The following is a 55041-nucleotide window of genomic DNA, read 5'->3' as shown; positions in this document are numbered from 1 at the left end:
GCGACGGTGCCGCGCACCTCGATGGGGTGGTTGCACTCGACGAGGATGTTGTTGCGCTCGACCATCCGGCCCAGCGGGCCGCTGAACTCGACCCGGCCCGGGTTGTTCACGCTGTAGAAGTAGTTGCCCTCCACGAACAGGCCGGACTCGTTGGTCGACGCGATGCCGTAGCTGTTGTCGAAGTAGTAGTTGTTGTAGACGTGCACCAGCGGCGAGAACCGCACCCGCGGGTTGCGCTGGTCGGAGCGGTCGAAGAAGTTGTGGTGGTAGGTCACCCGCAGCCGCCCGGTGTCCTGCGCGCCGTTGGCGTCGTCGTGGCCGACCAGGGTCGTCTTGTCGTGGTCGTGGAACCTGTTCCACGACACCGTGATCAGGTCGGAGCCGCGCTTGATGTCGAGCGCGCCGTCGCCGCCGTCGGACAGGTCGTTGTGGTCGATCCAGATGTGGTGCGAGAACATCTGCACGTTGATCAGGTCGTCGCTCGCGCCGCTGATCGACAGGTTCCGGATGATGATGTTGTGTACGGCGTTCGCCGGCGGCGAGGTCACCGCGTCGCTGATCGGCAGGCCGATGTTCAGGCCCCCGCCGACCAGGCGTGCGGTGGCGCCCAGGCCCACGATCGTCTTGTCCGAGGCCACGTTGTGCATGCCGTCGGTGGTGCCGGTCGGCAGCGTGATCGTCCCCGACACCTGGATGACGTACGGCCCGGTGCGCGCGATGTAGTCGAGGAACTCCTCGGTGGTGTCCACGGTGACCGTCGGGCCGCCCGCGCCGCCCGTGGTGGTGGCCTGGCCGTATCCGGCGACCGTGGCGAACCCGTCCGGCTGCCCCGGCCCCGGCGGGTTCGGCGGCCCGCTCGGGCTGGTGCTCGGGCTCGGCGGGCTGCTCGGGCTCGGGCTGACACTGGGGCTCGGCCGCGGGCTGGCGCTGGGGCTGCTCGTCGCACTCGCGCTCGCGCTGGGCGACGGGCCCGCCGCGTCGACGACCAGCACGTCGTCGAAGTTCGCGGCCGCGTTGTACGTCGCCACGCCGACCTGCCCCGTGACGAACTGGCCGTCGGTCGCCGACACCGTCGCGCCGCCGTTCACGCTGCCCTGCAGGCTGCTCCCGCTCACCTTCAGGCTCAGCGTGTACCACGCTCCCGTGGTCACCGTGACCGCCGCGCTGGCCAGCGTCGTCGACGAGCCGCCGACCAGCTTCTTCAGCTCGACCGTGTGGTTGGTCCGCAGGGCCAGGTAGTAGTAGCTGGTGTTGGACTGCGCCCGGGCCAGCGCCGCGGCGAACCGGTTGGTCCCGTTGACCGCGGTCAGCTTCACGCGGGCGGTGACCGTGTAGTCCGTCCACGCCGTGGACCCGGCGCGGGCGCGCGCGTCCGAACTGGTGCCCGACTGCCGCAGCACGGGCGAGCCGTCCGCGGCCACCGCCCACGTCCCGCCGGACGTGGTCCAGCCCGTGGCGTCGCCGTCGTTGAAATCGTCGCTGAACATCGTCGCCGCGCTGGCCGTGCTCGCGTGGAGCACCACCGCCGCCGTCACTGCCGCCACCGCGGCGGTGGCGAGCCTGGTACGTACCTTCATGCGCCTTCCTCTCGCCGCGAGATCGAAACATCGATGTAACTCGACGTGTGTCCACGCAGCATAGGGAAAGCGCTTTCCCTCACACAAGCACTTCCATGTGCAGCTTTGTTGCAGCCCTCCCCGCTTTCCTGCGTTGATCATGAACTTGTGGACGTGTTCGACGGCGTTTCCCCACCCTGGCACCGTGATCACCGGGCCGGCGGGGCAGGCGGGGGCAGGGCGGGGCGGTCGGTTGACCTCAAGCGCGGTTGAGGTGGTGTGATCACGGCATGACTTTCGAGGGACTACGGGTGGCGATCACGGGAGCGGGACGCGACACGGGACGGCTGCTGGCCGTCGAGTTCGCCGCCCGGGGTGCCCATGTCCACCTGTCGGCGCGGGACATCGCGGCGGCGCGCGCGACCGCCGACCTGATCAAGCGGGACGGGCGTGGTGGCGCCGAGGCGTACGCCTGCGACCTCGCCGATCCCGACGCGGTACGCGGGTTCGCCGACGCCGTCGCCGGGCGCACCGGGGACCTGGACGTGCTGGTCAACAACGCGGCGGCGTACGCCAGCGGCCCGGACTTGGGCGACGTGTCCGACGAGACCGTCGCCGAGCTGATCGGCGGAGCGGCGACCGGGACCACGCTGCTGGTCAAGCACCTGCTGCCGCTGCTGCGCGCGTCGGCGCGGCCCGACATCGTCAACCTGATCTCCGGCTGCGGCGAGCCGGGCCACCACCGCTCGACCGCCCATCCCGCCTTCTACGCCGCCAAGCACGCGCAGGCCGGGCTCGCCGGGATCCTGTCGCACCGGCTGCGTCCCGAGGGGATCCGGGTGATCTCGCTGTTCCCGCCGGACTTCGTGCAGGACGGGCCGCGTACCGCCGATGCCATGCTCACGGCCCGCTCGGTCGCGGACTGCGTGCTGTTCGCGGTGGGCCAGCCCCGGGACTGCTTCATCCGCGAGTTCCGCTTCGAGCAGGAGCAGGCGAGCCTCGGCAGGCCCGCGGCCTGATGCCGGACCGCTGTCGATCAGGAGGTTGTGGCAAGGACACGCCGGTGAACCGTGACATATGTTCATGATCAAAGGGGGAGGTTCGGCGCGGGATGGGGGGTTTGCTGGTTGACTGGTGGCATGGATCTGCCGGTTAACCCCCCAGTGGAGCCGATGCTGGCCAAGCCGGTGTCGAAGCTGCCCACCGAGCCGGGTATGACGTACGAGCCCAAGTGGGACGGATATCGCTGCATCATCTTCCGCGACGGCGACGAGGTCGAGCTCGCCAGCCGCGGCGGCAAGACGCTGACCCGCTACTTCCCCGAGGTCGTGAACCTCGCCCTCAAGCAGCTGCCCGCCCGCTGCGTGATCGACTGCGAGCTGGTCATCATCCGGCGCGACGAGGGTGGCCTCCCCCGCCTCGACTTCGACCTGCTCAGCCAGCGCATCCACCCGGCCGCGTCACGGGTGAACAAGCTGTCCGTCGAGATCCCCGCCGACGTGATCGCGTTCGACCTGCTGGCGCTGGACGACCGCGCGCTGATGGACCAGCCCTACCCCCAGCGCCGGGCCCTGCTGGCGCAGGCGCTGGCGCACGTGGAGCCGCCGGTGCACCTGACGCCGATCACCACGGACCCGGCGACCGCGGGCGAGTGGTTCACCGCGTTCGAGGGCGCCGGGCTCGACGGCCTCATCGTCAAGCCCGCCGACCTGCCGTACTCCCCCGGCAAGCGGCTCATGTTCAAGGTCAAGCACAAGCGCACCGCGGACGCGGTGGTCGCCGGCTTCCGTTACCACACCTCCGGGCCCGTGGTGGGCTCGCTGCTGCTCGGCCTCTACGACGAGCAGGGCACGCTGCACCACGTCGGGGTCAGCGCGTCGTTCACCGCCGCGCGGCGGGCCGAGCTGCTCACCGAGCTGGAGCCGTACCGCAACCCGACCGACCACCCGTGGGGGTCGGCTTCGGACGGTCAGCGCGTGCCCGGCGCACCCAGCCGCTGGACGGGAGGTAAGGACCTTGCCTTCGAACCGCTACGGCCCGAACTCGTGGTCGAGGTCGCCTACGACGCCATGGAGGGCGACCGCTTCCGCCACACCGCCCAGTTCCAGCGCTGGCGCCCGGACCGCGACCCGCGATCCTGCACCTACGACCAGCTCGACCGTCCTATCAGCCTCAACGTCGACGAGGTACTGCGTACCCCGTAGGCTCGGGCGGATCTGTCTGCGGGGGGAGTGAACACGCTCGTGCGTCTCAGGTACAACAGGGTTGCCCGCGCCGTCGTCGCACTGGTGGCCGCGACCATGACCACCACCGGCTGCGTGCTGCCGCTGCCCGACTTCGGCGGCAGCCCGGGGCCCGCGGCGAGCCCGGAGCCGGGCTGGCGGCTGTGCCCGGAGGTGCCGGCCGCGCTGCTCGGCAAGGCGCCGTCGGACTTCACCTTCGAGTGCAAGACGGTCAAGGTCCCGCAGAACTGGAACAAGCCCGACGACGGCCAGACCATCGACATCGAGGTGATGCGCGCCCGCGCCACCGACCAGCGCGACCGCATCGGCGCGCTCATGGTCAACCCGGGCGGGCCGGGCGCCTCCGGCATCGACCTGGCGGCGTACCTCACCCGCGGCCTGCCGGTCGAGATCACCCGGCGGTTCGACATCGTCGGCTTCGATCCGCGCGGGGTGGGCCGGTCGACCCCGGTCGACTGCTACACCGACGCCGACCTCGACGCCACCTTCGCCTCCGACCCCGACCCGGTGACCTGGCCGGAGTTCCAGGAGGTCGAGACGCTGACCCGGAAGATGGCCGACGGCTGCAAGGCCAAGTACGGCGAGCGGCTCGGCCTGTTCGGCACCGAGCAGGCCGCCCGGGACATGGAGGCCATCCGCGTGTCGCTGGGCGAGGGCAAGATGAACTACCTCGGCTACTCGTACGGCACACTGCTCGGCGCGGTGTACGCGCAGCTGTTCCCGCAGAACATCCGGGCCATGGTGCTCGACGGCGCGGTCGACCCGACGCAGACCTCGGTCCAGTCGTCGGAGAGCCAGGCGATGGGCTTCGAGCGCGCGTTCGACAACTTCGCCGCCTGGTGCGTCAAGAACAGGAGCCAGTGCCCGATCGACGGCGACCCGCGCGCGGTGGTCGAGAAGCTGATGCAGGAGGCGGAGACCAACCCGGTCGGCAACGCCGACGGCCGCAAGGCCACCGCAGGCTGGATCTTCTGGGGCGTGGTGTCCTCGCTCTACACCCAGGCCCGCTGGCCCGACCTGGGCCAGGCCCTGGCCGACCTGCAGGACGGCAAGGCCGAGGCGATCTTCGCACTGGCCGACTCGTACGCCGACCGCGACGCCAACGGCGAGTACACCAACCTTTTCGACGCCAACGCCGCGGTGAACTGCGCCGACGAGGCCAAGCCGACCAGCGTCGCCGACATCCGCAGGCTGCAGGCCGAGTGGCGGCAGAAGTACCCGCTGTTCGGCGCGCCGCTGGCGGTGGGCATGCTCACCTGCTCGGTGTGGCCGACCGAGCGCGACCCCTACCCGACGGGCAAGGCCGAGGGCGCGCCGCCGATCCTGGTGGTGGGCACCAAGGGCGACCCCGCGACGCCCTACGAGCAGACGCAGAAGCTCGCCGACATGCTCGGCGTGGGCGTCGTGCTGACCTGGGACGGCGAGGGGCACACCGCCTACCCGGAGACGCGCTGCATCAACCGGTACGTCAACAACTTCCTGATCAACCTGGAGGTGCCGCCCGCCGGGACGGTCTGCCCGCCCCAGTAGGCGTCACTCGGCGTGGTCGGTGCGGGCGCGGCTGGGCTGCACCCGCATCGGCTCGCCGGGCATCTTCGGATAGTCCGGCGGGTACGGCATCTCGCCGAGCTTGCGGTCCCGCTCGTCGCGCTCCCACCACTCCATCAGCGTGCCGAGGTCGTGCGCGACGTCGTCCATGCCGGCGTAGAGGTCGCCGACCTCGGCCAGCCGCGGCGGCACGGTGCGCAGGTCGAAGTCGTCGGGCTCGATCTGCGTCAGCTCGTCCCAGGTGACCGGGGTGCTGACCGTGGCGCGCGGGTTGGCGCGCAGCGAGTACGGCGCGGCGATGGTGCGGTCGCGGGCCATCTGGTTGTAGTCGATGAACACCTGCTCGCCCCGCTCCTCCTTCCACCACGCCGTGGTGATCAGGACCGGGTCGCGGCGCTCCAGCTCGCGGGCGAACGCGATCGCCGCCCGGCGCGCCTCCACGAACGGCCACTCCGGCTTGATCCGGACATAGATGTGGATACCACGCCCGCCGGAGGTCTTCGGGTAGCCGGCCAGCCCGGCATCGGCGAGCACTTCGCGGGCCAGCCCGGCCACCTTCACCGCGTCGGCGAACCCGGTGCCCGGCTGCGGGTCGAGGTCGATGCGCAGCTCGTCGGGGTGCTCGGTGGCGGGGGCGCGCACCGGCCACGGGTGGAACACGACCGTGCTCATCTGCGCCGCCCAGAGCAGGGCCGCCGGTTCCTTCGGGCACAGCTCGTCGGCCTTGCGCCCGCTCGGGAACTTGATCTCCGCGGTGGTGATCCAGTCGGGGACGCCGCGCTGCGGCACCCGCTTCTGGAAGAACATCTCTCCGCCGATGCCGTCCGGGAAGCGCTGCAGCATCGTCGGCCGGTCGCGCATGTACCGCAGCATGGGCTCGGACACGGCCAGGTAGTACTCGAAGAGGTCCTGCTTGGTGAAGCCGCGCTCCGGGAAGAAGACCTTGTCCGGGCTGCTGAGTCTTACGGTGTGGTTACCGACCTCGTACTCGAGGGCCTGCGCCTTGGGCATGGCCCGACGCTACCGCGTACGGTCGAGGCATGGAGCAGAACGTCAGCCAGCTGAGCGAGCAGGAGTGGCGCGTGCGCCTCGACCCGGAGGAGTTCCGGGTGCTCCGCCAGGCGGGCACCGAGGCACCGTGGACCGGCAAGTACGTCAACACCAAGACCTCCGGCACGTACCGCTGCCGGGGCTGCGGCACGGCGCTGTTCGACAGCGCCACGAAGTTCGACAGCCACTGCGGCTGGCCGAGCTTCGACGAGGCGCTGCCGGGCACCATCAGGTACATCGAGGACAGGTCGCTGGGCATGGTGCGCGTGGAGGTGCGCTGCGCCCACTGCGACTCCCACCTCGGGCACCGCTTCGACGGCGAGGGGTTCACGCCGAAGGACGCGCGGTACTGCATCAACAGCGTCTGCCTCGACCTGGAGGAGAAGGCGCAGTAGCGATCCGGAGGGGCGCCCCACGGGCGCCTCTCCGGCTCAGCCGTCGAAGCCGAGCTCGCGGCGTGCGGCGGCGACCCGCTCCTCGAACTCGGCGGGCGTCATCCGGCCCGCCCGCACCAGGCGCGCCCAGTAGCGGACCCGCGGGGTGAGCGCAGGGGCCGGACCGTACCCGGCAATGCCGCTCGCGGCCAGGATCGCGTCGAACTCACGGCGCATCGTCGCATCGTCCATCATCGCGGCTCCGATTCGGACCCGACCGGGAAACCCAGCCGGCGGCGGCCCTCGGCCATCCGCTCGTCGAACTCGTCGCGGCTGATCTCCCCCGCCGCCAGCAGCCGTGACAGCTCGCCGAAGTGCGCGGCGAGCGCGCCCAGCGGGCTCGCCTGGAGCACCTCGTTGAACCTCGTCAGCTCGGTGAAGGTCCGGTCGACCGTGCGTGCGTCGTCCATATCCGGCGTCATGAATCCAAGCTAGACACCGGGTGTGACACTCCGTCCCCGTCGCGGCACCGTACGGCGTCACCGGAGCGTCGGGACCCCGACCGAACCAGGGCTGTCCGTCCGGGAAGGACCGTGCCACCATCATCGGGACTTCGGCGCCCGGGAGGGATCGGCATGGCGGAACAGACCGTGTGGTGGCAGCGGCTCACCTCGCCCGGCGGCTCCCCGCTGCCGCTCAGCGTGCAGGAGCGGCTCGGCTGGTACTCCCGGCAGGTGAACCGCCAGCGCATCGTGAACTACACGCTGGAGGGCACGACCGTCGTGGTCGCCGCGAGCATTCCCGCCGCCGCCGCGCTCGGCGCGGCCACCGCCGTCACCGCGGTGCTCGGTGCGCTGGTCGCGGTGCTGGCCGGGCTGCGGCAGCTGGTGCGGCCCGGCGAGAGCTGGATCCGGGCCAGCGCGACGCTGGTCGCGATGCAGCGCGAGGCCGTGGTGTGGAGCGCGGGCGCGGCACCCTACGACGCCGAGCGCGCCGACACCATCCTCGTCGAGAACGTGGAGAGCCTGGTCGCCGCCGAGACGTCGCAGTGGGCCGAGCAGCGCACGGTGCGCCGCTCCGAACCGGAGCAGCAGCCGGTCAGCTGACGTACCAGTCGAACAGCTCCCAGCCCGGCGGCGTGGCCATGACCAGGACCATCACGCCCGTGGCGATGCTGGTGGCGAGCAGCAGCGCGCGGACCCGCGGCGCGGACCGGACCTCGGGCGACCGCGAGGCCCACCAGGCCAGCACCAGGCAGATCACGCCGACGGGCAGGCCCAGGGCGGTGACCAGGACCGCCGGCCACGACCAGCCGGGCGGCGACTGCTCGGGGAAGTACAGCGCGTCCGTGGTGAGGTAGGCGACGGCGCCGTAGCCGTAGGCCAGCACCAGCAGGAGCTGCACCGAGCTCAGCACACCGGCGAAGGTCCGCCCCGCTGAGGACCGCTGTTCCGTGACGACGTCCGCGCTCATGCGGCACATCATGCCATCGATCATCGATCTCCGCGCGGTGCCGGGGATGGTCGTGGTGATGCCCTGGTCGCGTCCGATTCCCGCCGGTGGAGTGTCGGCGGGCCGTGATGGACTGTGCCCATGACGATCAACAAGTACGACGCGTTCCGGGCGCTGCACCGACCCGGCGATCCGCTGCGGCTGGCCAACGCGTGGGACGTGGCCGGGGCCCGGCTCGTCGAGCAGGCCGGCGGCGCGGCGGTCGCCACGACCAGCGCGGGCGTCGCGTGGAGCCTGGGCGCGAAGGACGGCAACGCGCTCGACCGTGACCGGGCCGTGGACCTGGTCGCCCGGATCGCCGCCGTCGTCGCGGTGCCGGTCACCGCCGACATCGAGGGCGGCTTCGCCGACGACGCGGCGGGGGTGGCCGAGACGGTGCGGCTGGTCGTGGCGGCGGGCGCGGCCGGGATCAACCTGGAGGACGCCGCTGCCGGCGGCCCGGAGCCGCTGCTGCCCGTCGCCGAGGCGGCGCGGCGTATCGCGGCGGCGCGTGCGGCCGCCGGTGCCGGGCTGTTCATCAACGCGCGGGTGGACACGTTCCTGCGCGGCGGCGACTCGGTGTCCGACGCGCTGGCGCGGGCGCGAGCGTACGTGGACGCGGGAGCGGACGGGGTGTTCGTGCCCGGCGTGGCCGACCGGACGATCATCGCCGAGCTGGTCGCGGGCGTCGGGGCACCGCTGAACATCCTGGTCGGGCCGGGATCACCAACCGTCGCCGAGCTGGCGGAGCTGGGGGTCGCGCGGGTCAGCCTCGGGTCGTCGGTCGCGTCGGCCGCGTACGCGGTGGTGCGCCGGGCGACCGAGGAGCTGCTCGCGAAGGGCACCTACGACACCGTCGCCGACGGACTCCCCTACGGCGAGCTCAACGCGCTCCTCTGACCCCGAGGCCGGCCGGGGTTGGCGGCCGAGCCGGGTTCGTGACCTGCGGCCGAGCGCGGGGTTCGCGGCGATGATCGCTGCTTTCGGTCGGAAGGCGCAGTCAGGCTGCTCTTTCTGACCGGAGACAGCGATCTTCCCCGCCCGGCTGGGTCCTAGTCGCGCTGGCCTTCGATTACCTGGGCGAGGGATTCGGGGGTGCGGGCGACGAGGGCGGTGCCGTCGTCGAGGAGGACGATGGGGCGCTGGATCAGCTGGGGGTGTGCGGCCATCGCGGCCACCCAGCGGTCGCGGGACGCCGCATCGCGCGGCCAGTCGGCCAGGCCCAGCTCGGCCGCGACGGGTTCGCCGAGGCGGCACACCTCCCAGGGCTGCGCGCCGAGCCGTGCCAGCACGTGCTCCAGCTCGGCGGCGTCCGGCGGCCGTGTCAGGTAGGGCCGCAACGTCACCGGGACCGCCGCCAGCTCGAACGCCTCCCGGGCGGCCGCGCACTTCGAGCACGAGGGGTTGTTCCACATCTCCACCCCGTTATCCTCACCCACCGGGAAAATCGCGGTGATCCGCGTTCAACCTGGGCCGTGGTCCAGCGGGTACTGCTGCTGAACCACGAGAGCGGGGAGGAACGGGGATGGCCGAGGCAGCGGCGTTCGACGAGTTCGTCATGGCACGATCGCGGCACCTGCTGCGCGTCGCGTTCCTGCTCACCGGCGATCACGCGCTGGCCGAGGATCTGCTGCAGACCGCCCTGGTGAAATGCTGGTCGGTCTGGCGCCGCATCGAGGGCGACCCGGAACCGTACGTCCGCCGGGTGCTGGCCAACACGTTCAACTCCTGGTGGCGGCGGCGCTGGACCGGTGAGCGGCCCACCGGGACGCTGCCCGAGCGGGCCGGGGCCGCCCCGCAAGCGGAGGTCGACGAGCGGGACCGCGTGTGGCGGGCGTTGTCGCGGCTGCCCCGGCAGCAGCGCCTGGTGCTCGTGCTGCGCTACTTCGAGGATCTCAGCGAGGCCGAGATCGCGCGGACGCTCGCCATCTCCGCCGGGTCGGTGAAGACCCACGCGTCCAAGGGGCTGGCGAAGCTGCGGCTGGACCCCAGCCTGCGGGCGCTGCCCCTGCCGGCCGGCGACGACGCGCCCGCGGGCAACGAGCGCCTGGTCGCGGTGCGCGGGCGTATCGCGCGGCGACGGCGGCTGCGGCGCACCGCAACTGCCGTCACGGCTGCCTGCCTGGCCGTGATCGCGCTGATCGCCGCGTACGCCCTGCTGCCGCAGCTGCGCGCGAAGACCATGCCGGAGCCCGCGTTCCCGATCCAGCTTCCGGCCTTCGCACAAAGCAGATCTATACCCGTGGATGCAGACTACTACCGGCTGGGGCCGTCGGCGCAGCACGACTACGCCGCGCGCCTGGACCGGGCACTGGTCTGGACGCCGAGCGAGAAGCAGGAGGCGCTGTTCGTGACCTGTCGCCAACCCGGCCCGGACAATGTCGTGGTGATGGTCCGGGTCAACGGCCGGGAGGCGAGAGCGGGCGCGTGCCTGGGCGAGCCATTCCTCACGGGGAGCTACTGGGGCGTGCTCGACCCGGTGCGGCTGGGACTCGTCGCGGGCGAGCCGGCCGTGGTGAGCCTGGAGCTGCAATCGGATCATTCGCTTCCGGAGGGCACGGTGGCGGTGGCGATCGGCGAGCTGATCACGTTCGAGGAGTTCCCGCTGGTCTTCCCGTCGACGCCGCCTGCGCCGCTGAACCGTGTGCTGCAGTCCGTCGATCCGGCGAAGATCACCTGGATCGACGCCGGCGGCGCGCACCATGCGCGCCTGATCTGGCGCGGGCCGCTGATGGTGCGGGCCCGGTCGCAGTCGCCCGGACGGCTGACGGTCTCCGTCGACGGCGTGCCGATGACCACGCTCGACTTCGGCACCCTGCCGTGGACCGTGGTGGAGGCGGACGGCACCGCAACACCCCCGTGGGAGGCCGCTCCCACCTTCACGTCCCTGCAATCCGGGCGGAACCGCCTCACCGGCGGCAGCTTCGATCCGGTGCCGGGGTCGCTGATCACCATCTCGGTGCAGGCCGAGCGGATGACCGGCGACTGGTTCGTGGCGCTCTACCCGGCGGGACAATGACATCCCGCCGAATACACCGCGACGGGCCACAACCGATGCTGTACCCCAGCGGGTAGCTGTTGCTGACGGCACCGATGGGGAGGCGCACGAGGCATGGCCGGCACGGCGGAGTTCGACGAGTTCGTCATGGCGCGGTCGCGGCACCTGCTGCGCATCGCGTACCTGCTCACCGGCGACCATGCCCTGGCCGAGGATCTGCTGCAGACCGCGCTGGTGAAGTCGTGGTCGGCGTGGCGGCGCATCCACGGCGACCCGGAGCCGTACGTGCGCCAGGTGCTGCTCAACACGTACCGGTCCTGGTGGCGGCGGCGCTGGAACGGCGAGCGCCCCACTGACGTGCTGCCGGAGCAGCCGATGGCGGCCCCGCAGGCCTCCGTCGACGAGCGGGACGAGGTGTGGCGGGCGCTCGGGCGGCTGTCCCGCCAGCAGCGGGTGGTGCTGGTGCTGCGCTACTTCGAGGACCTGACCGAGGCCGAGATCGCGCAGGCGCTGGGCATCTCGCCCGGTTCGGTGAAGAGCTACGCGGCCAAGGGCCTGGCCCGGCTGCGTGTCGATCCCGACCTGCAGGCGCTGCCGCTGCCCGGCGAGGACGTCCCGGCGGGCAACGAGCGCCTGGTCGCGGTGCGCGAGCGGGTCGCGCAGCGCCGCCGCAACCGGCTCGCGTCGGTCGCCGCGGCCTGCGCGGTGGTGCTGGCGGGCATCGCCGGGTACGCCGTGGCGCCCGGCCGGGGGCCCGACGAGTTCGCCGGGGTGCCGGACTTCCTGCAGGGCTACCGGATCGTGGAGCGCGAGTCGGCGCGGTTCGGCGACGAGCAGGGCCGCTTCGAGATGACCCCGTCCACGATGGACCTGGCGTTCTTCCCGGCCTGCACCCATTCGGGCTACGAGCTGCCGCTGGTGGTGACGGTCCGGGTCAACGGGGAGTCGATGGGCACGGCCGAGTGCGACACCCGCGGGCTGTCCTTCGACGCCCGCCTGCAACCGGCCCCGGACACGCTGCGCGACGCCGGGGTCGAGCTGGGCGAGCCGATGACGGTCAGCTTCTCGCTGGACGTCGGCTACGTCTATCCGGGCTCGCAGCCGGAGAACCCGGAGCCGTCGGGTCCGGCCCCGGCGGACGGTCTGATGGCGGTGCTGGTCGGCGAGGGGGTGCCGTTCGGCGAGGTGCCGCTGCCGGAGCGGCCGGACACGCTCGCGCCGCTGTCGCGGCCGGCCGCGGCGCTGACCGGCAGCGTGCTGCTCACCGCGGACGGTCCGCGCACGGCCGTCTACAGCTGGGAGCGTCGGGCGGTGCGGATCATGGCCGCCTCGCAGACGCCCGGCGAGCTGCGGGTGCTGCTCAACGGCGTGCCGGTGGAGGTCAAGACCTGGTGGGACTACGAGCAGCGGGTGTGGCAGTCGCGGTTCGACCCGGCCTCCGACGACGCGAAGCGACGCGGGCTGAGCGCGGCGTACCCGATGCAGCTGACCGTCACGGTCGAGGACGCGCACATGACCGGCGACTGGTGGCTGGCGGTGATGCCGTCCGAGTGACCGGGGTTTCCCGCCACCGTGTCAACCACCGCGCGCTCCCATGCGGTACCTGTTGCTGACGCAGGGCGACGGGGAGGCACACGGCACATGGCCGGCACGGCGGAGTTCGACGAGTACGTCATGGCGCGGTCGCGGCACCTGCTGCGCACCGCTTACCTGCTCACCGGCGACCACGCGCTCGCCGAGGACCTGTTGCAGACGGCGCTGGCCAAGTCGTGGTCGGCTTGGCGGCGGATCAGCGGAGACCCGGAGCCCTACGTGCGGAAGGTGCTACTGAACACGTACAACTCCTGGTGGCGACGCCGCTGGACGGGCGAGCGGCCCACCGACACGCTGCCCGAGCAGGCCGGGCCCGCGCCGCAGGCCGCCGTGGACGACCGCGACCAGGTGTGGCGCGCCCTGTCCCGGCTGCCCCGGCAGCAGCGGATGGTGCTGGTGCTGCGCTACTTCGAGGACCTCAGCGAGGCCGAGATCGCGCAGACGCTGGGCATCTCGGCCGGCTCGGTCAAGGCGCACGCCTCCCGCGCCCTGGCCAGCCTGCGCCTGGACCCGAGCCTGCGGCCGCTGGCGCTGCCCGACGGCGACGACGACGTGCCCGCGGGCAACGAGCGGCTGGCGGCGGTGCGCGGGCGCATCGCCCAGCGCCGCCGCAACCGGCTGGCCTCGCTCGCCGCGGCCTGCGCGGTGCTGCTGGCCGGGATCACCGGGTACGCCGTCGCGCCGTGGCCGCGGGCACCGCAGCCGCCGACGGGGCCGCCGGACCCGCTGGCCGCCATCGGCGAGTACCACGACGGATACCACGTCGTCGGCAGGGGCTCGGCGCCGATGGCGCAGCGGACGGTCCGGCTGGTGTGGACGCCGACGACGCTGGAGGCGGCGCTCTGGCTGGACTGCGGCCACCGCGCACCCGAGGTCGAGGTGGTCGTCGACGTCAGCGTCGACAGCCGCACCTGGTCGCAGCTGACCTGTGCCGGCGACGGTCTGCACGCCCTCGGTTGGCAGCGCTACTCCCCAGCCGACCTCGCCGCGCAGGGACTGTCGGTCGGGAAGCCCGCGACCGTGACCATGACCGTCATCGAGGTCCGGCCCCGGGCCGCCGACGGCGATCCGGAACCGGGCCCGTCCGGTTCCGGCGCGGCGGCCTCTAGCCCGTCGGGCTCCGGCGCGACCGGCGACGGCGCGGCAGGGGCCGGCGGGACGCCCCCGGACGGCTACCTGTCGCTGCTGGTCGGCGAGCGCGCCGCGTTCGACGAGTACCCGCTGCCTCCGCGCCCGGCGGTGCTGAGCCCGCTGAACTGGAGCAGCCCCGATCCGGCGACCGCGACGGCGGTGTGGCTCGGCCAGTCGGGGGCCAAGGAACTGGTCTGGGGCGGGGACACGCTGCGGTTCGTCGGCCGGTCGCAGACGCCCGGCCTGCTGCGGGTCAGCGTGAACGGCGTGCCGGTGGGGGTGCTCTACAGCTGGGACTACGAGCAGCGGCCGGCCGCCTTCGAGCTCGACCTGATGGAGCAGGCGTGGCGCAGCCGCGGCGTCACGCCCGGCTCGCTGGTCACGGTCACGGTGGAGCCGAAGCACGTCACCGGCGACTGGGTGCTGGAGGTGCGCCACCAGGGCGGCTGAGCGCCGCCGCACGGCCGCGCTAGGGTCGGGCCCGTGGATGAGCAGTCGGACTGGCGGGCGCGGCGTGACCATGCGGTGGCGCAGCACGCCGCGGCCGAGCGGCGGCAGCGGGCGGTGGAAACCGAGCGGGCGATGGAGCTGGTGCGCCGGTTCGCCGCCGAGGCGGGCGCGCGCGGCCTGCGCACCGTTGCGCTCACCGCGTTCGCCTACGACGGCGGCGGGCGCTACCGCACCGGCCTGCGCGGCTGGTACGTGCACCGCAACCGCACCCTGGCGGTCACCCCCGACGGCACGTACTACGTGCTGGGCGTGCCGTCGTCGCTGCGGGCGCGGCTACTCGGCGCGCAGGTGCCGCCGGCCGACCCGCCGCTGATCGTCGGCCGGGGCGCCCGCGACGGCGAGTCGATGCCGCTGGAGACGCTGCTGCGGCTGCGCCTGGACGCCGGCGACGACTGGCCCTGACCGTTTCCGGGGCGGCGCTCGGGTGGAGCACCGCGGCGGTTGGCACTACGCTCTCGCGAATGACTGACGCGCGCGCCCAGGGCCTGATGTTCGGTGAGATCGCCGAGGAGTTCGACCGCATCCGGCCCGGCTACCCGGAGGGGCTCGTCGACGACGTGCTTGCGTACACCGGGATCGGGGTGCAGGCGCTGGAGGTCGGCGCGGGCACGGGCAAGGCGACCACCGCCTTCGCCGCGCGCGGGCTGCAGATCACCGCGGTCGAGCCGGACCCGAAGATGGCGGCGCTGCTGACCGAGCGCCTGGCCGGGCAGTCCTCGGTGCGCGTGGTGGTGGCGCTGTGGGAGCAGTACACCCCCGACCTCGCGTTCGACCTGCTCTTCTGCGCGCAGGCGTGGCAGTGGACGGACGGCTCGCAGCGCTGGGCGCGGGCCGCCGCGGCGCTCGCCCCGGGCGGCACCATCGCGCTGTTCTGGAACTTCGACCGCATCGCCGACGACGCGCTGCGTGCGCTGGTCCGCGAGGTGCACGCCGGGTACGCGCCGCACGCCATGATCGACGAGGAGCCGGCCGACGGCACCGACCTGTCGCAGTACTGGCCCGGCCCGGACCTCGCGGCGCTGCCTGAGTTCGGCGAGCTGACCGAGCGCCTCTACACCTGGGAGCGCACGCTGTCGGCCGACGACTACGTCTCGTACCTGTCGACCCAGCCGACGTACCGGATCCTGCCGGAGGCGACCCGGGAGGCGCTGTTCACCGCGCTGCTGCAGCGGCTGCCGGAGAAGGTGACCCTGGCCGTGGAGACGCTGCTCTACCTGGGCCGGCGCACCGCCTGACGGCTCACTCCACCCGGCGCCGCATCGAGTAGGTGACGGCGTGCAGCCGGTACGGCTCGGTGTGCAGGAACACCGCGCCCCGGTCGTACGCCTGCCAGCCCGACTCGCCGGCCCGGTTGAGGTGGCGCAGGTCGTCGAAGCGCTCGTCGGTGCCCCAGCGCTCGGCGCCGTCGGGGCTGTGGAACACCGCGTCCCAGTCCATGAAGCGGTCGGCGCCGAGGGTGCCGGCCGATCGGTACTCGAGTCGTGCGTACTCCCAGCGCGTCATGCGGTCATTGTGCCGCAACGGCGAAGACGCTGTCCAAACGCGACCACGCGGTGTCGTCGATCCTGTGCACCGGGTGACGCGCCGCCGGCCGGAGACGGGTTCGCCCCCGGCCTGGTGTGGCCGGGGGCGAAAGATGGAACGGGTCAGCGCCTGCGCCGTCCCCGGCCGGAGCCCGAGCCCCGAGCCGCGCGCACCGGCTCGGCGCGCGCCGGGGCCGGGGCCGGCAGGGTGGCCGGGGTGCCGCTCGGCGTACGCGCGCCGGTGATCCGGGCCAGCTCGGCGTCCTCCGGACGCACGGTCGTCGACTGGGCGCGCACGCCCGCCGCCGCGACCAGCCGTGCGGTCTCCCGCCGCTCCTCGGCCAGGACCAGCGTCACCACCGTCCCGGCACGACCGGCCCGGGCGGTGCGGCCGCCGCGGTGCAGGTAGTCCTTGGCGTCGTTCGGCGGGTCCACGTTGACCACCAGGTCGAGGTCGTCGATGTGGATGCCGCGCGCGGCGACGTCGGTGGCGATCAGCGCGTTGACCGCGCCGGACTTGAACTGATCCAGGATCCGGGTGCGCTGCGGCTGCGACTTGCCGCCGTGCAGCGCGGCCGCGGTGACGCCCGCGGCCAGCAGCCGCCGGGCGACCCGGTCGGCCCGGTGCTTGGTCTTGACGAACATGATGACCCGGCCGTCCCGCGCGCCGATCCACGCGGTGGTGGCGTCCTTGTCACCCGACTCGACGTGCAGCAGGTGGTGCTCCATCGCGACGACCGAGCCCGCGGGCGGGTCGACCGAGTGCCGGACGGGGTTGCTCAGGAAGCGGCGGACCAGGCGGTCGACGTCGCCGTCGAGGGTCGCCGAGAACAGCATCCGCTGCCCGCTCGGGGCGGTGGCCTGCAGCAGCGAGCTGACCTGCGGCAGGAAGCCCATGTCGGCCATCTGGTCGGCCTCGTCGAGCACCGTGATGGTGACCTCGTCGAGCAGGCAGTCGCCACGCTCCACCAGGTCGTTGAGCCGACCGGGGGTGGCGATGACGATCTCGGCCCCGGACCGCAGGCGCTCGGCCTGCCGGCCCAGCGACATGCCACCGACGACGATGACGGTGCGCAGGTGCAGCGCGTTGGCGTACGGCGTGAGCGCGTCCGCGACCTGCGCGGCGAGCTCGCGGGTCGGCACCAGCACCATGCCCAGCGGGCGGCGCGGGCGGGCCCGCAGCCCGGCCAGGCGGGTCAGCAGCGGCAGCCCGAAGGCGAGCGTCTTGCCCGAGCCCGTGCGGGCGCGGCCCAGCACGTCGCGGCCGGAGATCGCGTCCGGGATGGTGGCCGCCTGGATCGGCGACGGCGTGGTCAGGCCCTGCCGGGCGAGGACGGCCCCGAGGGCCGGGTGCAGCGGCAGCTCGGCGAAGTCCGCCGCCGGAGCGGTCACGGGCGTCGCGGGAGCCGTGGCTGCCGGTGCGGAGATGGTCGCGGTGGCCGAGGCCTGGGCGACGGGGTGGGCGGGCGCCGAGCGGCGCCGCCGGCGTGAACGGCGGACCGGTTCACGGGTGGGGGTGGTCAATAGGAGCCTTCCGTTGTCGGCACGCCGCAAGCAAGGCTCCGAGCCCGGCGGACCGGACGGAGTTGACAGGAACGGACCGGATGGACGGGCCGGGTCCGGCGACCGCCGTGCGGCGGTGCGGACCCGGTCCGCTGAGGGTTCCCGCAGTGGCTGCGGGAGGTGGATCAGACGGGGCGGACGGCCTCGGCCTGGGGGCCCTTGGCGCCCTGCACGATGTCGAACTCGACCCGCTCGTTCTCGTGCAGCTCGCGGAAGCCGTTCACCTGGATGGCGGAGTGGTGCACGAAAACGTCGGCGCCGCCGCCGTCGACATTGATGAAACCGAAGCCCTTTTCGGCGTTGAACCATTTCACGGTACCGGTGGCCACGTGATGCTCCTTGATGAAAATGGGGGCCACGCCTGCTGCGAGGCCCACAGTGGGGCCGTCTCGAGCAGCGGTATACCTTCGGCGCTCCGAGCGGAGCCGGTACCGGCGTCAGGCCGGTGAGGAAAGAACAACCACAGACAAGAAACTGCTTCCCCCACCCTACACCGCCCCGGCCCGGCGTGGGTGCCCACCGCGCCCCCGGCAGTGTGTGCTGGCTAACCCAGCTCCATGCCGACCAGGAGGAATACGGACAAGCCGACGGCCAGGCCGATGCCCATGGCCAGCGGCAGCCCGGCCCCGAAGAACGTCGCGGTGAAGGCGGCCAGCCCGCCGGGGAGCGCGAAGAACGCCACCGCCTGCAGGGGCTTGCGGCGGGCGTAGGACAGCGCGGCCTTCGCGACGAACCGCAGCACGATGGCGGCGAAGGCCAGCAGGGCCGCGGCGGCCAGCCCGAGCACGACCCAGAGCACGACCTCACCGGACGACATGCAGCCGAAGGTAGCCGCGATCGGGCCGCCGGGCCAGCGGCGGCCGCGCCTATTTCAGGACACGGAACCGCATGTGCGTGACCTGGGCGGACTCCCGGACGTCGAGGCGCTCCAGTTCGATGTGGTCGGGCCCGAGGTGCTCGAACAGCCGCCGGCCCGCACCCAGCAGCACCGGTGCGATCTGGAGGTGGATCTCGTCGAGCAGGCCGGCGCGCAGCGCCTGCTGCACCACGTCGGCCCCCATCACCGTCACGGCCCGGTCCCCGGCCGCCGCGCGGGCCACGCGCACGGCATCGGACAGTCCGGTGTGCACGAAGGTGAAGGTCCCGCTCTTCTCCACCCGGTCCGGCGCGGGCCGGTGGGTGAGCACGAAGCAGGGCGCCGGGTACGGCGTGTCGCCCCACTGCCCGATGCCGACGTCGAAGGTGCGCCGGCCCAGCAGCACCGACCCGGTCAGCGCGAACTGCCGCCGCACCGCCGCGGCGTCCACATCGTCGGACTGGTCGAAGATCCACCTGTGCAGCCGCTCGCCGCCGGCGCCCATGGGCTGCTCGACGCCGATGTCCGGCCCGGCCATGAACCCGTCCAGCGACATCGTCACGTGCGCGAAGACCTGTGCCATCCGCTGCCCCCGGGGAGATCGACCGTCGCCTGCCGAACCCATACTCCCACGAACCGCCGACACAACCCCGGAGCCAAGATCGGGTCCGGGTCGGACGCCGGGCGGGGGCGCCGGGTCAGCGGCGGCAGATCGTGTGCGCGCTGCCCTCGACCGCGCGGGTGCGGCCGTCGGGCGACTGCACGTAGTACGTGCTGCCCTCGACCCAGTGCCGCTGGCCCGGGCGGACCATGACGGTCTCGGACAGCTCGATGGCGTAGTCCCCGACGGTGAGCATGCTGACCAGCATCAGCCGGTCCGCGATGACGGGCTCGGTGGTGGGCACGAAAGACTCCGGGGGGTGAGGGGACGCTCACGCTATCGCGACCCGTGCCCCCGGGGGAAGGGGTTCGATCGATACGTGGCAGACGCCATCGGGCCGGCACGGCGTGTCGATCCGGGCGGGGCCTGTTCGTATAGAGGGTGAGCAGCGGGCGCCGCCCGCCGCCGAGCCCGGAGGAGACCGGCATGAAGCAGTACCTGCTGAGCATCTACCAGCCCGACGGCGGCCCGCCGCCGCCGGAGGTCCTCGACCCCGTGCTGCGCGCGCTGGCCGAGCTGAACGCCGAGCTCGACGCGGCCGGCGCCCTGGTGCGCACCGACGCCCTGCTCCCGCCGGAGACCGCCACCGTGGTGCGGGTCCGCGACGGCGAGGTGCTGCTCACCGACGGCCCGTACGCGGAGGGCAAGGAGCACGTCGGCGGCTTCTGGATCATCAGGGCGCTGGACCTGGACGCGGCGCTGTTCTGGGCGGGCAAGGCGGCCCGGGCGACCACCCTGCCGATCGAGGTGCGCCCGCTGCACACCGGAGACGGCTGAGTGGAGCTCGAACGCGTCTACCGCGCGGAGTACGGCCGCGCGGTCGCGGTGCTGGTGCGCGCCTTCGGCGACATCGACCTGGCCGAGGAGGCGGTCCAGGACGCGTTCGCCGAGGCGGCCCGGCGCTGGCCGGGCGACGGCATGCCGCCGAGCCCGGCCGGCTGGATCATCACGACCGCCCGCAACCGGGCGGTGGACCGGCTGCGCCGCGAGGCGTCCCGCGACGACCGGCACGCCCAGGCCGCGCTGCTGCACGCCCCTGACGAGCCCGGCGAGGAGGGGCCCGTGCCCGACGACCGGCTGCGGCTGATCTTCACCTGCTGCCATCCGGCGCTGGCCCGCGGCGCGCAGGTCGCGCTGACCCTGCGGCTGCTCGGCGGGCTCGGCACCGCCGAGATCGCGCACGCGTTCCTGGTGCCGGAGGCCACCATGGCGCAGCGCCTGGTCCGCGCCAAGAACAAGATCCGGGGCGCGGGCATCCCGTACCGCGTGCCGCGCGACGCCGACCTGCCGGCGCGGCTGCGGCCGGTGCTGGCCGTGCTCTACCTGATCTTCAATGAGGGGTACGCCGCCAGCACCGGCCCCACGCTCGTCCGCGCCGACCTGTGCGCCGAGGCAGTGCGCCTGGGCCGGCTGCTCGTCGAGCTGATGCCGGCCGAGCCGGAGCCGCTCGGCCTGCTCGCGCTGATGCTGTTCGCGCGGGCCAGGCAGCCCGCGCGCAGCACCGCCGCCGGGGCGCTCGTGCCGCTGCCGGAGCAGGACCGCACCCGCTGGGACCGCGAGCTGATCCTCGACGGCCTGGCCCTGGTCCGCCAGGGGCTGCGCCGGGGCGGCGCCGGCCCGTACCTGCTCCAGGCCGCGATCGGCGCGCAGCACGCCGCCGCCCCTTCCGCGGCCGCCACGGACTGGCGGCGGATCCTCGCGCTCTACGACCGGCTGCTGGCGCTGGAGCCCAGCCCCGTCGTGGCGATGCACCGCGCCGTGGCGGTGGCCGAGGTGGACGGGCCGGAGCAGGCGCTCGCCCTGCTCGACATGCTCGGCCCGGCGCACGCCGCCCGACCCGGCGACGGACACTCGGCGTTCGTGCTGGACCGCCACCACATCTACCACGCGGTCCGCGCCGACCTGCTGCACCGGCTCGGCCGCGACGCCGAGGCCGCGCGGGCCTACGACGCCGCCATCGCCGCGACCGGCAACACCGCCGAACGCGACTTCCTGCTCGACCGCCGCCGCGCCCTCCCCCGCTGACCCGCCCTCACCCGGCGCGGACGCGCAGCGAGGCGTAGGTCGGCACCAGGACCCGGCGGGCCGGTCGCCGGGAGACGACCCGCCACGGGCGGCCGTCGGCGGTCAGCGTCTCCAGCAGGCGGGAGAGCTGGATCCGGGCGACCGCCGCGCCCAGGCACAGGTGGCGGCCCGCACCGAACCACAGCTGCCGGGTCTCCGGCACGTACGCGCGGGTCACGTCGAACGGGCCCGCCGCGTTGTCGGCGACGTAGGTCAGCATCATCACCCGGCCGTCGCGGCGCAGCAGCCGGCCGCCGACCTCCGCGTCGGCCGCGATGTGCCGCCCGATCACGGGGGCCGGAGTGGTCACCCGCAGGCCCTCGCGCACCGCACCCGGCATGAGCGACGGGTCGGCGAGCAGCAGGTGCTGCTGGCCGGTGTCGTGCAGCAGCGCCACGGTGCGGGTCAGCGACGACGCGCCGGTCTCGGTGCCCGCGATCGCCAGCAGCGTGGCCAGCCCGCCCGCCAGCTCCTCGCCGAGGCCGACGCCCCGGCAGCGGCCCAGGATGGTGTCCGGCCCGCCGGTGCGGTACGCCTGCGCCACCCCGCCGGTGATCTCGGTGACCAGCCCGCGCGCCCGCTCGATCACCTCGGGCGCGAGCGCCGTCGAGGTCTGCGTGCCCAGCGCCAGCGCCGCCAGCCGCTCGGCGGAGTCGAACAGCGCCCGGGCCGCGGCGTCGTCGGGCAGGTCGATGCCGAGCAGGTCGGCGACGGTGTACGCCGACGTGGTCCGGACCAGCTCGGCCAGGTCGACCGTCTCCCCCGCGGCCAGCCGCGCGCGCAGCCGGGCGTGGTGCGGGCCCTGCGCCCGGTCCACCAGCGCCCGCGCGCTGTCCTCGGTGAACAGGTCGCGGCCGAGCGTACGCAGCTCGGCGTGCCGGGAGCCGCCGAAGAACGCGGCCATCTCCGGCCCGAACAGCTGCCCCCACAGGTCACCGACGCCGCCCTCGCCGACCATGCTGAAGTGCCGCGAGTCGTTCAGGATGCGCCGCGACAGCACCGGGTCGGTCACCACCCAGCCGATCTTGGGTAGCCGCCGGATCGGGCCGACCACCCGCCCGATCGTGAGCAGCGCGAACAGGGCCGGGTTGCCCGCCCGCAGTAGCCTCGCCTCGTGCCTGCGTGCCGCGCGGAGACCTCGTGCCGGGCGGGGAGGCGCCGCCGGATTGCGAGCGGAATTCACCCCCGCACGGTAACGGGTGCGCGGTAGGGCATGCTGGGCGTCCACAGCCGGACGGGGTGAGCCGACCTGGGGGGACAACGATGAGAGCCCGTATCGCGGGGGCCGCCGCGTACCTGCCGCCCGACCGCGTCGGCAGCGCCGAGGTGCAGCGGCGGATCGCGGCGAGCAGTGACGGGTTCACGCCACTGCCGTCCATCGTGGAGCGGCTGACCGGCATCCGGCACCGGCACTACGCCGGCGACGACGTGCAGGCCTCCGACCTGGCGGTGGCGGCGGCGGAGAAGCTGCTGGCCGACCGCGGGCTGTCCGCCGCCGACGTGGACCTGATCGTGTTCGGGTCGGCCTCGCAGGACCTGATCGAGCCCGCGACGGCGCACATCGTGGCGGCCAAGCTGGGCGCGTCCTGCCCGGTGTTCGACGTGAAGAACGCCTGCAACAGCTTCCTCAACGGGATGCAGCTCGCCGAGGCGCTCATCGTGACCGGCCAGCACCGGCGGGTGCTGGTCTGCTCCGGCGAGGTGCCCTCCCGCGCGGTGCGCTGGTCGGTGCGCGACCGGGCCCAGTTCGTCGACGCGTTCGCCGGGTACACGCTGTCCGACGGCGGTGCGGCGATGCTGCTGGAGGCCGCCGAGACCGGCGGGATCTTCCACCGCCGCTTCGCCGCCGACTCCACCGCATGGGACCTGGGCACGCTGCCCGCGGGCGGGTCGATGCGCCCGCGCGACCCCGACGCGACGTACTTCAGCGGCGACGGCCGGCGGATGCGCGACGCGTTCCTGCGCGCCGGGCCGGGCATGTTCGTGGCGATGCTGAGCGACGCCGGACTGTCCTGGGAGGACTTCGCCGTGGTGTGCGTGCACCAGGTGACGCTGCCCTACCTGGAGACGCTGCGCGCGGGCCTGGGCATCCCCGCCGACCGGCTCGTGGTCACGCTCGCCGAGCACGGCAACCTGGCCAGCGTGACCCTGCCGCTGCAGCTGGCCACGGCGATGCAGGACGGGCGGTGCGGGCCGGGCGACCGGGTCGCGCTGATCGGCCTGGCCGGCGGCGTCAGCCTCGGCGTGATGTTCACGGAGCTGTGATGGGCCACCCGCTCTGGGTCGTGATCCCGGCGTACAACGAGCAGGCCTCGATCGGGGCGACGCTACGGCGGCTCGCCGAGCAGACCGATCGCGCGTTCACGCTGGTCGTGGTCGACAACGCGAGCACCGACCGCACCGCCGAGGTGGTCCGCGAGCACGCCGCCGGGCTGGACCTGCACCTGGTCGCCGAGCCGGAGAAGGGCACCGGCTGCGCCGCCGACACCGGCATGCGGTACGCCATCGCGCACGGGGCGACGCTGCTGGCCCGCACCGACGCCGACTGCCTGCCCGACCCCGGCTGGGTGGCTGCCGTGCGCCGCGGGTTCGGCGACGGGCTGCGCATGCTCAGCGGGCCGCTGCGCCCGCGCACCGACGAGTTCCCGCTGCGCTGGTGGGAGCGGCGGCTGCTGCCCGCCGTGGTGTCGATCGCGGCGACGTTCGGCCGGTTCCGGCCCGGCAACCGCGACGCGGCGTACGTCGGCCCGTACGTGATGATGCCCGGCTGCAACATGGCGATCACGGCGGAGCTGTACGAGGCGGCGGGCGGGTTCCCGCGCACCCGGATCGAGGACGTGCACGAGGACCGCGCCCTGGTCAACCGGGTCCGCCGGATCACCGCCGGGTACGGCCTGCGCAGGGACGTGCTGGTGCACGGCTCGGTGCGGCGGCTGCGCGCGTACGGGCTGGTCGGCACGCTCGGCTGGTACGCCGACCACCGCTACACCCCGGACCGGGTGGACATCCGTTGACGCCCGCCACCTGGGAACGGCGGCTCTACCGGCGCGCGCATCCGGTGGCGTACCCCCTGCTGAGAATGCTGGCCCGGCGCGGGCCGATCGTGCGGGTGCCCGGCCTGGGCGTCGTGGTCAACGACGCGGCGCTGGCCCGGCAGGTGCTGCTCGACGGGGAGACGTTCCGCAAGGACGGGCCGGGCGCGTCGGGTGACCTGTGGACCCCGATCCTCGGGCCGTCGGTGCTGCTCAACATGGAGGGCACGGCGCACCGGGCGCTGCGCGGGCGGCTGGCCGAGCTGTTCACCCCGGCGTACACCGACCGGTTGTGCGCGCGGGTGCTGGCCGGGCCGCTGGACGCGCTCGCCCGGCGGCTGGCCGCGGGCGAGCCGGTGGACCTGGTCGACACCATGCGGGTGCTGGCGGGCGCGGTGATCTGCGCCGTGATCGGGCTGGACGCCGCCGACGAGGCCGCCCACCGGCGCATGTTCCATCAGGGCGAGCAGATCGTGGCGATGGTGACGCTGCGCACCCGGACGCTCGCCCCGGCGCAGGTGCGGCGGGCGCGGGAGGTGCTCGACCCGATCGGCGACATCGCGGCGCGGGCGTACCGGTCCGGCGACGACGCCACCGTGATGGGGCGGATGCGCTCGCTCGGCCTGTCCGAGGCCGAGGCGCGCGGCGCGGCGGGCGCGTTCTTCCTCACCGGCACCGAGACCGTGGCCACGCTGGTGCCCCGGCTGATCGCGCTGCTGCACGACGCCGGGCAGCTCGACCGGGTCGCGGCCGAGCCGTCCCTGCTCGACCCGGCCATCGACGAGGCGATGCGGGTCAGCACGCCGACCCCGGTCATGCTGCGCAGCGTGCACGCCCCCGCGACCGTCGGCGGGCTGCGGGTGCGCCCCGGCGACCGGATCCTGCTCGCGACGCACAACTGCTGCCTGGCGTACGGGCCGTTCGACCTCGACCGGCCGCAGCCGCCCGAGCTGCGGCGGCTGTGGTTCGGCGCGGGCCCGCACTTCTGCATCGGGTATCCGCTGGCGATGGCCGAGATCCGCGCGGTGGCCCGGACCGTGCTCGCCGCCGCGCCGCTGCGCATCACCGACCGGGCGGCGGCGCGCGGCGTGCTGATCCCGACCTACCGGCGGCTGGTGGTGGCGCGATGAGCCTGGTCGAGCTGGTCCTGGCGCAGGCCGCGCGGACGCCGGACGCCACCGCGCTGATCGCGGGCGACGGCGCCCGGCTGAGCTACGGCGAGCTGCGCCGCCGGGTGCTGGCGGTACGCGGCGGGCTGCGCGCGGCCGGGCTGCGGCCCGGCGACGGGGTGCTCTTCTCGGTGCGGCCCTCGCTGGACTCGCTGGTGCTGGCCGTGGCCGTGGTGGCCGCGGGCGGGCACGTCATCTTCGCCGACCCCGGCGCGGGGCCGGAGATGTTCAGCGCCCGCATGCGCCTGGCCCGGCCCCGCTGGTCCGCCGCCGAGTCCCTGCTCTACGCGGCGAGCCGCCTCGGCCCGGTGCGCGCGTACGCCCGCCGCCGCGGCCTGCTGCTGCCGAACCTGTCCCGGCTGGACGTGCAACGCCACCTCCACACCGGGCGGTGGCTGCCCGGCGTGCCACGCGGCTCGCTGTCCTTGGACGCGCTGCTCCGCCAGGCGCCCGCCGAGGCGGACTCGCCGAGCGGACCGCCGGGCCACGCCGCCGCCGGGTCGGCCGCATCGCTCGGGCGGCTGCCACCGCACGCCGCCGCCCCCGGCCAGGCTGACGTGCCGGTCGATCCCCAGGCAGCGGCCGCGGTCATCTTCACCTCCGGCACGACCGCGCATCCCCGGGCGGTCGTGCACACGCAGGCGTCGCTGACCGCCGCGCTGGAGCTGCTGCGCGCCCGGGTGCCGCTCGGCCCCGGCGACGTCGTGCACACCGACCAGCTCATGCTCGGCCTGCCCACGCTGATCTCCGGCGCGTGCTGGTCCCTGCCGCCGCTGGGCGCCCCGCCCGCCGCCTTCCTCGCCCAGCTGCACGAACGCGGCGCGACCCACACGTACGCCGTGCCGGTGCAGCTGGCCGAGGTGCTCGACGCCGGCCCGCTGCCGGACAGCCTGCGGTTCGTGCTGCTCGGGTCCGCGCCCGCCCCGACGCCGCTGCTGCGCCGGGCCGTGGCGGCCGCGCCGGGCGCCGAGGTGCTGTCGATCTACGCGATGACCGAGATCCTGCCGGTCGCCATCGCCACCGCCGCCGAGAAGATCGCGCACACCGCCTCGGGCGCGTCCGGCGACCTGGTCGGCGCGCCGCTGCCCGGCGTGGCGGCCCGGCTCGCCGGTGACGGCGAGCTGCTGCTGGCCGGCCCGAACCGCTGCGCGGGCTACCTCGGCGACCCGCCGCCGGACTGGCTGCCCACCGGCGACCTGGCCCGCCTCGACGACCAGGGACGGATCGTGCTGGCCGGCCGCAAGAAGGACATGCTGATCCGCGGCTCGTTCAACCTGTACCCCGGCCTCTACGAGCCCGCCGTGTGCGCCCTGCCCGCCGTCGCCGAGGCGGCCTTCGTGGGCCTGCCCGACCCCGCGCACGGTGACGAGCGCGTGGTGCTCGCGGTCGTCGCGGACGCACCGGACGCCGCCGCGGCGCTGCCCGCCCGGCTGCGCCGGGAGCTGCCCGACGTGATCGACCACGCGGCCCTGCCCGACGAGATCGTGGTGCTGCCCGCACTTCCCCGCGCCGGCCGCGCCCGCAAACTCGACCGCCCCGCCCTCCGCCGACTGATCGAGCAGGCTCGGTGAGGCCGTGCGGATCGCGGTGACCGGGGCGTCCGGGTTCGTGGGCGGCGAGGTGTGCCGGGAGCTGCTCCGGGCGGGGCACGAGGTGGTCGGCTTCGGGCGCAGGCCCGCCCCGGCCGGGCTCGACGGCGTCGACTACCGGCGCTGGGATCTCGCCGCCGGGCCGCTGCCCGAGCCGCCCGAGGTCGCCGCCGTGGTGCACTGCGCCGGGACGGTGTCCGACTGGGGACCGGCGCGCGAGTTCACCGCCACCAATGTGGACGGCACGGCCCGCGCCCTGGCGACGTTCCCCGCGGCGCGGTTCGTGCACGTCAGCACCGCCAGCGTGTACGACCCCCGGCGGCCGACCGTCATGGCCGCCGAGGACGAGGCACCCGTGCGGCGCTACCTCAACGCGTACGGCAGCTCCAAGGCCCGGGCCGAGCGGCTGGTGCTCGCCGCCATGGCGGAGCGGGCCGCGATCGTCGTGCGGCCGCACGCGATCTACGGCCCCGGCGACCCGACGCTGCTGCCCCGGGTGCTGGCGGCGGTGCGCGGCCGGTGGCTGCCCGCGGTCGGCGACGGGCGGCAGCGGGTCAGCCTGACCTCGGTCGCCAACCTCGCCCGCGCCTGCCTGCTGGCCGCGACCGGGCCGGTCGGACGCGGCGTCTTCAACGTGACCGACGCGGAGCCGGTCGTGCTCGACGACGCGCTGCGGGCGGTGCTCGCCGCGCGCGGGATCGCCGCCCGGCCGGTGTACCTGCCGCTGCGCGCGGTGTGGCCGCTCGCCACGGCCGCCGAGCTGCTGTTCCGGCTGGCGGGCAGCCGGCGCCCGCCCCGGCTGACCCGGTACGCCGCGAGCCACCTCGCGGTGGAGCGCACGCTCGACATCACCGCGGCCCGGGAGCGGCTGGGCTACCGGCCCGCCCCGACCTCGTTCGCGGGCGCCGAGAGCTGGTGACCTGTGAGGGCGGCTCGACGTACCCCCGCAGCCGTCGGCCACCGCGTGCCTGGCGGCGGCGGTCGTTACCGGCCCCCTGGGCATGTTCTGCCGTGCGTGACAACTTCTGGGTTGTCGCGACAACCCAGAAGTTGTCACGCGGGCCGGAGTTCCCGCTGCCGCCGGTCGGCCCCTGCCTGATGGTGATGATCGCGGCGGTCCACTGTGCATGACGTCGGCGACCGCCTGATGGCGACCGCCGACTGCGGGTCAGCGGGTCACCAACCGCGAGCCCGCCACTCCGGCAGGGACGGGCGCTCGCGGCCCAGCGTGCTGTCCTTGCCGTGGCCCGGGTAGAACCAGGTGTCGTCGGGCAGCCGGTCGAAGATCTTCGTCTCGACGTCGTGCAGCAGCGAGCCGAACGCCGCGGGATCGCCCCAGGTGTTGCCCACGCCGCCGGGGAACAGCGAGTCGCCGGTGAACAGGTGCGGGTGCCCGTGCGGGTCGCGGTAGAGCAGCGCGATCGACCCCGGCGTGTGCCCGACGAGGTGGATGACCTCCAGCTCGACCTGCCCGACGCGGACGGTCTGTCCTTCCTCGACGGTCTCCGCCTTGACCGGCAGCTCGCCCGCGTCGGCGGGGTGGGCGACCGGCGTGGCGCCGGTGCTCGCCACCACCTCGGCCAGCGCCTGCCAGTGGTCGCCGTGCCGGTGCGTGGTCACCACGGTGGCCAGGCCCGCGTCGCCGGCCAGGGCCAGCAGCGTGCCCGCGTCGTTGGCGGCGTCGATCAGCAGCTGCTCGCCGGTGCGGTTGCAGCGCAGCAGGTAGGCGTTGTTGTCGTGCGGGCCGACCGAGGCCTTGCTGATGGTCAGCTCGTCCAGTTCGCGTACGTCGGCGGCCGCGCCGCGGCTCACGTCTCCGGTGTAGGACACGGCTGAAGCCTATCGCCGCGGACCCCTGCGGCGCTGCCACGTGCCCGGCTGGACGGCCGCCGGTCCGGCTCCGCGCGACGCCTGCCGCCGGACGTGGCCGATGGCCGCCCCGCCTGCGCCCGGCCCCACCGCCGCGGGGGCCGGGCGGGCGGCGGCCGGTCAGGCCGCGGTCTTCGCGCTCGCGTCCTTGTCGGCGTCGGTCTGCTCCGCGCTCACGTTCTTCTGGACCTCGGTCTGGAACAGGCGCTTGAGCCCGTCGAAGTCCTGGATCTCGGTGGCGCCCGAGGCGAGCAGCTGCTCGCAGATGCGCATCCAGGCGCGGCCGATGGCCTCGGTCAGCAGGGCCGCCGTGGCGCTGCTGATGACCGCACCGGCGACCGTGCCGGCACCGGGCACGAACTTCAGCAGGTTGCTCACGACGTACCGTCCGGCGCCCGCCGCGCCGCCGCTCATCACCAACGACGCGACCATGGTGCCCAGCTTCGCCGCCGGGATGCTGAGACCGTACTTGGCGGAGATCTGGGCGATCATCGTGACCTGGTTGGGGATGAGCAGCACCGCGTCGCTGAACGGGATCGGGCTGGCGCCGATCACGCCCGCGCCGAGCACCGCCGTGTTGACCGCGGCGCGGGCGGCCTTCCGCTTGCGTTCGAGGTCGATCTGCTGGGCCGCGGTCAGCGCGGCATGGACGGCCGCAGGTGCGACCTGAAAGGTGGCCTCCAGGAGCTCGTGCAGCCCGTGCACCGGATACCCGTCGAACGGATCGGACTTCGCGCTGGTGAAGTAGACCCGCGGCGGCGTGATCGGCAGCTGCAGCGACATGACGTGCTCGGCCAGGGCGACCGCGTCCGGGTGCAGCCGGCCGTCCTTCTTCGGCACCTGCGTCAGCACGAACACGACCGGCAGCCGCAGACCGATCAGGTGCTTGATGAGCTCGATCTGGCCTTCCTCGATGCGGCGGTCGGTCCAGCGGACCACGTACCAGACGACGTGGAGCTGCTCGGCCAGCGGCTTCTGGCGGCTGTCCCGGACGATGTCGGTGAGCTCCGCCATGAGGCTCTCCGCCGACTCGCCGGTCTCGAACCCGCGGGAGTCGTAGATCCCCAGCGCGCTCTCCGGCTTGCGGTAGTACGTCAGCGACTCGGTGACCGGGCTGCCCAGCCCGGCTGGGGCGACGTTCTCGCCGAACACCGCGTTGAGCAGCGTGCTCTTGCCCGCTCCCGTCTTGCCGAAGATGCCCAGGTTGAACCCGCCCAGATCCTTGAGCGCCTCGTCGTAGCGCTTGCGGACCAGATCGACGATCTCGTTGACGAGTTGCTCCTCGGAGCGGCGGCTGTACGGGATCGAGTCGGTCACGGATCTCCTCCAGGGCGCGGGGACCTCGGCTGCCCACGCGAGCAGCGCCGACCCCAAGCTACTGAGACGCCGAACCAATGTGGAGGCTCGAACGCGTCGAAGGCCCGGCCTGCCCGGCACCGCCGGACGACGAACGGCGAGCCGGGCCGGAGCACGGGTCGGGCAGACCTGGCGGATCGCGGGTTGACAGCTCGCCGTCCGGGCGGCCTCAGAACAGCCGGTGCAGGATCAGGTCCAGGGCGTCCTCGGCGTGGCGGCGGGAGAGGTCCGCGGCGCGGTCGGGGTCGCGTTCGCGCAGCGCCTCGACCAGGGACTCGTGCTCGGCCTGGGAGGCGGCGACCTCGGCGGGCAGGTAGTGCTCGGCCACCTGGTTGTTGAAGAAGTAGAGCTGGTTCTGCTCGATGACGCGGGCCAGGCGCGGGTTGTGGGCCGCTTCGACGATGAGGTGGTGGAAGCGGTCGTTGAAGGTGACGAACTCGTCGTTGCCGCCGGTGCCGGTCCAGCTGTCGCAGTGGGCGGCGATCGCGTCGAGCTCGGCGTCGGTGGCGCGCCGGCAGGCGAAGCGGGCCGCGAAGGACTCCAGCGCCATGCGTACCTCGTAGATGGCGATGATCTCGTCGCGGTCGTGCTGGCGGACGATCCAGCGGCGCCGGTGGGAGACGATGAGGCCGTCGGCGGCCAGCCGCTGCAGGCTCTCCCGGATGGGCGTGCGGCTGACCTGGAGCTTCTCCGCGATCATCGCTTCGACCAGCGGCTCGTTCGGGCCGATCTTGCCGAGCACGATCTGCTCGCGCAGCCAGCGGTAGACGTTGTCGGAGAGCGTGCGGGTGGCGTGCATCGGCTCGGCGGGCAGTTCCTGTGCTGTCGGCACCTGCCGCCTCCCTCGTCGCGCGACCCTGTCCGAGCCGTCCCGAGGGCCCACAGTATGCGGCCCGGCCCGCCCCTCGCCATGAGGCCGTCGCCACAGCCGCCGACATCTCGGCCTGTCTGTCCGGTTCCGGCATACGGGAAGTTGGATGGGCGGCGGCGCGATGGGGTAAGGTCGCTCTCGTGGTTCGCATGTATTGGCGCTTTACGCTGGCTCTGGGTGGAGCCGGCGGTTCTATGCGCTGACCGCGACACCACCCAGAGCCAGCAGGGCGAAGACGTCTCGTCTTCGCCCTTTGCCATGTCATGGACGGGCTGGCCTGGGCACTTCAGGTATGGGGCCCGTCCCCCCAGAACCGGGAGACGCTCCGATGACCCAGACCAACGACGTCCACGTGCTCTCGTTCGAGCCGCTGCGGCCGCCGCGTGAGCTGCTGGCCGAGCTGCCGCTCGGCGAGCACCGCGCCGCGCTGGTGGAACGATCGCGCCAGCAGGTCCGCGACGTGCTCACCGGCCGCGACGACCGCCTGCTCGTGGTGGTCGGCCCCTGCTCGGTGCACGACACCGAGGCGGCCATGGACTACGCGCGCCGGCTCGCCGAGGCGGCCCGCCGGCACGAGCGCGAGTTGTGCGTGGTGATGCGGGTGTACTTCGAGAAGCCGCGTACCACGATCGGCTGGAAGGGCCTCATCAACGACCCCGGGCTGGACGGCACGCACGACGTGCACCGCGGCCTGCGCACCGCGCGGGCGCTGCTGCTCGACATCCTCGACCTGGGCGTGCCGGTGGGCTGCGAGTTCCTCGACCCGACCAGCCCGCAGTACATCGCCGACGCGGTCACCTGGGGCGCGATCGGCGCCCGCACCATCGAGAGCCAGGTGCACCGGCAGCTCGCCTCCGGCCTGTCCATGCCGGTCGGTTTCAAGAACACCACCGACGGCGGTATCCAGGGCGCCATCGACGCCTGCGAGGTCGGCCGCAACAGCCACGTCTTCTTCGGCGTGGACACCGACGGCCGCGCCGCCGTGGTCACCACCACCGGCAACGAGGACTGCCACGTCATCCTGCGCGGCGGCCGCACCGGCCCCAACTACGGCCCGGAGTCGGTCGCGTCCACGCTGGCCATGACCCAGAAGGCCGGCCTGAAGCACCACCTGGTGATCGACGCCAGCCATGGCAACAGCGGCAAGAGCCACGAGCGCCAGGCCGTGGTCGCCGACGAGATCGCGGCGCAGATCGCGGGCGGCCAGACCGGGATCGGCGGCGTCATGCTGGAGAGCTTCATCGTCGCGGGCCGCCAGGACCTCGACTCCGGCACGCCGCTGGTCTACGGCCAGAGCGTCACCGACGCCTGCATGAGCTGGGAGACCACCGAGCAGACCCTGGCCACCCTCGCCACCGCCGTCACCACCCGCCGCACCCGGCCCTGACCGGGGTTAGGAAGGGCACCTTCTTAACGCTCTGCGTTGTAGAAGGTGCCCTTCCTGACGCGTCCGCGGGGCTAGGGTGACGGGCATGCTCGATCACCTGTCGATCCAGGTCGCCGACGTCGCGGCCGCCGCGGGCTTCTACGACACCGTGCTGGCCCCGCTGGGCGGCCACCGGATCCTGGAGTTCGGGGACGTCATCGGCTACGGCACGGACCGGCCGGTGTTCTGGCTCGGTCCGGTCACGACGGAGGGGGTGGCGCGCGAGGCGCACATCGCCTTCGTGGCGCACGACCGGGCGGCGGTCACCGCGTTCTTCGAGGCCGCCGTCGGCGCGGGCGCGGAGGTGCTGCACGAGCCCCGGCTGTGGCCCGAGTACCACGAGCACTACTTCGGCGCGTTCGTACGCGACCGCGACGGCAACAACGTCGAGGCCGTCTGCCACCTGCCGGGGTGACCCTCCGCCGGTGCGGCCCCCGGCCCGCCTAGCGGCGCGCGGCGCGCCAGGCCCGGACGCCGAGCACGCCCACGGTCGTGCCGATCGCCAGCGACGCCCCGATGAGCAGCGCGTGCACCCACAGGAAGCCGGTCGGCGAGCCCTGCCCGACGGCGCCGGCCGACCATGCGCGCGGGTCGTTCCAGATCGCGACCGCGAACCGGGGCCAGATCACCCAGGTCCACACGCCGACCAGCATCAGGAACAGCGACCAGCCCCGCGACAGCGTCATGACCGGTGAGTATGCCAGCCGCCGCGGCCCGCTCAGGACTCGGCGGTGACGGCCGCGCGGCTGCGTACGATCGCCAGCACCGCCGCCTCGACCTGCTCGATCGGGCGCTCGGGGGTGAACACGAGCCAGTCGAGCGCGACCACCAGGCACACGCCGAACAGCGCCGACGCGGACAGCCGCACGTCGAGGTCGGCGGCGAAGTCCCCGCCGTCCACCCCCTGCTGCAGCGTGCCCGCGATCACCGTGATCGCCTCCTCGCGCAGCAGGTGCAGGGTCTGCTGCCAGTCGCGGTGCGTACGCCACATCTCCGACAGCAGCAGCTGGGCGAAGGAGCGGTAGCGCTGGATGAAGCTCAGCTCGGCGCGTACCAGCGCGGCCACCGCGTCAGCCGGCGCCCGGTCCGCGACGGCGGCCTGGAAGTCGGCGGTGAGCAGCCCGACGCCGTAGCGCAGCAGCTCCTCGAACAGCACGCTCTTGGACGCGAAGTTGTAGTAGACGGTGCCCTTGGCGACCCCCGCCCGCTCCGCGATCTGATCCACCGTCGTGTCGGAGAACCCCTGCTCGGCGATGAGCGCCATGGTCGCCTCGAACAGCTTCTGCCGGGTCGCGTCCCGCCGCGCCGTCCGTCCGTCCACCTGCCCCATCCTGCCCTGCTCCTCCCTGGATCCGACATCGATCATGAGGTTGTGCCACCGACACGCCGTCGAACCGTGCCATATGTTCATGATCGACGCACGACGGGGCCGCCGCCGGCCGGGGCGCCGGGTGGTGGGTGGTGGGTGGTCACATGGGGAGGGCCGGGTGGAGGTGGTCGGGGGTCAGGCGGCGGGTTCGGGCTGCGGTGAGGGTGGTGAGGGTGAGGGCGGTGGCGGTGACGGCCAGCAGGACCAGGGTGCCGGTCAAGACCGTGCCGGGTGAGCCGCCGAGGATGAGGTGGCGCAGGCCGTCGACGACGTAGGTCATCGGCAGGTACGGGTGGATCGCCTGGAAGAAGGCGGGGCTGGTGGCCACGGGGTAGGTGCCGCCGGAGCCGGTGAGCTGGAGCATCAGCAGGATCAGCGCGGCTACCCGGCCGGACGGGCCCAGCGCCGCGCCGAGCAGCTGCAGCACCGCGGTGAACGCCGGCACGGTGGCCAGCAGGTAGAGGTACATGCCCCACGGGTGGACGGGGTCGAGGCCGAGCGCCAGGCACAGGACGGCGTACAGGGCGGTGGCCTGGGCGACGCCGATCGCGACGGCGGGACGCCAGCCGGCCAGCGCCACCCGCCACGCGGGCGCGCCGGTCATCAGGTGCCGCCGGGTCAGCGGGCGCAGCAGCATGAAGGTGAGCATCGCGCCGACCCACAGCGCCAGGGCCAGGAAGTACGGCGCGAACCCGGTGCCGTAGACGGCCGCCGCGTGGCGTACGTCGCGGTCCAGGGTGACCGGTGCGGCCAGCACCCCGGCCCGCTGTGCGCGGGTGTCGGCGTCGTAGCCGGGCACGTCCGCGGCGCCGTCGGACAGCCCGCCCGCCAGCTCGCGGGCGCCGTCGTCCAGCTTCGCCAGGCCGGTGGCCAGCTCGCCCGCCCCGCCGGAGAGCCTGGTCAGCCCGCTGTCGAGCTGCCGCGCGCCGGTGGACAGCCGGTAGAGGCCGCCGTGCAGCGACTTCGCCCCGGTCGCGGCTCCGGCGATGCCGCCGTGCAGCCGGTCGGCTCCGGCCGACAGCTCGGTGAGGCCGGTGGCCAGCTCGGCCACGCTGCGGCGGGCGGCCGCGACGTCGTCGGCCAGGTGCGGCGCGGCCTGCGCCACGGTGCGCGCGGTCGCCGCGACCTTCAGCAACTTGGCCCTGACCTCCGGCAGGCCGGACTCGTCGAGCCGGCGGGCCAGGTCGCGAGCCGTGTCGGCGGCTTCCTGAGCGGCCCGGCGGGCGGCGGTGAAGGCCGGGTCGTCGGCGAGTTCCGGGTGCGCCGCGACGAGCGCGTCGAGGGAGGTGACCACCTCGCCGGCACGCCGCACCGCCTGCTCGGCCAGGCCGGGCAGCAGGTCGAGGTGGTCGGCGAGCGCCTGCGCGGCGTCGGCGACGGCGGTCGCGCCCCGCTCGATGGTCTCCGCGTGCTCGCGCAGCACCGGCTCGACCCGGCCGGCCACACCGTCCACGGTGGACGCGAGCCGCTGCCCGCCCGCCGCCGCACGGGCCGCCCCGTCGGCGAACTGCGCCGAGCCCGCCTCCAGGGTGGCGAGACCCGTCGCCAGCTCGCGGGAGCCGGACTCGGCCCGCGCCAGCCCGGCGGCCAGCGTGCCCGCGCCGTCGGCGGCGTCGCCCGCGCCGTCCGCCAGCGCCCCCGCCCCGTTGCGGGCCTGCCCAGCCCCGTCGGCGAGCGCGCCCGCGCCGTCGGCGGCCTCGCCGAGGGCGGCCTTGACGTCGGTGAACCCGATCAGCATCCCGTCGAAGTACTTCGCCGCCGCCGACTCGGCCGCCGCCGCGCGGATCTCGGTGAACGCGCTGCGGGCCAGCATCCCGGAGATGTAGTTGACCGCGTCGTCGCTGACCACGGTGAGCCGCCCGGCGCGCGCGACGGCCGCCGGGTCGGGCGCGCTGACCAGCGACGCCGAGAAGTCCTCCGGGATGCGCAGCGCGAGCTGGTACGTCCCGTCGCGCAGTCCGGCCTCGGCGGCGGCCGCGTCGACGCGGTGCCAGCCGAACACCTGCCGCTGCTCCAGCTCCTCGGCCAGGTCCCGTCCGGCGTGCACCGGCGTGCCGTCCGGGTCGCTCGCCGCCCGGTCCTGCACCACCAGCGCCACCGGGATGCGGTGCATGTTGCCGTACGGATCCCAGAACGCCCACAGGTACAGCGCCCCGTACAGCAGCGGCACCAGCGTGAGCACCACCAGCGCGGCCCGCGTCATCCGGTGCCGCCGGAACCGCCGCAGCTCCAGCCTGCCCAGGCTCACCGCCCCACCCCCACCGAAGAAAGGAAGGGCACCTTGTCATCGCTTTCCGTGGTAGAAGGTGCCCTTCCTAACCGCGCAGCGGTGGGTGTGTCGCGGCAGGTGTAGACGGCGGCGCGGCCGGTGGCGTCGAGCTCGCCGAGCAGGGTCTGCGTCTCGGTGGGGGTGAGGGACACGTCGATGTCGTCGACGAGCAGCACGTCGGGGTCCTCCAGCAGGGCGAGCTTGATCATCAGGCGGTGCCGGTCGAGCGGGGACAGGTCGCGGACCAGGGTGTCGGGCGTGCTGCCCGGGGGCAGGTCGCGCAGCGCCGGCGAGGCCGCGAGCCGACGCCGGCGGTGCCAGGGCCGGGCCTGGCCGAGCAGGCGCAGCCGTTCGCCGACGTGCTCGCCGACGGTGAGCGCGGGTTCGGGCTCGTTCACGCCGGGGACCAGGCCGAACGCCGTCCTGCCGGCACCGCCGACCCGCCCGTGGGACACCCGGAACCGGCCGCCGAGGGCGAGCAGCGCGCTGGTCCGGCCGCCGCCCGCCGGGCCGGTCAGCGCCAGCAGCTCACCCGGGCCGACGCGCAGGTCGAGGTCGCGGAAGACCCATCCCCGGCGGGTACGCAGCCCGAGCCCCTCGGCCTCCAGCAGTGCCGGCTCCACGCGTACCCTCCGCAATGTTTTTAAACTGACTGGTCGGTCTAAATACTGGATCACGAAGGGTCACGGGCGAAAGTGAGGGTGAGGCGGCTCACCGACTACGATTCAACGATGATCTCGGCAGCGCCCATGATCTTCCGTACCGCGAGCTTCCAGGACCTGGACGCCGCCACCCTGTATGCCCTGCTCAAACTGCGCGCCGACGTGTTCGTGGTGGAGCAGGAGTGCGCCTATCCCGACATCGACGGCCGCGACACCGAGCCCGGCACCCGGCACCTGTGGTACGAGGTGGACCGCCGGCCCGTCGCTTACCTGCGCATGCTGATCGACGAGGGCCCCACGGGCCCGGTCCACCGCATCGGCCGAGTCGTCACCGCACCCGCGGCGCGCGGCGACGGGCTCGCCGGGCAGCTGCTCACCGCGGCGCTGGCCGTGGTCGGCGACGACCCCGCCGTGCTTGACGCGCAGGCGCACCTGGCGAAGTTCTACGCCAAGTACGGCTTCGCGCCCAGCGGCCCCGAGTTCATCGAGGACGGCATCCCCCACCTGCCGATGCGCCGCGGCTGAGCCCGGCCCGCACGAACGAAGCCCCGCTCCCGCCGTCAGCGCGGCAGGACCGGGGCTTCGCGCTCGAGCGGGTCAGGACTGCCGGGCGACCGCCGTCGAGGCGCGCACCACCAGCTCGGGATCGAACAGGTACTCGTCCGGCGCGACCTCGCCACCGTCCACCTGCGACACCAGCATCGCCACCGCGGCCTGGCCCATCGCCCCGATGGGCTGGCGCACCGTGGTCAGCGGCGGATCCGTGCAGGCCATGAAGAGCGAGTCGTCGTATCCGACCACGGAGATGTCCTCCGGCACGCTGAGCCCCATCCGGCGCACCGCGCGCACCGCGCCCAGCGCGAACACGTCGGAGGCGCAGATAAGCCCGGTCACCCCGTCCTTGATCAGCCGGACCGCCGCGGCCTGCGCCGCCTCCATCGAGTAGATGGTGCGCGCCACCGGCGGCTTGCTCTGCCCGGTGCGCAGCTTGAACGCGGCGAGCTTACGGGCCGAGGGCACGTGGTCGGCCGGGCCCAGCAGCAGGCCGATCTTCGTGTGCCCGAGCGAGGACAGGTGGCCGTACGCCTGGTCCACCGCGACCGAGTCGTCCGCCGCCACGACCGGGAAGCCCAGGCCGTCGATGGCCGCGTTGACCAGCACCACGGGCAGGCCGCGCTGGCGCAGCCGGTGGTAGTGCTCGTGCTCGGCGTCGGCCTGCGCGTACAGCCCGCCCGCGAAGATCACGCCGGAGACCTGCTGCTCCATCATGATGTCGACGTACGCCGACTCGGCCACGCCCTCCTCGGTGCGGGTGCACAGCACCGGGGTGAAGCCGCGCTGCGCCAGCGCCCCCGCCACGATCTCGGCGAACGCCGGGAAGATCGGGTTCTGCAGCTCGGGGAGCACGAGGCCGACCAGGCGCGCCCGCTCCCCGCGCAGCTTGGTGGGCCGCTCGTAGCCGAGCACGTCCAGGGCGGTCAGTACGGCGGTGCGGGTCGACTCGGAGATGCCCGGCTTGCCGTTGAGCACACGGCTCACCGTCGCCTCGCTCACCCCCACGTACTTCGCCACTTCGGCGAGTCTGCGCGTCACGCCGGTTACTGTAACCGGCCGATCTCCGCGCGCATGCCGGGTGAACCGGTAAACCGGATCACGCAACGGGCCCATGCCCGTGGGCTGAAGCGTTAAGAGGGGCACCTTCCTCTACCCATAGGGTTAAGAAGGTGCCCTTCCTTTCCGCAAGGTGGACCGGTGGGGAGGGCCGCTCACCCTCCCCACCGGGGTTCGGGGTTACGAGGCGTAGACCTCGTACTCGGCGAGCTGGCCGGCGGGCCAGCCCGTGTTGCCGGTGAAGCTCAGGCGCAGGTAGCGCTGGCTGGTCGCCGGGAAGGTGATGGTCACGGTGTTGCCGGTGGACGGGTTGAACACGTAGCCCGCCGAGGCCTTGACCGTGCTGTACGAGCTGCCGGTGGTGCTGCCCAGGACCGACAGGGTCTGGGTGCGGGTGGCCCAGGCGGCCGGCGGCGGGAGCTTCAGCACGACCCGCGACACCGAGGTCGCCGCGCCGAGGTCCACCGTGATCGTCTGCGGCCAGGCGTTGTTCAGCGACTCCCAGTACGTGCCGGAGTTGCCGTCGACCGCGTTGCCCGCGCCGTACACGTCGGCGTGGCCGCTCTCGGTCACCGGGCGGTTCAGCGCCAGGTTGGTGTTCGCGACGACGCCGTTGCCGGCCAGGTTGACCGTGTGCGGGCTGCCCGGCGCGTTGCTGGTGAAGCTGACCGTGCCGGAGCGGGTCCCGGCCGCGGTCGGCGTGAACGTCACCGAGATGGTGCAGGACGCACCCGCCCCCAGCGAGGAGCCGCAGGTGGTGGTGCGGGCGAAGTTGCCGCTGACGGACACCGCGCCCAGCGTCGCCGCCGCCGTGCCGCTGTTGGTCACCGTCACCGACTGCGCGCCGCTGGTCGTGTTCACGGTCTGGTTGCCGAACGCCAGGCTCGACGAGGACAGGCCGATCGCCGGGGTCTGCGGCGGCGGGGTGCCGTTGCCGTACACCTCGAACTCGCTGAACTGGCCCGCGGGCCAGCCGGTGTTGCCGGTGACCGTCACCCGGACCCAGCGGCGCGACGCGGCGGTGAAGTTGATCGTCGCGCTGTTGCCGGTGGCCGGGTTGAACGTGTACCCGGCCGAACCGGCCAGGCTGCTGAAGTTCGAGCCGTCCGTCGAGCCGAGGACCTGGAGGGTCTCGGTGCGGGTGCCCCACGACGGCGGCAGCTTCAGCACGACCTGGTTGACGTTGAGGCTCGCGCCCAGGTCCACCGTGATCGACTGCGGGAAGGCGTTGTTGGCGCTCTCCCAGTACGTGTTCACGTCGCCGTCCACCGCGTTGCCCGCGGCGTACGACTGGGTCTGGCTGGTCGCGGTGGCGGGGCGGCCCGCGGCGAGGTTGCCGTTGGGGTTGACGCCCGACCCGGTCAGGTTCACCACGTGCGGGTTGCCCTGCGCGTTGCTGCCGACCGACAGCTGCCCGTTGCGGGTGCCGGTGGCGGTCGGGGTGAACGTCACCGAGACCGTGCAGTTCGCGCCCGGGTTGAGCGTCGCGCCGCAGGTGGTGGTCCGGGCGAAGTCACCGCTGACGGCGACGCCGCTCAGGTTGACCGCGACCGAGCCGGGGTTGCTCACCGTGACCGTCTGCGCGGCGCTGGTGGTGCCCACGTTCTGCGTGCCGAAGACCAGGTTCGAGGTGCTCAGGCTCAGCTGCGCCGAGGGCGGCGGCGGGGAGCTGGGCGGCGGCGGGCTGTTGCTCGGCGGCGTGGTCGGGCCGCCGGTCCACACCGGCGCCGGCCAGATGCCGGTGCAGGCGGGCGGGTTGGCGTACCAGCCGGAGTTGGTGCCGACCTGGGTGATCTGGAACGACGGGCCCACGCAGTTGTGGATCGGGTTGCTCTGCGCGATGCCGGACGCGGTCACGTTCTCGAACGTCGCCTGGCCCTGCGACTGCACCTGCAGCGCGTACGTGCCGGCGCCGATGATCCGGACGTTCTTGAAGTGGATGCCGGTCGCCCCGCCCTCGATCCAGTGCAGCGCCGCGTACGAGCTGTCCAGGATGTCGGTGTCGGTGATGTTGATGGTCGCGCCGTTGATCGGCTCGTTGAGGCCGGAGAACCAGATCGCGCCGACGCCGAAGTTCCAGTTGTAGTCGGAGTTGCCGGTGCGGATCAGGGTGTTGCGGGCGATGGTGAAGGTGCCCGCCACGGCCGTGCCCTGGCCCGAGTTGACGCCCGGGTAGCGGTTGCCGATGTGGATGCCGCCGCCGTTGGTGATGGTGTCCGCGACCACGTTGTCCGTGATCTTGATGTCGCGGCCGCCGTACGACACGATGTTGTTCGCCAGGATCGTGACGCCGACCGTGTTGAACGAGAACGTGTTGTTGACGTTCGGGATCCGCTCCGGCCACATGGCCAGGCCGTCGTCACCGGTGTTGCGGACGAACGTGTTGGTCACCGTCGAGTTGGTCACGCCGGTGTGGAAGTTCACGCCGTCGGCGGTCTGGTCCAGGATCACGCTGTTGCGAATGGTGAAGTTGTCCATCGGGCCGTCCATCCAGGCGCCGACCTTCGTGTGCTGCATCCACACGCTGTCGACCACCGAGTTGGTCATGGCCCCGCCCATGGCGTTGACCTGGTCGTTGTCCACCCGCTCGCGGATGTCGCCGATGATCGCGAAGTCCTTGAGGGTGACGTTGCGGCTCGGGCCGCCCGCCTCGTGCGACCGGATCTCGCCGCCGTAGCCGCCGCCGGCCACGTACTTGCCGTAGACGCCGACCGCGCGGTTGCGGTTGGTGGGGTGGCGGCCGGTCAGCACGCTGTGCCACATGCCCGCGCCCTGCAGCGTCACCCCGTCGACCACGATGTGGTCCCAGACGGTATAGGTGCCCGCGGGGATCCAGACGACCCGGCCCTGCGCCTTTCCGGCGTCGACGGCGGCCTGGAACTTCGCCGTGTTGTCGGCCGTGCCGCCGTTGGGGTCGGCGCCGAAGTCGGCCACCACGTCGATCGCGTTCGCGGGCTTGCTCTTCGGGCCGCCGACCTGCTCGAAGTCGGCCAGGTCGATGGTGAAGCTCGGCGACTGCGCGGTCGAGTTCACCTGCAGCCGGATCTTCGTGCCGATCGGGTACGTGCTGCCCAGCAGGCTGCGCTGCTCGTCGTAGAAGTGGTGTGGGTTGGTGTCACCCGGGTTGTTGTTGAACGGGTAGCCGCCGTAGAACCAGCCGTACTTCGAGGTCACCGGCACGCTCTTCAGGAACGTCCCGTTGACCCGCAGGTCGATGGTCGCGTCGCGGCCGGTGCCCGCGGCGTTGTCCGGCAGGCTGTACCGGAAGTTGATGGAGTCGGCGGGCTTGGTGAGGGTGAACTCGACGTACTCCCCCACCGCGTCCAGCACGACCGCCTGGCGGCCCGAGGCCTCCGAGGCGAGCTGGCCGTAGTAGCGGGTGTGCGCCAGGATCGTGCCGTTGGTCGGCTGCTCCTCGGCCTCGAACTCGGTGAACGCCACGGTCGCCCCGCGGCCGGGCACGGCCAGCGGGGACAGCGAGGCGGCCTGGGCAGGCGAGGGCAGGAGGGCGCCGGCGGTGACCGCCACCAGGGCGGCGGCGGCCAGCACCGAGCAGGCGGCCGCGGCGGCCAGCCCGGTGCGGCGCCGCGACGCCCGCGGGTTTGTCGTCGTTGCGGGGGGACTGCTGTGCTCGTTCATTGCCTGTGTTGCCTTCCGGTGTGGGACGGGGGGACCGGAGCGGATGAGGCGGCGCGGGTGGGGGCGCGCGCCGCCACGGCCTGGGCGATGCTGAGCGTCGGGCTCCTCTCGTGCCCGGTGGGGTGGATCAGGTGAGGGCGGTCAGGCGGGGCGGATCCAGACCGCGGTGTCCACGGGCAGGCGGGTGCCGTCCAGCGGGCCGCTGGACAGCAGCACCGCCGCGTGGGCGGGCAGCTCGACCGGCGCGCCGGACAGGTTGACCACGCAGACCACGTCGAGGCCGTCCGGCCCCGGCCGGCGGAACGCCAGCACCTGCGGGTCGCTGTCCAGCCACGACATGGGCCCGTCGCCGAGCGCGGGCTCGTTGTGGCGCAGGCCCAGCAGGCGGCGGTACAGCTCCAGCATCGAGCCCTGGTCACCGGTCTGCGCCTCGGCGGTGTACGCCTTCCACGCCGCCGGCTGCGGCAGCCACGGCTTGCCCGCCGCGCCGTCGGGGCTGAACCCGAACGGCGCCTGCGCGCCCGACCAGGGCAGCGGCACCCGGCAGCCGTCGCGGCCCGGGTCGGCCCCGGCGGTGCGGTGCCACATCGGGTCCTGCTTCAGCTCGGCCGGGATGTCCTCGACCTCCCAGAGGCCCAGCTCCTCGCCCTGGTAGAGATACGCCGAGCCGGGCAGGGCCAGCGCCAGCATGATCGCGGCGCGGGCGCGCCGGGTGCCGAGCTCCAGGTCGACCGGGGTGTCGTGGGTGCGGCCCTTGAACGAGAACGAGGTCTCCGCCCGGCCGTACCGGCTGACGTGGCGGGTCACATCGTGGTTGGACAGCACCCAGGTCGCGGGGGCCTGCACGGGCGCGTGCGAGCTGAGCGTGTCGTCGACGACCTCGCGCAGCAGCGGGCCGTCCCAGGCGCTGCACAGGAAGTTCATGTTGAACGCCGTGTGCATCTCGTCGGGGCGCAGGTAGTTGGTGAAGCGCTGCACGTCGGGCATCCACACCTCGCCGATCAGCGCGCGGCCGCCGTACTCGTCGGCGATGCGCCGCCAGGCCCGGTAGACGTCGTGCACCTCGTCGAGATCCTCGAACGGGTGCCGCTCGGTGGTGCCCACCTCGGGCAGGTTCGGGTCCTTGATCAGCAGGCCGGCCGAGTCGATCCGGATGCCGTCGGCACCCCGGTCGAACCAGAACCGCAGCACCGACTCGTGCTCCTCGCGCACGGCCGGGTGGTCCCAGTTCCAGTCCGGCTGGGCGCCGTCGAACAGGTGCAGGTACCACTCGCCGTCGGCGACCCTGGTCCAGGTGCCGCCGCCGAAGTTCGACGTCCAGTCGGTGGGCGGCAGCTCGCCGTGCTCGCCGCGGCCCGGCCGGAACCAGAACAGGTCGCGCTCGGGCGAGCCCGGCCCGGCCGCCAGCGCCGCCTGGAACCACGGGTGCTGGTCGGAGCAGTGGTTGGGGACCACGTCGACGATGACGCGGATGCCCAGCGCGTGCGCCTCCCGGATCATCTCCTCGCACTCGGCCAGGTCGCCGAAGATCGGGTCGATGTTGCGGTAGTCGCTGACGTCGTACCCGCCGTCGGCCTGCGGCGAGACGTAGAACGGGTTGAACCAGATGGCGTCGATGCCCAGGTCCCTCAGGTACGGCAGGTGCGCCCGCACGCCCGCCAGGTCGCCCACCCCGTCGCCGTTGCCGTCGGCGAAGCTGCGGACGTAGACCTGGTAGATGACGGCGTCACGCCACCAGGCGTCCGTCGCCGGGCGCACCCCCCTCGGCGCGATGGCTCCGATGTCAACCACGAGAGATACCTGCTTCCTCTTACGGGAACGCGAAACTGGATGTGGAACTGAGCGGAGCGGCCGGGCCCGCCGCGCGGGCGGGCCCGCGGCCTGGCTACTCCTTGAGGCCGCCGGCGGTCAGGCCGGACATGATGCTCCGCTGGAAGATCAGGAAGAAGATGATCGTCGGGATGGCGGCGATGACGGCCGCGGCGACGACCACGTTCTGCGGCGTGCCGCCGGAGAAGGCGTAGATGCCGACGCTGATGGTGCGCGTCTCCGGCGAGGGCATGACCAGCTTCGGCCAGAGGAAGTCCTTCCAGACCGCGGTCACCGCGAAGATGGACACCACGCCGAGGATGGGCCGGGAGATCGGCAGGATGATCGACCACAGCACGCGCATCGACCCCGCGCCGTCCATCGTCGCCGCCGACATCAGGTCCTCCGGGATCGAGTCGAAGAACCGCTTCAGCAGGAAGATGTTGAACGCGTTGGCCACCGCCGGCAGCCAGATCGCGAACGGCGAGTCGATCAGGCTGATGTGCAGGATCGGCAGGTCGATCACGGTCACGTACTGCGGGATGATCAGCACCATGGCCGGGATCATCAGCGTCGCCAGCATCGCGCCCAGCACGATGTTGCCGAACCGGGGCCGCAGCTTCGACAGCGCGTACGCCGCCGCCGTGTCCAGCACCAGCTGGAACGCCAGCGCCCCCAGCGCGTAGTAGACGGTGTTGAACAGCAGCTTGGCCAGGTCCAGCCGGTCCCACGCCTCGGTGTAGTTCTCCGGCTGCGGCTCGGCCGGCCACAGCGTCGGCGGCGTCTGCGCCAGCTCGGGGCTGGACTTGAGCGCGCCGGTGACCATCCAGTACAGCGGGCCGATGAAGACCAGGGTGAAGACGACCAGGACGGTGATGAGCAGGGTCCAGTAGATCACCTTGCCGCGGCCCCGCTGGAGCTGCGCGAAGGAGATCAGCGACCGGGTCTCGGAATACTGCGCCATGACTCGTTCCCCTAGTCCTGTTTCGCGTTCAGCCGGGCGTACACGGCGGAGAAGCCGATCAGCGCCACGAGCATGATCACGCCCAGCGCCGCCGCGCCGTTGAGGTCGTTCTGGAAGAAGCCGTGCTGGTAGATGAGGTACACGACCGAGGTGGCCGAGTCCTGCGTACCGGCGCCGTTGGCGAGGATGAGCGGCTCGATGAACAGCTGCATCGTGGCGACGACCTGGAGCATGGCCATCAGCGACAGGATCAGCCTGGTCTGCGGGATGGTCACGTTCGTGATCCGCCGCCAGATGCCGGCCCCGTCCAGCTCGGCCGCCTCGTACAGCTCGCCGGGGATGTTCTGCAGCGCGGCCAGGTAGATCAGCACCGCACCGCCCATGTTCATCCAGGTCGAGGCGAGCACCATGGCGGGCATGGTCATGTCGGTCGACTGCATCCACTGCGAGGTCGGCAGGCCGACCGCCTTGAGGATCGCGTTGAACAGACCGGCGTCGCTGGGGTCGTACGCGAGGTACTTGAACAGGAACAGCGCCGACGCGGGCGGCAGCATCACCGGCAGGTAGACCAGGATGCGCAGGTAGCCCTTGGCGTGGCGGAACTCGTTGAGCAGCACGGCCAGGAAGAACGGCACCGCGTAGCCGAGGATCAGCGCCAGCACCGTGAAGTAGAGGGTGTTCTGCCACGCGGTCCAGAAGCTCGGGTCGTTGACGATGCGGTCGTAGTTGTCCCAGCCCACCCAGGTGGTCTCGCCACGCCGGGTCCGCTGGAAGCTCATCACGATGCCGCGGATCATCGGGTACCAGGAGAAGAAGGCGAAGCACAGCACCGCGCCGGCCAGGAACCCGTATCCGGTGAGGTTCTCCTTGATACGACGGTTGCGCCGGGCGCGCCGCGGATCGGCGGCGGGCGGGGGCGCTTGGCTGCCGACGTCGATGCCGGCGCCCGGGACGGTGGCGATCGCCATGTCATCACTCCTGGGGGAAAGGGTGAGGTCAGGTCCGCGCGGAGGACGGGGGGCCGGCCGGCGGCCGACCCCCCGTCGTCTGTTACTTCGCGGCCTGGGCGAGGAGCTGGTTGACCTTCTCCTCGGCCTTCTTCAGCTCTTCGTCGACGCTGGCGTTCGGGTTCGTCAGGATCGCCGACATCGCGCCGTCGAGGATCGCGTAGATGCCCTGCGCGTTCGCCGGCTCGAACTTGATCGCGACCGGGTTGTTCTCGAACGCGGCGAAGTCCTCGGGGGCGATGTTGCCGTTGGCCTTGCGCAGGTCGAACTCGGCCTTCTGCGAGGCGCTGCCCGGGGTGAACAGCTGCGGCTGGGGCAGGCCCACCTGCTCGTTCAGGCTCTTGGCACGGGCGTAGTCGAACTGGCCCTTGCCCGGGGTGAGCTTCTCGAACGCGAGCCACTTCAGACCGGCCTTGATCTGGTCCTCGGACAGGCCCGCCTTGAAGAAGTAGCCCTCACCGCCGCCGAGCGTGCCCTTGGCCGGGCCGTCCTGGCCGGGCATCGGGCCCATCGCCCAGTCCTCGTACTTGCCCTGGAACTGGGTGACGATCGCGGTGGTCGCGTCCGGCGCGCCCACGAACATGCCGACCTTGCCGGCACCGGCCAGCGTCAGCAGGTCGCCCCAGCCGAGCAGCTGGCGCGAGCCCATGCTGTTGTCGGTGTAACGCATGTCCTTGAGGTTCTGCAGGACCTTCTTGCCCATGTCGTTGTTGAAGTCGGCCTTCTTGCCGTCGGCCGTCACCGGGGTGCCGCCCTGGGAGAACAGCTCGGCGGTGAAGTGCCAGCCGCCGGTGTTGCCCGAGCTGTACTCACCGAAACCGGCGACGCCGTCACCCAGCGCCGCGATCTTCTTGGCGGCCTCGCGGACCTCGGCCCAGGTCTTCGGCGGGGACTTCGGGTCCAGGCCGGCCTTGGCGAACAGGGTCTTGTTGTAGACCAGGCCCATCGAGTAGTTCTTGGTCGGGATGCCCCAGACCTTGCCGTCCTTGGTGAACGTGTTCTTGGCGTCGGCCAGCACGTCGTCCCAGGTCGGGATGTTGTCCTTGTTGGCGTAGGCGGTGATGTCCATCGCCTGGCCGGAGTCGATGACCTGCTGCACGTCGGTCATGTAGCCGTAGAACACGTCGGTCATCGAGCCGCCGTTGAGGCGGGCGGTGAAGTCCGGCGGGTTGGCGCACTGGGTGCCGACCGAAACACTCTTGATCTTGATGTCGGGGTTGGCCGCCTCGAACGCCTTCACGTCGTCGTTCCAGGCCTGCAGCAGGTTCTTCTGAGCACCGACCGGCTGGCAGTCCACCGTGATGATGGTCTTGCCGGCGGCGTCGGTCTCGTCATCGCCCTTGGTGGAGCAGGCCGCGAGGCCCAGTCCCAGGCCGGCCGCGAGCGCGATCGCGGCGACCCTCCGGAAGTGCGGTACGGACATCTGTCCATCCCTTCGGGAAACAGGATTCGTGATCTACGGAGCCGCGGTGACAGGTCGCCGCGGCGGCGTCGTGTTGTTGCGCTGGCTTCCGTGTGACCTGCCTCGCATTTTCCAAGGTCAGGTGTAGGTGAAGTCACTGTAGCGATGGCGACTCATTTCCGCAAGGTATCAAGATAGTTACGCAAAATTTTGACGGGATGTTGTCGCGCATGGGGGTGGAGTATGCGCAGCAAGGGATGTGTGTGGCGGGGCTCACGCGTATGTGTCGATGCGGTTTCGCAATCATCTCGGCATGCTGTCGTGTCTTTGCGGTCTTTGGTCGGTAACGCGTTGCGTGGAAGTCACGAATGTGCAGGTCAGGGAACGGTGGGGAACGTTGTGCCGTCAGGTTGGGGTCTGTGGGTGGGGAAGGGCGGCGCCGAGGAGGGGGTGGGCGGGGTCGGCGGTCACGTTTACGCAACGTTTCAGCGGGTCGGGGACTTCGCGGTGGCGAGGCCCGCGTAGGGCTGCCGGGCTCGCGGGGGAGCCGGTGGGCCCGGTGTGGGCCGGGTGGCTGTGGGGAAGATCGGCGGTCCGTGTCAGGAAGTGCAGTCTGAGTTCGGGTTTCGACACAAAGCAGCGATCTTGGCCCGCCATCACACCCCGGGACGCGGCATCGACGATTAACCCCCAGGCAAGATCTGCAGTTCCGGTCAAAACCTTCTTCGTTCGTCCGCCTCCCCCGAAGCCCCGCCAGCAACCGAACTCCCCCACCAAGATCCGTAGCGCCGGTCAGAACCCCAGGTCCGACCGCACTTCCCGACCGGAAACCGCGATCTTCACCGCCGGCCTCCCCGTAACCCCGCCGACGGCCGAGCGCCCCTGCCCAAGATCTGCGGTTCCGGTCAGAACCTGAGGTCGGACTGCACTTCCCGACCAAAAGCAGCGATATTCGTCCCGGCTGGCGCTGTGCGGAGCGGCGCAAGGGGCAGGTGTGGGCGGGGCTGGTAGGGGGCGGGCTGGTGGGAGGCGGGGCTGGTGGGGGGACGGTGAAGGCCCCGGCGCGGGGCGGCGGGGCCTTCGGTGGGGCGGGGTTATGTGGACCGGAGTTGCAGGTCGGGCGGGGTGGGGGCGGCGGTGCCGGGTGGGTTAGTCGGTGGCGCGGGCCTGGGCGGGGACGGGGCGGGCGGCGGCGGGGGACACGGCGGCGGTGGAGCCGCGTACCACGAGCTCGGGTTCGAAGAGGAGCTCGTCGGCGGGGACGACGTTGCCGGCGATCTCGCTGACCAGGAGCGCCACGGCGGCCTGGCCCATGGCCTCGATGGGCTGGCGGACCGTGGTCAGGGGTGGGTCGGTGCAGGTCATGACGGCGGAGTCGTCGTAGCCGACGAGGGAGATGTCGCCGGGGACGGACAGGCCGAGGCGGCGGGCGCCGCGTACCGCGCCGAGGGCGAGCACGTCGCTGGCGCAGATGATGCCGGTGACGCCGCGGCCGATGAGGCGGGCCGCGGCGGCGTGGCCGCCCTCCATGGAGAAGATGGTGCGCTCGACCAGCTCGTCGGGGCCGGTGAAGGCCTGGCGCTTGCGCTGGGAGGGCATGTGGTCGGGCGGGCCGAGGATGAGGCCGATGCGGTCGTGGCCGAGCGAGGCCAGGTGGTTGTACGCCTGCTCGGTGGCGACCGCGTCGTCGGCGGAGACGCGGGGGAAGCCGAGGTCCTCGATGCCCGCGTTGACCAGGATCGCGGGCAGGCCGCGGTCGAGCAGGCGCCGGTAGTGCTCGTGCTCGGCGTCGGCCTGGGCGTAGTTGCCGCCGGCGAAGATGACGCCGGAGACCTGCTGCTCCAGCAGCATGTCGACGTAGTCGGACTCGGCGACGCCGTCGGCGGTGCGGGTGCAGAGCACGGGGGTGAAGCCGCGCTTGGCCAGCGCGCCCGCGACGACCTCGGCGAAGGCGGGGAAGATCGGGTTCTGCAGCTCGGGCAGCACGAGGCCGACCAGACGTGCACGTTCGCCGCGCAGCTTCGTCGGGCGCTCGTACCCGAGCACGTCCAGGGCGGTGAGCACGGCCGTTCGGGTGGCCTCGGAGATGCCGGGCCGTCCGTTGAGCACACGGCTCACGGTGGCCGTGCTCACTCCCACGTACTTCGCCACTTCGGCGAGTCTGCGCGTCATGGTACGCAAGTGTAGGGCACGATCGTGCAAATCAGTTGCACGGGATGCCCTACAGTTTGCGTTCGCTTTCCGGGCGGCTGCCGCCGTGGGAGCGTTCCCTTACGGCAGCGAGGAGACGATCTCCTCGACCGAGCGGCGGCGGCCGGTGTAGAAGGGGACCTCCTCGCGCACGTGCCGGCGGGCGGACGAGGCCCGCAGGTCGCGCATCAGGTCGACGATGCGGTGCAGCTCGTCGGCCTCGAAGGCGAGCATCCACTCGTAGTCGCCCAGCGCGAACGAGGCCACCGTGTTGGCCCGCACGTCGGGGTAGCCGCGCGCCATCCTGCCGTGCTCGGCGAGCATCTCCCGGCGCTCGGCGTCGGGCAGCAGGTACCACTCGTACGAGCGCACGAACGGGTAGACGCAGATGTAGTTGCGGGCCTCCTCGCCGGCCAGGAACGCCGGGATGTGGCTCTTGTTGAACTCGGCGGGGCGGTGCAGCGCCGCCTGCGACCAGACCGGCGTCAGGCACTTGCCGAACGCGGTCCGCCGGAACAGCCCGTAGGCGTCCTGCAGCGCGTCGGCCGAGCCGGAGTGCCACCAGATCATGACGTCGGCGTCGGCGCGCAGCCCGGCGACGTCGTAGACGCCGCGCACCACCACGTCCTTCTCGGCCAGCTGCTGGAACAGCGACTCGACCTCGCCCGCCGCCTCGGAGCGGATCGACGGCATCGGCGCCTTGGCCCGGAACACCGACCACATCGTGTACCGGATGGTGTCGTTGAGCTCCCGCAGCCGGGCGGCGTTGGTCTGTTCCTGTTCGGTCATGCCCGTCATCCTTCCAATATCCGGTCGGCGGCCTGCTCGGCCGAGTTCACGCAGGCGGGAATGCCGACGCCGTCGAACGCCGCCCCGGCCAGCGCCAGCGGCAGGCCGCCCAGCAGCTCCCGTGCGCCGGCCACCCGGTCGACGTGGCCGGGGGCGTACTGCGGCAGTCCCCCGCCCCAGCGGGTGACGGTGGCCGCGGCGGGGGCCGGCAGCGGGTGGCCGAGCACCGTGCCGAGGTCGGCGAGCGCCGCGCGCACCAGCTCGGCGTCGGGGCGTTGCAGCGCCGCCGGGTCGCCGTGGCGGCCGACGCTGGCGCGCAGCAGCACGCCGCCGGGCCGGGCGTGGTGTGCCCACTTGGTGCTGAAGAAGGTGGCGGCCTTGATGGTCAGGCCCTGGTCGGCCGGGACCAGGAAGCCGCTGAGCGCGGGCAGCTCGACGCCGGTCAGTTCGAGGGTGACCAGGCCGATGCTGGCGTAGTCGAGCGCGCCGACCAGCGCGGCGGCGTCCGGGGCAACCTGGGCGAGCAGCCGCGACGCCGGGCGGGCGGGGCAGGCCAGCACCACGTGGTCGCAGGACAGGCGCGGGCCGCGCACGCTCGCGGGGGCGTCGGGGGCGGCCGCGCCGACGTACACGGCCCAGCCGGTGCCGTCGCGCTCCAGGCGGCGTACCGGAAGACCGGTCCTGATCTCCACGCCGCGGGACCGCAGCTCGGCGGCGACGGCGTCGATGAGGCCGCTCAGGCCGCCGGCGAGGGTGCCGAAGACGGGGGCGCCGGAGCCGTGCGCGCGGCTGGCGGCGGTGGTCCGGGCCACCGCGCCGCGCAGCGTGTGCTCCTCGCCGAGCATGCGGTGCAGTGCGGGCATGGTCGCGGCCAGCGAGAGGCCGTCCGCGCTGCCCGCGTACACGCCGCCGAGCAGCGGGTCGACCAGGTGGTCGACGACCTCGTCGCCGGCGCGCTCGCGCACCACCGCGCCGACGGACCGGTCCTCGCCGGGGGCCAGCACCGGCGTGCCCCGGTCGGTGTCGTGGTCTGCCACCTTGGCGACGCCGTCGAGCACGGTCTGCGGGCCGGGCACGCCCATCACGTGCCCGGTGGGCATCGGGCGCAGCGTGCCGCCGACCCAGAGCCCGGCACCGCCAGCCACGGGGTGCACCAGGCGCCCGGTCAGCGCCAGCTCCTCGACCAGGCGCATCGCCGCGCTCGGGCCGCCCACGGGATCGCGCATCAGGAACTGCTCGGCCCCGGTGTCGACGCCGTCGGCCCGAGTATGGATCTTGCCGCCGAGGCGGTCCGCCTGCTCGACGACGGTCACCCGCACGCCCGCTGCGGACAGGCGCAGCGCGGCGGCCAGCCCGGCGATCCCGCCCCCGACGACGACCGCGTGCCGGGTCATCGGACGCTGAGCGTGTGGACCAGCTCGACCACGCGCGTGAGCACGGTGGGGTCGGTCTCGGGCAGCACGCCATGGCCGAGGTTGAACACGTGCCCGGGGGCCGTGCGGCCCTCCGCCAGGATCCGGCGCACCTCGCGCTCGATCACCTCCCACGGCGCGAACAGCACCGCCGGGTCGAGGTTGCCCTGCACCGGGTGGCCGGGCACCAGCTTGGCCGCCTGGTCCAGCGGGGTGCGCCAGTCGACGCCGACCACGTCCGCCCCGGCCTGGGCCATCGCGGGCAGCAGCAGGGCGGTGCCCACCCCGAAGTGGATGCGCGGCACGCCCGCGTCGGCCAAACCGTCCAGCACGGCGCGCGAGTGCGGCAGCACGTACTCGCGGTAGTCGGCCTCGGACAGCGCGCCGACCCAGGAGTCGAACAGCTGCACCGCGCTGACCCCGGCGCCGATCTGCACCTTGAGGAAGGTCAGCGTGATGTCGGCCAGGCGGGCCAGCAGCGCGTGCCACAGGTCCGGGTCGCCGTACATCAGCGCCTTGGTCTGGGTGTGGTTGCGCGACGGGCCGCCCTCGACGAGGTAGCTGGCCAGCGTGAACGGGGCGCCCGCGAAGCCGATCAGCGGGGTCTCGCCCAGCTCGGCGGTGAGCAGCCGCACCGCCTCGTCCACGTAGGACACGGCGGACGGGTCCAGCGGGCGCACCCGGTCGAGGTCGGCCATGGTGCGGACCGGCTCGGCGACCACCGGGCCGGTGCCCGCGACGATGTCCAGGTCCACCCCGGCCGCGTCCAGCGGCACCATGATGTCGCTGAAGAAGATGGCGGCGTCCACGCCGTGGCGGCGCACCGGCTGCAGGGTGATCTCGGTGACCAGGTCGGGCCGCCGGCACGACTCCAGCATGCGTACGCCCGCGCGCAGCTCGCGGTACTCCGGCAGGGAACGCCCCGCCTGCCGCATGAACCACACCGGCGTGTGCGTGACGGACTCGCCCCGGCACGCTCGGACGAAAGCGGAGCCCGCCGTCGGGCGGCCCGCGGGACTGGTCTGCTCTGCGCTGCTCATCAGGGCCATCGTGCCACCGGCCGGAAGAAGACCGCCGAACGGGTGGCGTTGATGTGAGCCGTATCGGCGCGCCGAAGCGGGACAACGGTCCCGTGGCCCCCTAGGGTACGGCTATGGCGCTCACGACCGTACTCCCCGAGACGTTCACGCGCGCCGTCACCGCGCTGCGTGCCGCCCACCCCCGGGACGAGATCGCGCTGGAGGAGGTGCCGGCGCCCAGCCGGCTCGCCCCCTACGCGTTCGCCCTCGGCGCGACCGTGCTGCGCCGCGGCGAGGAGGTCACCACCGGGCGGCTCATCCTGCTGCACGACCCGGCGGGCCACGAGGCGTGGGAGGGCGACACCCGGCTGGTCACGTACGTCACCGCGGAGCTGGAGCCGGAGCTGGCCACCGACCCGCTGCTGCCCCAGGTGGGCTGGAGCTGGCTGGTGGACGCGCTCGACGCGCACAGCTCCGGCTACGCCGCGATCGGCGGCACGGTGACCCAGACCATCTCCAGCCGCTTCGGGGCGCTCGCCGCCGACGGCCCGCCCACCACCGACCTGGAGCTGCGCGCCTCCTGGACGCCGCTGGACCTGCACCTCGAAGGGCACGTCACGGCCTGGTGCACGCTGCTGGCCTCCACCGCGGGCCTGCCGCCGGTCGGTGTCTCCTCGCTCCCGCTGCGCCGCACCGAGCAGCGCTGACCTCATACAGGCCGAAGCTCCGGCCACGCTGCGGGAGCAGCACGACCGGAGCTTCGATCACGGATGCGGCCTGGCTCAGAGGTAGGCCTTGCAGGCCTTGTCCATCGCCTTGCCCTTGGCCTCGCTCGGCGCGCTGAAGAACGCGTCCAGCTTGTCGAGGCAGCTGACCATGGCCTTGTTCTCGTTCTGCACGCCCTCGAGGTCCTGCTTGGACTTCTCCAGCTCGTCCTTGGTCGACTCCAGCTGGCCCTTGCTGGAGGTCAGCTCGCTGTCCTTGCCCGCGATCGTCTTGTCGCGGTCGGCGACCTGCTGGGTCAGCGTGGCCTTGGTGTCGCTCAGCTCGCCCGACTTCATGACGAACAGGGTGGTCATCACGCCGGTCGCGAGCACCAGCAGGCCGGTGGCGACGGCCAGCACCAGGGTGGCCTTCGACTTCTTGGGCGCCGCGGGCACGGCGGCCGGGTAGCCCGGGTAACCCGAGGTCGGGTACGCCGACACCGGCACCGCCGAGACCGGGTAGCCCTCGGGCTGCGCCGGGACGGGGGCGTATCCGGCCGGGTATGCCTGCTGCTGGGCAGCCGGGTACGCCTGCTGCGGCGCGGCCGGGTAGGCGGCCTGCGGTGCGGCCGGGTAGCCCGCCTGGGGCGCGGCGACGTAGGCCGGCTGCGCGGCCGGGTACGCCTGCTGGGGCGCGGCCGGGTACGCGGCGGTCGGTGCCGCCTGGGCGGGCACCGGCGCGGCGGCCGGGGCCTGCGGCGCGGTCGCGGCGGGTGCCGCGACGGGCAGGGCTGCGGTCGCCGCGGCGGCGGGCTCCTGCGCGGCCGGAGCCGGCGCGGTGGCCTCGTCGGCCGGGGACGCGGGGTGGGTCATATGTTCTCTTCCTCCGTGATGGGTGGCGCTCGCCGAGCCGAAGGGGGTTCCGGTCAGCAGATGTCGAAACGCTTGCAGGCGTCGCTGATGGGGATGGCGAGGCCGAGGCCCTCCGCCTCCAGGTATCCGGCGACGGCGATCCCGACCACCTCGTGCTGCCCGTTGATCACCGGGCCGCCCGAGTTGCCGGGGTTGATCGCGGCGTCGAACTGCACCATCGGGCCGGCCTCGTAGCCGGACTCGCGGATGGCGCTGACGACGCCGCTGGTGACGGTGTCGGTGAGGCCCAGCGGGGCGCCCACGACGACGATCTGCTGACCCGGCTTCGCCGGGGTCTTGGCCACGGCGAGGCCGGTGAACTTCGCCGTGGTGTGCAGGTGGGCCACATCACGGACCTTGTCGACGCGGAGGATCTTCGCATCGAAACGCTGCCCGGCGCGCGTGATTTCCACCGTCCGCCCACCCTTCTTCCACAGGTCCTCGACCACGTGGTAGTTGGTGAACAGGTTCGTGCCGCCGTCGTCGGCCTTCGGCCCGACCGCGAACGCGGTGCCGATGGAGCGGTCCGCCTCGACCCGGAAGACGCTGGGCAGTGCCGCGGCGGCGATCTTCTCCACATTGAACGCCCCGCCGACCTCCTTCTCCAGCGCGCCCAGCCGGGACTCGGCCGCGTCGATGCGGCCCTTGTCCTCCTGCTGCAGACGGCTGAGCCGGTCGTCGGCACGCTCCAGCGCGGTGCCGAGCTGCTCGATGCGCACGGTCTGCCAGGCGACCAGCCCGACCAGCACCACCAGCAGCACCGCGAGCACCACGGTGTGCCGCCGGTCGCGGCGGCCGGCCGCCGCGACC

General features: G+C 72.9%; 54 protein-coding genes (1 of these 54 only partly in view). 22 read left to right on the top strand and 32 right to left on the bottom strand.

Annotation, left to right across the window (positions count from 1 at the left end; all coding sequences use genetic code 11):
- Nucleotides 1-1577 carry the 5' portion of a family 16 glycoside hydrolase gene (locus tag AB0J67_RS11390; protein WP_363479760.1) on the bottom strand. 91 nt of this gene lie to the left of the window's left edge, so the window shows 1577 of its 1668 coding nt (coding positions 1-1577); its start codon is at nucleotides 1575-1577; its stop codon lies beyond the left edge, outside the window.
- Between the two features lie 269 nt (nucleotides 1578-1846).
- Between AB0J67_RS11390 and AB0J67_RS11385 the strand changes: the two genes are divergently transcribed.
- The 3 genes from AB0J67_RS11385 (at nucleotide 1847) to AB0J67_RS11375 (ending at nucleotide 5329) form a co-directional block, all read left to right on the top strand.
- Nucleotides 1847-2575 (top strand): SDR family oxidoreductase, encoded by a 729-nt coding sequence (locus AB0J67_RS11385; protein ID WP_363479757.1) that lies wholly within the window; start codon nucleotides 1847-1849, stop codon nucleotides 2573-2575.
- Nucleotides 2576-2695: 120 nt separating this feature from the next.
- On the top strand, nucleotides 2696-3760 hold the full coding sequence (locus AB0J67_RS11380; protein ID WP_363479754.1) for an ATP-dependent DNA ligase: 1065 nt from the start codon (nucleotides 2696-2698) through the stop codon (nucleotides 3758-3760).
- Nucleotides 3761-3856: 96 nt separating this feature from the next.
- Nucleotides 3857-5329 carry an alpha/beta hydrolase gene (locus AB0J67_RS11375; RefSeq protein ID WP_363479778.1) on the top strand — a complete coding sequence of 491 codons (1473 nt, stop codon included), beginning with the start codon at nucleotides 3857-3859 and terminating at the stop codon, nucleotides 5327-5329.
- 3 nt (nucleotides 5330-5332) lie between these two features.
- On the opposite strand, the gene ligD is transcribed toward AB0J67_RS11375, so the two are convergent.
- Nucleotides 5333-6358, bottom strand: a complete 1026-nt coding sequence (gene ligD / locus AB0J67_RS11370; RefSeq protein WP_363479751.1) for a non-homologous end-joining DNA ligase — start codon at nucleotides 6356-6358, stop codon at nucleotides 5333-5335.
- A 29-nt stretch (nucleotides 6359-6387) separates the two neighbouring features.
- Between ligD and msrB the strand changes: the two genes are divergently transcribed.
- Nucleotides 6388-6792 (top strand): peptide-methionine (R)-S-oxide reductase MsrB, encoded by a 405-nt coding sequence (gene msrB, locus AB0J67_RS11365; protein ID WP_363479748.1) that lies wholly within the window; start codon nucleotides 6388-6390, stop codon nucleotides 6790-6792.
- 36 nt (nucleotides 6793-6828) lie between these two features.
- Here the strand turns inward: msrB and AB0J67_RS11360 are convergent, their stop codons facing one another.
- Together AB0J67_RS11360 and AB0J67_RS11355 are read right to left on the bottom strand one after the other, a co-directional pair.
- Nucleotides 6829-7008, bottom strand: coding sequence for a hypothetical protein (locus AB0J67_RS11360; RefSeq protein WP_363479745.1), 180 nt, complete (start codon nucleotides 7006-7008; stop codon nucleotides 6829-6831).
- A 14-nt stretch (nucleotides 7009-7022) separates the two neighbouring features.
- A complete protein-coding gene (locus tag AB0J67_RS11355) occupies nucleotides 7023-7241 on the bottom strand; it encodes a hypothetical protein (protein ID WP_363479742.1) in 219 nt (72 codons plus the stop codon).
- 165 nt (nucleotides 7242-7406) lie between these two features.
- Here AB0J67_RS11355 and AB0J67_RS11350 point away from each other — a divergent pair, with 165 nt between their 5' ends.
- On the top strand, nucleotides 7407-7877 hold the full coding sequence (locus AB0J67_RS11350) for a DUF4231 domain-containing protein (RefSeq protein ID WP_363479739.1): 471 nt from the start codon (nucleotides 7407-7409) through the stop codon (nucleotides 7875-7877).
- Here AB0J67_RS11350 and AB0J67_RS11345 read toward each other — a convergent pair.
- Entirely contained in the window at nucleotides 7870-8244 is a 375-nt protein-coding gene (locus tag AB0J67_RS11345; protein WP_363479736.1) for a hypothetical protein, read from the bottom strand. The genes AB0J67_RS11350 and AB0J67_RS11345 overlap by 8 nt on opposite strands.
- 120 nt (nucleotides 8245-8364) lie before the next feature.
- On the opposite strand from AB0J67_RS11345, the gene AB0J67_RS11340 reads away from it, so the two are divergent.
- Nucleotides 8365-9162: an isocitrate lyase/phosphoenolpyruvate mutase family protein gene (locus AB0J67_RS11340; protein ID WP_363479733.1), complete on the top strand. Its 798-nt coding sequence runs from the start codon at nucleotides 8365-8367 to the stop codon at nucleotides 9160-9162.
- 152 nt (nucleotides 9163-9314) lie between these two features.
- Here the strand turns inward: AB0J67_RS11340 and AB0J67_RS11335 are convergent, their stop codons facing one another.
- Entirely contained in the window at nucleotides 9315-9701 is a 387-nt protein-coding gene (locus AB0J67_RS11335) for an ArsC/Spx/MgsR family protein (protein WP_363479730.1), read from the bottom strand.
- 86 nt (nucleotides 9702-9787) lie between these two features.
- Here AB0J67_RS11335 and AB0J67_RS11330 point away from each other — a divergent pair, with 86 nt between their 5' ends.
- The 5 genes from AB0J67_RS11330 to AB0J67_RS11310 all read left to right on the top strand — a co-directional run bounded on the left by AB0J67_RS11330 (nucleotide 9788) and on the right by AB0J67_RS11310 (nucleotide 15729).
- Nucleotides 9788-11281 carry a SigE family RNA polymerase sigma factor gene (locus AB0J67_RS11330; protein WP_363479727.1) on the top strand — a complete coding sequence of 498 codons (1494 nt, stop codon included), beginning with the start codon at nucleotides 9788-9790 and terminating at the stop codon, nucleotides 11279-11281.
- A gap of 93 nt (nucleotides 11282-11374) precedes the next feature.
- The gene (locus tag AB0J67_RS11325; RefSeq protein WP_363479724.1) at nucleotides 11375-12814 is read left to right on the top strand and encodes a SigE family RNA polymerase sigma factor; all 1440 of its coding nucleotides are present in this window, start codon (nucleotides 11375-11377) and stop codon (nucleotides 12812-12814) included.
- 87 nt (nucleotides 12815-12901) lie between these two features.
- Entirely contained in the window at nucleotides 12902-14434 is a 1533-nt protein-coding gene (locus AB0J67_RS11320) for a SigE family RNA polymerase sigma factor (protein WP_363479721.1), read from the top strand.
- A gap of 33 nt (nucleotides 14435-14467) precedes the next feature.
- Nucleotides 14468-14896, top strand: coding sequence for a hypothetical protein (locus AB0J67_RS11315; RefSeq protein WP_363479718.1), 429 nt, complete (start codon nucleotides 14468-14470; stop codon nucleotides 14894-14896).
- A gap of 59 nt (nucleotides 14897-14955) precedes the next feature.
- Nucleotides 14956-15729, top strand: coding sequence for a class I SAM-dependent methyltransferase (locus AB0J67_RS11310; protein ID WP_363479715.1), 774 nt, complete (start codon nucleotides 14956-14958; stop codon nucleotides 15727-15729).
- Between the two features lie 4 nt (nucleotides 15730-15733).
- On the opposite strand, the gene AB0J67_RS11305 is transcribed toward AB0J67_RS11310, so the two are convergent.
- From AB0J67_RS11305 to AB0J67_RS11280, 6 genes are all read right to left on the bottom strand, one after another.
- On the bottom strand, nucleotides 15734-15997 hold the full coding sequence (locus tag AB0J67_RS11305) for a hypothetical protein (RefSeq protein ID WP_363479712.1): 264 nt from the start codon (nucleotides 15995-15997) through the stop codon (nucleotides 15734-15736).
- A gap of 143 nt (nucleotides 15998-16140) precedes the next feature.
- Nucleotides 16141-17409 carry a DEAD/DEAH box helicase gene (locus AB0J67_RS11300; RefSeq protein ID WP_363479709.1) on the bottom strand — a complete coding sequence of 423 codons (1269 nt, stop codon included), beginning with the start codon at nucleotides 17407-17409 and terminating at the stop codon, nucleotides 16141-16143.
- A 296-nt stretch (nucleotides 17410-17705) separates the two neighbouring features.
- Nucleotides 17706-17909, bottom strand: coding sequence for a cold-shock protein (locus AB0J67_RS11295; RefSeq protein WP_363479706.1), 204 nt, complete (start codon nucleotides 17907-17909; stop codon nucleotides 17706-17708).
- A 215-nt stretch (nucleotides 17910-18124) separates the two neighbouring features.
- On the bottom strand, nucleotides 18125-18397 hold the full coding sequence (locus AB0J67_RS11290; protein WP_363479703.1) for a hypothetical protein: 273 nt from the start codon (nucleotides 18395-18397) through the stop codon (nucleotides 18125-18127).
- Between the two features lie 49 nt (nucleotides 18398-18446).
- Complete coding sequence (locus AB0J67_RS11285) at nucleotides 18447-19019, bottom strand: dihydrofolate reductase family protein (RefSeq protein ID WP_363479700.1); 573 nt, start codon at nucleotides 19017-19019, stop codon at nucleotides 18447-18449.
- Between the two features lie 115 nt (nucleotides 19020-19134).
- Nucleotides 19135-19341 carry a hypothetical protein gene (locus AB0J67_RS11280; protein ID WP_363479697.1) on the bottom strand — a complete coding sequence of 69 codons (207 nt, stop codon included), beginning with the start codon at nucleotides 19339-19341 and terminating at the stop codon, nucleotides 19135-19137.
- Between the two features lie 182 nt (nucleotides 19342-19523).
- On the opposite strand from AB0J67_RS11280, the gene AB0J67_RS11275 reads away from it, so the two are divergent.
- Nucleotides 19524-19874, top strand: a complete 351-nt coding sequence (locus AB0J67_RS11275; protein ID WP_363479694.1) for a YciI family protein — start codon at nucleotides 19524-19526, stop codon at nucleotides 19872-19874.
- Nucleotides 19875-21122: a DUF6596 domain-containing protein gene (locus AB0J67_RS11270; protein WP_363479691.1), complete on the top strand. Its 1248-nt coding sequence runs from the start codon at nucleotides 19875-19877 to the stop codon at nucleotides 21120-21122.
- 7 nt (nucleotides 21123-21129) lie between these two features.
- On the opposite strand, the gene AB0J67_RS11265 is transcribed toward AB0J67_RS11270, so the two are convergent.
- Entirely contained in the window at nucleotides 21130-22344 is a 1215-nt protein-coding gene (locus AB0J67_RS11265) for a cytochrome P450 (protein WP_363479688.1), read from the bottom strand.
- 80 nt (nucleotides 22345-22424) lie between these two features.
- On the opposite strand from AB0J67_RS11265, the gene AB0J67_RS11260 reads away from it, so the two are divergent.
- From AB0J67_RS11260 to AB0J67_RS11240, 5 genes are read left to right on the top strand one after another with little or no spacing between them, the layout of a single operon-like run.
- On the top strand, nucleotides 22425-23426 hold the full coding sequence (locus AB0J67_RS11260; RefSeq protein ID WP_363479685.1) for a ketoacyl-ACP synthase III: 1002 nt from the start codon (nucleotides 22425-22427) through the stop codon (nucleotides 23424-23426).
- Nucleotides 23426-24175, top strand: a complete 750-nt coding sequence (locus AB0J67_RS11255; protein ID WP_363479682.1) for a glycosyltransferase family 2 protein — start codon at nucleotides 23426-23428, stop codon at nucleotides 24173-24175. Before AB0J67_RS11260 ends, AB0J67_RS11255 begins: the two co-directional genes overlap by 1 nt.
- A complete protein-coding gene (locus AB0J67_RS11250; protein ID WP_363479679.1) occupies nucleotides 24172-25323 on the top strand; it encodes a cytochrome P450 in 1152 nt (383 codons plus the stop codon). The genes AB0J67_RS11255 and AB0J67_RS11250 overlap by 4 nt, the downstream gene beginning before the upstream one ends.
- Nucleotides 25320-26933 carry a class I adenylate-forming enzyme family protein gene (locus tag AB0J67_RS11245; RefSeq protein WP_363479676.1) on the top strand — a complete coding sequence of 538 codons (1614 nt, stop codon included), beginning with the start codon at nucleotides 25320-25322 and terminating at the stop codon, nucleotides 26931-26933. The genes AB0J67_RS11250 and AB0J67_RS11245 overlap by 4 nt, the downstream gene beginning before the upstream one ends.
- Nucleotides 26934-26937: 4 nt before the next feature.
- Nucleotides 26938-27870, top strand: coding sequence for an NAD-dependent epimerase/dehydratase family protein (locus tag AB0J67_RS11240; RefSeq protein WP_363479673.1), 933 nt, complete (start codon nucleotides 26938-26940; stop codon nucleotides 27868-27870).
- Between the two features lie 257 nt (nucleotides 27871-28127).
- On the opposite strand, the gene AB0J67_RS11235 is transcribed toward AB0J67_RS11240, so the two are convergent.
- The 3 genes from AB0J67_RS11235 to AB0J67_RS11225 all read right to left on the bottom strand — a co-directional run bounded on the left by AB0J67_RS11235 (nucleotide 28128) and on the right by AB0J67_RS11225 (nucleotide 31008).
- Nucleotides 28128-28781 carry an MBL fold metallo-hydrolase gene (locus tag AB0J67_RS11235; RefSeq protein WP_363479670.1) on the bottom strand — a complete coding sequence of 218 codons (654 nt, stop codon included), beginning with the start codon at nucleotides 28779-28781 and terminating at the stop codon, nucleotides 28128-28130.
- A 159-nt stretch (nucleotides 28782-28940) separates the two neighbouring features.
- Nucleotides 28941-30137, bottom strand: coding sequence for a DUF697 domain-containing protein (locus AB0J67_RS11230; protein ID WP_363479667.1), 1197 nt, complete (start codon nucleotides 30135-30137; stop codon nucleotides 28941-28943).
- A gap of 208 nt (nucleotides 30138-30345) precedes the next feature.
- Entirely contained in the window at nucleotides 30346-31008 is a 663-nt protein-coding gene (locus AB0J67_RS11225) for a GntR family transcriptional regulator (protein ID WP_363479664.1), read from the bottom strand.
- 367 nt (nucleotides 31009-31375) lie between these two features.
- Between AB0J67_RS11225 and AB0J67_RS11220 the strand changes: the two genes are divergently transcribed.
- Both AB0J67_RS11220 and AB0J67_RS11215 read left to right on the top strand, forming a co-directional pair.
- Nucleotides 31376-32434, top strand: coding sequence for a 3-deoxy-7-phosphoheptulonate synthase (locus tag AB0J67_RS11220; RefSeq protein WP_363479661.1), 1059 nt, complete (start codon nucleotides 31376-31378; stop codon nucleotides 32432-32434).
- 85 nt (nucleotides 32435-32519) lie between these two features.
- Complete coding sequence (locus AB0J67_RS11215) at nucleotides 32520-32888, top strand: VOC family protein (protein WP_363479658.1); 369 nt, start codon at nucleotides 32520-32522, stop codon at nucleotides 32886-32888.
- Nucleotides 32889-32916: 28 nt separating this feature from the next.
- On the opposite strand, the gene AB0J67_RS11210 is transcribed toward AB0J67_RS11215, so the two are convergent.
- From AB0J67_RS11210 to AB0J67_RS11195, 4 genes are all read right to left on the bottom strand, one after another.
- Complete coding sequence (locus AB0J67_RS11210; RefSeq protein WP_363479655.1) at nucleotides 32917-33159, bottom strand: hypothetical protein; 243 nt, start codon at nucleotides 33157-33159, stop codon at nucleotides 32917-32919.
- Nucleotides 33160-33191: 32 nt separating this feature from the next.
- On the bottom strand, nucleotides 33192-33803 hold the full coding sequence (locus AB0J67_RS11205) for a TetR/AcrR family transcriptional regulator (RefSeq protein WP_363479652.1): 612 nt from the start codon (nucleotides 33801-33803) through the stop codon (nucleotides 33192-33194).
- 139 nt (nucleotides 33804-33942) lie between these two features.
- Nucleotides 33943-36090, bottom strand: coding sequence for a YhgE/Pip domain-containing protein (locus AB0J67_RS11200; RefSeq protein ID WP_363479649.1), 2148 nt, complete (start codon nucleotides 36088-36090; stop codon nucleotides 33943-33945).
- Nucleotides 36087-36734 (bottom strand): ABC transporter ATP-binding protein, encoded by a 648-nt coding sequence (locus AB0J67_RS11195; protein WP_363479646.1) that lies wholly within the window; start codon nucleotides 36732-36734, stop codon nucleotides 36087-36089. Before AB0J67_RS11195 ends, AB0J67_RS11200 begins: the two co-directional genes overlap by 4 nt.
- Nucleotides 36735-36842: 108 nt before the next feature.
- Here AB0J67_RS11195 and AB0J67_RS11190 point away from each other — a divergent pair, with 108 nt between their 5' ends.
- Nucleotides 36843-37298 (top strand): GNAT family N-acetyltransferase, encoded by a 456-nt coding sequence (locus AB0J67_RS11190; protein WP_363479643.1) that lies wholly within the window; start codon nucleotides 36843-36845, stop codon nucleotides 37296-37298.
- 72 nt (nucleotides 37299-37370) lie between these two features.
- Here AB0J67_RS11190 and AB0J67_RS11185 read toward each other — a convergent pair whose 3' ends face one another.
- From AB0J67_RS11185 to hemE, 10 genes are all read right to left on the bottom strand, one after another.
- Entirely contained in the window at nucleotides 37371-38366 is a 996-nt protein-coding gene (locus AB0J67_RS11185; RefSeq protein ID WP_363479640.1) for a LacI family DNA-binding transcriptional regulator, read from the bottom strand.
- A gap of 198 nt (nucleotides 38367-38564) precedes the next feature.
- Nucleotides 38565-42023 carry a discoidin domain-containing protein gene (locus AB0J67_RS11180; protein WP_363479637.1) on the bottom strand — a complete coding sequence of 1153 codons (3459 nt, stop codon included), beginning with the start codon at nucleotides 42021-42023 and terminating at the stop codon, nucleotides 38565-38567.
- Between the two features lie 141 nt (nucleotides 42024-42164).
- On the bottom strand, nucleotides 42165-43805 hold the full coding sequence (locus tag AB0J67_RS11175) for a glycoside hydrolase family 13 protein (RefSeq protein ID WP_363479775.1): 1641 nt from the start codon (nucleotides 43803-43805) through the stop codon (nucleotides 42165-42167).
- A gap of 103 nt (nucleotides 43806-43908) precedes the next feature.
- On the bottom strand, nucleotides 43909-44796 hold the full coding sequence (locus AB0J67_RS11170; protein ID WP_363479634.1) for a carbohydrate ABC transporter permease: 888 nt from the start codon (nucleotides 44794-44796) through the stop codon (nucleotides 43909-43911).
- 11 nt (nucleotides 44797-44807) lie between these two features.
- On the bottom strand, nucleotides 44808-45764 hold the full coding sequence (locus tag AB0J67_RS11165; protein WP_363479631.1) for a sugar ABC transporter permease: 957 nt from the start codon (nucleotides 45762-45764) through the stop codon (nucleotides 44808-44810).
- 82 nt (nucleotides 45765-45846) lie between these two features.
- Nucleotides 45847-47226 (bottom strand): sugar ABC transporter substrate-binding protein, encoded by a 1380-nt coding sequence (locus tag AB0J67_RS11160; protein WP_363479628.1) that lies wholly within the window; start codon nucleotides 47224-47226, stop codon nucleotides 45847-45849.
- 1128 nt (nucleotides 47227-48354) lie between these two features.
- Nucleotides 48355-49377: a LacI family DNA-binding transcriptional regulator gene (locus tag AB0J67_RS11155; RefSeq protein WP_363479625.1), complete on the bottom strand. Its 1023-nt coding sequence runs from the start codon at nucleotides 49375-49377 to the stop codon at nucleotides 48355-48357.
- Between the two features lie 99 nt (nucleotides 49378-49476).
- Nucleotides 49477-50184 (bottom strand): hydrogen peroxide-dependent heme synthase, encoded by a 708-nt coding sequence (gene hemQ, locus AB0J67_RS11150; protein WP_363479622.1) that lies wholly within the window; start codon nucleotides 50182-50184, stop codon nucleotides 49477-49479.
- A 5-nt stretch (nucleotides 50185-50189) separates the two neighbouring features.
- A complete protein-coding gene (gene hemG / locus AB0J67_RS11145; protein WP_363479619.1) occupies nucleotides 50190-51578 on the bottom strand; it encodes a protoporphyrinogen oxidase in 1389 nt (462 codons plus the stop codon).
- Nucleotides 51575-52636: a uroporphyrinogen decarboxylase gene (gene hemE, locus AB0J67_RS11140; RefSeq protein WP_363479616.1), complete on the bottom strand. Its 1062-nt coding sequence runs from the start codon at nucleotides 52634-52636 to the stop codon at nucleotides 51575-51577. Before hemE ends, hemG begins: the two co-directional genes overlap by 4 nt.
- A gap of 113 nt (nucleotides 52637-52749) precedes the next feature.
- Between hemE and AB0J67_RS11135 the strand changes: the two genes are divergently transcribed.
- Entirely contained in the window at nucleotides 52750-53322 is a 573-nt protein-coding gene (locus AB0J67_RS11135) for a DUF3000 domain-containing protein (protein ID WP_363479613.1), read from the top strand.
- Between the two features lie 75 nt (nucleotides 53323-53397).
- On the opposite strand, the gene AB0J67_RS11130 is transcribed toward AB0J67_RS11135, so the two are convergent.
- Nucleotides 53398-54192: a hypothetical protein gene (locus AB0J67_RS11130; RefSeq protein ID WP_363479610.1), complete on the bottom strand. Its 795-nt coding sequence runs from the start codon at nucleotides 54190-54192 to the stop codon at nucleotides 53398-53400.
- Between the two features lie 53 nt (nucleotides 54193-54245).
- A partial coding sequence (locus AB0J67_RS11125; RefSeq protein ID WP_363479607.1) for a trypsin-like peptidase domain-containing protein occupies nucleotides 54246-55041 on the bottom strand: 796 nt, incomplete at its 5' end.

The sequence above is a fragment of the Catellatospora sp. NPDC049609 genome (assembly GCF_040675365.1).
Classification (GTDB): domain Bacteria; phylum Actinomycetota; class Actinomycetes; order Mycobacteriales; family Micromonosporaceae; genus Catellatospora.
Note: the sequence above shows the minus strand (reverse complement) of the source record. Positions and strands in the feature narration are given on the sequence as shown.

What these genes read in the sequence shown, in the direction of transcription:
- AB0J67_RS11190 (WP_363479643.1), top strand. Translation starts at nt 36,843, where the DNA reads ATGATCTCGGCAGCGCCCATGATCTTCCGTACCGCGAGCTTCCAGGAC.
- AB0J67_RS11360 (WP_363479745.1), bottom strand. Translation starts at nt 7,008, where the DNA reads ATGCGCCGTGAGTTCGACGCGATCCTGGCCGCGAGCGGCATTGCCGGG.
- AB0J67_RS11130 (WP_363479610.1), bottom strand. Translation starts at nt 54,192, where the DNA reads ATGACCCACCCCGCGTCCCCGGCCGACGAGGCCACCGCGCCGGCTCCG.
- AB0J67_RS11355 (WP_363479742.1), bottom strand. Translation starts at nt 7,241, where the DNA reads ATGGACGACGCACGCACGGTCGACCGGACCTTCACCGAGCTGACGAGG.
- hemQ (WP_363479622.1), bottom strand. Translation starts at nt 50,184, where the DNA reads ATGACCGAACAGGAACAGACCAACGCCGCCCGGCTGCGGGAGCTCAAC.
- AB0J67_RS11260 (WP_363479685.1), top strand. Translation starts at nt 22,425, where the DNA reads ATGAGAGCCCGTATCGCGGGGGCCGCCGCGTACCTGCCGCCCGACCGC.
- AB0J67_RS11215 (WP_363479658.1), top strand. Translation starts at nt 32,520, where the DNA reads ATGCTCGATCACCTGTCGATCCAGGTCGCCGACGTCGCGGCCGCCGCG.
- AB0J67_RS11375 (WP_363479778.1), top strand. Translation starts at nt 3,857, where the DNA reads ATGACCACCACCGGCTGCGTGCTGCCGCTGCCCGACTTCGGCGGCAGC.
- AB0J67_RS11170 (WP_363479634.1), bottom strand. Translation starts at nt 44,796, where the DNA reads ATGGCGCAGTATTCCGAGACCCGGTCGCTGATCTCCTTCGCGCAGCTC.
- AB0J67_RS11385 (WP_363479757.1), top strand. Translation starts at nt 1,847, where the DNA reads ATGACTTTCGAGGGACTACGGGTGGCGATCACGGGAGCGGGACGCGAC.
- AB0J67_RS11325 (WP_363479724.1), top strand. Translation starts at nt 11,375, where the DNA reads ATGGCCGGCACGGCGGAGTTCGACGAGTTCGTCATGGCGCGGTCGCGG.
- AB0J67_RS11210 (WP_363479655.1), bottom strand. Translation starts at nt 33,159, where the DNA reads ATGACGCTGTCGCGGGGCTGGTCGCTGTTCCTGATGCTGGTCGGCGTG.
- hemG (WP_363479619.1), bottom strand. Translation starts at nt 51,578, where the DNA reads ATGACCCGGCACGCGGTCGTCGTCGGGGGCGGGATCGCCGGGCTGGCC.
- AB0J67_RS11155 (WP_363479625.1), bottom strand. Translation starts at nt 49,377, where the DNA reads ATGACGCGCAGACTCGCCGAAGTGGCGAAGTACGTGGGAGTGAGCACG.
- AB0J67_RS11305 (WP_363479712.1), bottom strand. Translation starts at nt 15,997, where the DNA reads ATGACGCGCTGGGAGTACGCACGACTCGAGTACCGATCGGCCGGCACC.
- AB0J67_RS11310 (WP_363479715.1), top strand. Translation starts at nt 14,956, where the DNA reads ATGACTGACGCGCGCGCCCAGGGCCTGATGTTCGGTGAGATCGCCGAG.
- ligD (WP_363479751.1), bottom strand. Translation starts at nt 6,358, where the DNA reads ATGCCCAAGGCGCAGGCCCTCGAGTACGAGGTCGGTAACCACACCGTA.
- AB0J67_RS11205 (WP_363479652.1), bottom strand. Translation starts at nt 33,803, where the DNA reads ATGGGGCAGGTGGACGGACGGACGGCGCGGCGGGACGCGACCCGGCAG.
- AB0J67_RS11380 (WP_363479754.1), top strand. Translation starts at nt 2,696, where the DNA reads ATGGATCTGCCGGTTAACCCCCCAGTGGAGCCGATGCTGGCCAAGCCG.
- AB0J67_RS11290 (WP_363479703.1), bottom strand. Translation starts at nt 18,397, where the DNA reads ATGTCGTCCGGTGAGGTCGTGCTCTGGGTCGTGCTCGGGCTGGCCGCC.
- AB0J67_RS11320 (WP_363479721.1), top strand. Translation starts at nt 12,902, where the DNA reads ATGGCCGGCACGGCGGAGTTCGACGAGTACGTCATGGCGCGGTCGCGG.
- AB0J67_RS11275 (WP_363479694.1), top strand. Translation starts at nt 19,524, where the DNA reads ATGAAGCAGTACCTGCTGAGCATCTACCAGCCCGACGGCGGCCCGCCG.
- AB0J67_RS11220 (WP_363479661.1), top strand. Translation starts at nt 31,376, where the DNA reads ATGACCCAGACCAACGACGTCCACGTGCTCTCGTTCGAGCCGCTGCGG.
- AB0J67_RS11135 (WP_363479613.1), top strand. Translation starts at nt 52,750, where the DNA reads ATGGCGCTCACGACCGTACTCCCCGAGACGTTCACGCGCGCCGTCACC.
- AB0J67_RS11180 (WP_363479637.1), bottom strand. Translation starts at nt 42,023, where the DNA reads ATGAACGAGCACAGCAGTCCCCCCGCAACGACGACAAACCCGCGGGCG.
- AB0J67_RS11160 (WP_363479628.1), bottom strand. Translation starts at nt 47,226, where the DNA reads ATGTCCGTACCGCACTTCCGGAGGGTCGCCGCGATCGCGCTCGCGGCC.
- AB0J67_RS11255 (WP_363479682.1), top strand. Translation starts at nt 23,426, where the DNA reads ATGGGCCACCCGCTCTGGGTCGTGATCCCGGCGTACAACGAGCAGGCC.
- AB0J67_RS11345 (WP_363479736.1), bottom strand. Translation starts at nt 8,244, where the DNA reads ATGAGCGCGGACGTCGTCACGGAACAGCGGTCCTCAGCGGGGCGGACC.
- hemE (WP_363479616.1), bottom strand. Translation starts at nt 52,636, where the DNA reads ATGAGCAGCGCAGAGCAGACCAGTCCCGCGGGCCGCCCGACGGCGGGC.
- AB0J67_RS11245 (WP_363479676.1), top strand. Translation starts at nt 25,320, where the DNA reads ATGAGCCTGGTCGAGCTGGTCCTGGCGCAGGCCGCGCGGACGCCGGAC.
- AB0J67_RS11330 (WP_363479727.1), top strand. Translation starts at nt 9,788, where the DNA reads ATGGCCGAGGCAGCGGCGTTCGACGAGTTCGTCATGGCACGATCGCGG.
- AB0J67_RS11165 (WP_363479631.1), bottom strand. Translation starts at nt 45,764, where the DNA reads ATGGCGATCGCCACCGTCCCGGGCGCCGGCATCGACGTCGGCAGCCAA.
- AB0J67_RS11350 (WP_363479739.1), top strand. Translation starts at nt 7,407, where the DNA reads ATGGCGGAACAGACCGTGTGGTGGCAGCGGCTCACCTCGCCCGGCGGC.
- AB0J67_RS11285 (WP_363479700.1), bottom strand. Translation starts at nt 19,019, where the DNA reads ATGGCACAGGTCTTCGCGCACGTGACGATGTCGCTGGACGGGTTCATG.
- msrB (WP_363479748.1), top strand. Translation starts at nt 6,388, where the DNA reads ATGGAGCAGAACGTCAGCCAGCTGAGCGAGCAGGAGTGGCGCGTGCGC.
- AB0J67_RS11340 (WP_363479733.1), top strand. Translation starts at nt 8,365, where the DNA reads ATGACGATCAACAAGTACGACGCGTTCCGGGCGCTGCACCGACCCGGC.